48 protein-coding genes (2 of these 48 running past the window's edge) are annotated in these 57,671 nt (G+C 70.9%); 22 read left to right on the top strand and 26 right to left on the bottom strand.

The window, feature by feature from the left end:
* The 17 genes from wecB to IE269_RS07745 all read right to left on the bottom strand — a co-directional run.
* Nucleotides 1-397: the 5' portion of a non-hydrolyzing UDP-N-acetylglucosamine 2-epimerase gene (wecB, locus tag IE269_RS07665; protein WP_229898289.1), read on the bottom strand. Its footprint begins 731 nt before the window's first position; the window shows 397 of its 1,128 coding nt (coding positions 1-397); it begins with the start codon at nucleotides 395-397; its stop codon lies beyond the left edge, outside the window.
* A 75-nt stretch (nucleotides 398-472) separates the two neighbouring features.
* A complete protein-coding gene (locus IE269_RS07670; protein ID WP_189821966.1) occupies nucleotides 473-2,389 on the bottom strand; it encodes an arabinofuranosyltransferase AftB family protein in 1,917 nt (638 codons plus the stop codon).
* Between the two features lie 263 nt (nucleotides 2,390-2,652).
* Entirely contained in the window at nucleotides 2,653-4,287 is a 1,635-nt protein-coding gene (locus IE269_RS07675; protein WP_189821967.1) for a lectin-like domain-containing protein, read from the bottom strand.
* Nucleotides 4,288-4,549: 262 nt separating this feature from the next.
* Entirely contained in the window at nucleotides 4,550-5,230 is a 681-nt protein-coding gene (locus tag IE269_RS07680) for a hypothetical protein (RefSeq protein WP_189821968.1), read from the bottom strand.
* A 264-nt stretch (nucleotides 5,231-5,494) separates the two neighbouring features.
* On the bottom strand, nucleotides 5,495-8,650 hold the full coding sequence (locus IE269_RS07685; protein WP_189821969.1) for an isopeptide-forming domain-containing fimbrial protein: 3,156 nt from the start codon (nucleotides 8,648-8,650) through the stop codon (nucleotides 5,495-5,497).
* A 225-nt stretch (nucleotides 8,651-8,875) separates the two neighbouring features.
* The gene (locus IE269_RS07690; protein WP_189821970.1) at nucleotides 8,876-12,304 is read right to left on the bottom strand and encodes a DUF7927 domain-containing protein; all 3,429 of its coding nucleotides are present in this window, start codon (nucleotides 12,302-12,304) and stop codon (nucleotides 8,876-8,878) included.
* Between the two features lie 156 nt (nucleotides 12,305-12,460).
* On the bottom strand, nucleotides 12,461-14,149 hold the full coding sequence (gene wsfD / locus IE269_RS07695) for a glycan biosynthesis hexose transferase WsfD (RefSeq protein WP_189821971.1): 1,689 nt from the start codon (nucleotides 14,147-14,149) through the stop codon (nucleotides 12,461-12,463).
* Nucleotides 14,146-15,072: a septum formation family protein gene (locus IE269_RS07700; protein WP_189821972.1), complete on the bottom strand. Its 927-nt coding sequence runs from the start codon at nucleotides 15,070-15,072 to the stop codon at nucleotides 14,146-14,148. Before IE269_RS07700 ends, wsfD begins: the two co-directional genes overlap by 4 nt.
* Nucleotides 15,069-16,427: a glycosyltransferase family 2 protein gene (locus tag IE269_RS07705; protein WP_189821973.1), complete on the bottom strand. Its 1,359-nt coding sequence runs from the start codon at nucleotides 16,425-16,427 to the stop codon at nucleotides 15,069-15,071. The genes IE269_RS07700 and IE269_RS07705 overlap by 4 nt, the downstream gene beginning before the upstream one ends.
* Nucleotide 16,428: 1 nt before the next feature.
* Entirely contained in the window at nucleotides 16,429-16,581 is a 153-nt protein-coding gene (locus IE269_RS07710; protein ID WP_189821974.1) for a hypothetical protein, read from the bottom strand.
* A gap of 39 nt (nucleotides 16,582-16,620) precedes the next feature.
* Complete coding sequence (locus IE269_RS07715) at nucleotides 16,621-17,226, bottom strand: archaeosortase/exosortase family protein (protein WP_189821975.1); 606 nt, start codon at nucleotides 17,224-17,226, stop codon at nucleotides 16,621-16,623.
* Between the two features lie 296 nt (nucleotides 17,227-17,522).
* The gene (locus tag IE269_RS07720; RefSeq protein WP_189821976.1) at nucleotides 17,523-18,278 is read right to left on the bottom strand and encodes a TerD family protein; all 756 of its coding nucleotides are present in this window, start codon (nucleotides 18,276-18,278) and stop codon (nucleotides 17,523-17,525) included.
* Between the two features lie 153 nt (nucleotides 18,279-18,431).
* Nucleotides 18,432-19,577 carry a DUF475 domain-containing protein gene (locus tag IE269_RS07725; RefSeq protein ID WP_189821977.1) on the bottom strand — a complete coding sequence of 382 codons (1,146 nt, stop codon included), beginning with the start codon at nucleotides 19,575-19,577 and terminating at the stop codon, nucleotides 18,432-18,434.
* A gap of 48 nt (nucleotides 19,578-19,625) precedes the next feature.
* Nucleotides 19,626-20,201 (bottom strand): TerD family protein, encoded by a 576-nt coding sequence (locus tag IE269_RS07730; protein WP_189821978.1) that lies wholly within the window; start codon nucleotides 20,199-20,201, stop codon nucleotides 19,626-19,628.
* A gap of 101 nt (nucleotides 20,202-20,302) precedes the next feature.
* A complete protein-coding gene (locus tag IE269_RS07735; protein ID WP_189821979.1) occupies nucleotides 20,303-20,878 on the bottom strand; it encodes a TerD family protein in 576 nt (191 codons plus the stop codon).
* A 184-nt stretch (nucleotides 20,879-21,062) separates the two neighbouring features.
* A complete protein-coding gene (locus tag IE269_RS07740; RefSeq protein WP_189821980.1) occupies nucleotides 21,063-21,521 on the bottom strand; it encodes a peroxiredoxin in 459 nt (152 codons plus the stop codon).
* A 148-nt stretch (nucleotides 21,522-21,669) separates the two neighbouring features.
* The gene (locus IE269_RS07745; protein ID WP_189821981.1) at nucleotides 21,670-22,110 is read right to left on the bottom strand and encodes a DUF3052 domain-containing protein; all 441 of its coding nucleotides are present in this window, start codon (nucleotides 22,108-22,110) and stop codon (nucleotides 21,670-21,672) included.
* 471 nt (nucleotides 22,111-22,581) lie between these two features.
* Between IE269_RS07745 and aceE the strand changes: the two genes are divergently transcribed.
* Both aceE and IE269_RS07755 read left to right on the top strand, forming a co-directional pair.
* On the top strand, nucleotides 22,582-25,314 hold the full coding sequence (aceE, locus tag IE269_RS07750) for a pyruvate dehydrogenase (acetyl-transferring), homodimeric type (RefSeq protein WP_189821982.1): 2,733 nt from the start codon (nucleotides 22,582-22,584) through the stop codon (nucleotides 25,312-25,314).
* 75 nt (nucleotides 25,315-25,389) lie between these two features.
* Entirely contained in the window at nucleotides 25,390-26,184 is a 795-nt protein-coding gene (locus IE269_RS07755) for a potassium channel family protein (protein ID WP_438817639.1), read from the top strand.
* Here the strand turns inward: IE269_RS07755 and IE269_RS07760 are convergent.
* Nucleotides 26,165-26,542, bottom strand: a complete 378-nt coding sequence (locus IE269_RS07760; RefSeq protein ID WP_189821984.1) for a peptidase inhibitor family I36 protein — start codon at nucleotides 26,540-26,542, stop codon at nucleotides 26,165-26,167. The genes IE269_RS07755 and IE269_RS07760 overlap by 20 nt on opposite strands.
* Nucleotides 26,543-26,752: 210 nt before the next feature.
* Nucleotides 26,753-28,363, bottom strand: coding sequence for an MFS transporter (locus IE269_RS07765; protein WP_189821985.1), 1,611 nt, complete (start codon nucleotides 28,361-28,363; stop codon nucleotides 26,753-26,755).
* A gap of 119 nt (nucleotides 28,364-28,482) precedes the next feature.
* On the opposite strand from IE269_RS07765, the gene IE269_RS07770 reads away from it, so the two are divergent.
* The 5 genes from IE269_RS07770 (at nucleotide 28,483) to IE269_RS07790 (ending at nucleotide 33,717) form a co-directional block, all read left to right on the top strand.
* Nucleotides 28,483-29,130 (top strand): TetR family transcriptional regulator, encoded by a 648-nt coding sequence (locus tag IE269_RS07770; protein WP_189821986.1) that lies wholly within the window; start codon nucleotides 28,483-28,485, stop codon nucleotides 29,128-29,130.
* A 182-nt stretch (nucleotides 29,131-29,312) separates the two neighbouring features.
* Entirely contained in the window at nucleotides 29,313-30,539 is a 1,227-nt protein-coding gene (locus IE269_RS07775) for an alpha/beta hydrolase (protein ID WP_189821987.1), read from the top strand.
* An 84-nt stretch (nucleotides 30,540-30,623) separates the two neighbouring features.
* Nucleotides 30,624-31,532, top strand: coding sequence for a DUF4429 domain-containing protein (locus IE269_RS07780; RefSeq protein WP_189821988.1), 909 nt, complete (start codon nucleotides 30,624-30,626; stop codon nucleotides 31,530-31,532).
* A 101-nt stretch (nucleotides 31,533-31,633) separates the two neighbouring features.
* Entirely contained in the window at nucleotides 31,634-33,040 is a 1,407-nt protein-coding gene (locus IE269_RS07785) for a sensor histidine kinase (protein ID WP_189821989.1), read from the top strand.
* On the top strand, nucleotides 33,037-33,717 hold the full coding sequence (locus IE269_RS07790; RefSeq protein WP_189821990.1) for a response regulator: 681 nt from the start codon (nucleotides 33,037-33,039) through the stop codon (nucleotides 33,715-33,717). The genes IE269_RS07785 and IE269_RS07790 overlap by 4 nt, the downstream gene beginning before the upstream one ends.
* Here IE269_RS07790 and IE269_RS07795 read toward each other — a convergent pair.
* Nucleotides 33,668-34,708 carry a hypothetical protein gene (locus IE269_RS07795; RefSeq protein ID WP_189821991.1) on the bottom strand — a complete coding sequence of 347 codons (1,041 nt, stop codon included), beginning with the start codon at nucleotides 34,706-34,708 and terminating at the stop codon, nucleotides 33,668-33,670. The two genes, IE269_RS07790 and IE269_RS07795, sit on opposite strands and share 50 nt — an antisense overlap.
* 260 nt (nucleotides 34,709-34,968) lie before the next feature.
* Here IE269_RS07795 and IE269_RS07800 point away from each other — a divergent pair, with 260 nt between their 5' ends.
* Together IE269_RS07800 and IE269_RS07805 are read left to right on the top strand one after the other, a co-directional pair.
* Nucleotides 34,969-35,997 carry an alpha/beta hydrolase gene (locus IE269_RS07800; RefSeq protein WP_229898290.1) on the top strand — a complete coding sequence of 343 codons (1,029 nt, stop codon included), beginning with the start codon at nucleotides 34,969-34,971 and terminating at the stop codon, nucleotides 35,995-35,997.
* Nucleotides 35,998-36,498: 501 nt separating this feature from the next.
* On the top strand, nucleotides 36,499-37,710 hold the full coding sequence (locus tag IE269_RS07805) for an acyltransferase family protein (RefSeq protein ID WP_189821992.1): 1,212 nt from the start codon (nucleotides 36,499-36,501) through the stop codon (nucleotides 37,708-37,710).
* A 96-nt stretch (nucleotides 37,711-37,806) separates the two neighbouring features.
* Here the strand turns inward: IE269_RS07805 and IE269_RS07810 are convergent, their stop codons facing one another.
* The gene (locus IE269_RS07810; RefSeq protein ID WP_189821993.1) at nucleotides 37,807-38,835 is read right to left on the bottom strand and encodes an aldo/keto reductase; all 1,029 of its coding nucleotides are present in this window, start codon (nucleotides 38,833-38,835) and stop codon (nucleotides 37,807-37,809) included.
* Nucleotides 38,836-38,850: 15 nt separating this feature from the next.
* Nucleotides 38,851-39,324 (bottom strand): MerR family transcriptional regulator, encoded by a 474-nt coding sequence (locus IE269_RS07815; RefSeq protein WP_189821994.1) that lies wholly within the window; start codon nucleotides 39,322-39,324, stop codon nucleotides 38,851-38,853.
* An 85-nt stretch (nucleotides 39,325-39,409) separates the two neighbouring features.
* Between IE269_RS07815 and IE269_RS07820 the strand changes: the two genes are divergently transcribed.
* Genes IE269_RS07820 through IE269_RS07835 form a run of 4 tightly spaced genes read left to right on the top strand, consistent with a single transcriptional unit; the run spans nucleotide 39,410 to nucleotide 42,760 of the window.
* The gene (locus IE269_RS07820; RefSeq protein WP_189821995.1) at nucleotides 39,410-39,898 is read left to right on the top strand and encodes a GNAT family N-acetyltransferase; all 489 of its coding nucleotides are present in this window, start codon (nucleotides 39,410-39,412) and stop codon (nucleotides 39,896-39,898) included.
* 53 nt (nucleotides 39,899-39,951) lie between these two features.
* On the top strand, nucleotides 39,952-40,773 hold the full coding sequence (locus IE269_RS07825) for a serine hydrolase domain-containing protein (RefSeq protein WP_189821996.1): 822 nt from the start codon (nucleotides 39,952-39,954) through the stop codon (nucleotides 40,771-40,773).
* Between the two features lie 23 nt (nucleotides 40,774-40,796).
* On the top strand, nucleotides 40,797-40,955 hold the full coding sequence (locus IE269_RS07830; RefSeq protein WP_189821997.1) for a hypothetical protein: 159 nt from the start codon (nucleotides 40,797-40,799) through the stop codon (nucleotides 40,953-40,955).
* 59 nt (nucleotides 40,956-41,014) lie between these two features.
* The gene (locus IE269_RS07835) at nucleotides 41,015-42,760 is read left to right on the top strand and encodes a serine/threonine-protein kinase (RefSeq protein ID WP_474200924.1); all 1,746 of its coding nucleotides are present in this window, start codon (nucleotides 41,015-41,017) and stop codon (nucleotides 42,758-42,760) included.
* On the opposite strand, the gene IE269_RS07840 is transcribed toward IE269_RS07835, so the two are convergent.
* Entirely contained in the window at nucleotides 42,754-43,401 is a 648-nt protein-coding gene (locus IE269_RS07840) for a pirin family protein (protein ID WP_189821998.1), read from the bottom strand. The genes IE269_RS07835 and IE269_RS07840 overlap by 7 nt on opposite strands.
* 92 nt (nucleotides 43,402-43,493) lie before the next feature.
* Between IE269_RS07840 and fasR the strand changes: the two genes are divergently transcribed.
* From fasR to fabF, 5 genes are all read left to right on the top strand, one after another.
* Nucleotides 43,494-44,741, top strand: a complete 1,248-nt coding sequence (gene fasR, locus IE269_RS07845; RefSeq protein ID WP_438817640.1) for a fatty acid biosynthesis transcriptional regulator FasR — start codon at nucleotides 43,494-43,496, stop codon at nucleotides 44,739-44,741.
* A gap of 89 nt (nucleotides 44,742-44,830) precedes the next feature.
* On the top strand, nucleotides 44,831-45,751 hold the full coding sequence (locus IE269_RS07850) for an ACP S-malonyltransferase (RefSeq protein ID WP_189822000.1): 921 nt from the start codon (nucleotides 44,831-44,833) through the stop codon (nucleotides 45,749-45,751).
* 12 nt (nucleotides 45,752-45,763) lie between these two features.
* Nucleotides 45,764-46,795, top strand: coding sequence for a ketoacyl-ACP synthase III (locus IE269_RS07855; RefSeq protein ID WP_189822001.1), 1,032 nt, complete (start codon nucleotides 45,764-45,766; stop codon nucleotides 46,793-46,795).
* 69 nt (nucleotides 46,796-46,864) lie between these two features.
* Nucleotides 46,865-47,113: an acyl carrier protein gene (locus tag IE269_RS07860; protein WP_189822002.1), complete on the top strand. Its 249-nt coding sequence runs from the start codon at nucleotides 46,865-46,867 to the stop codon at nucleotides 47,111-47,113.
* 121 nt (nucleotides 47,114-47,234) lie between these two features.
* On the top strand, nucleotides 47,235-48,503 hold the full coding sequence (gene fabF, locus IE269_RS07865) for a beta-ketoacyl-ACP synthase II (protein WP_189822003.1): 1,269 nt from the start codon (nucleotides 47,235-47,237) through the stop codon (nucleotides 48,501-48,503).
* Between the two features lie 69 nt (nucleotides 48,504-48,572).
* On the opposite strand, the gene IE269_RS07870 is transcribed toward fabF, so the two are convergent.
* Nucleotides 48,573-50,168 (bottom strand): outer membrane protein assembly factor BamB family protein, encoded by a 1,596-nt coding sequence (locus IE269_RS07870; protein ID WP_189822004.1) that lies wholly within the window; start codon nucleotides 50,166-50,168, stop codon nucleotides 48,573-48,575.
* 127 nt (nucleotides 50,169-50,295) lie between these two features.
* Nucleotides 50,296-50,790 carry a DUF3145 domain-containing protein gene (locus IE269_RS07875; RefSeq protein ID WP_189822005.1) on the bottom strand — a complete coding sequence of 165 codons (495 nt, stop codon included), beginning with the start codon at nucleotides 50,788-50,790 and terminating at the stop codon, nucleotides 50,296-50,298.
* Nucleotides 50,791-51,147: 357 nt separating this feature from the next.
* Here IE269_RS07875 and IE269_RS07880 point away from each other — a divergent pair, with 357 nt between their 5' ends.
* On the top strand, nucleotides 51,148-52,059 hold the full coding sequence (locus IE269_RS07880; RefSeq protein WP_189822006.1) for an SGNH/GDSL hydrolase family protein: 912 nt from the start codon (nucleotides 51,148-51,150) through the stop codon (nucleotides 52,057-52,059).
* A 101-nt stretch (nucleotides 52,060-52,160) separates the two neighbouring features.
* On the opposite strand, the gene IE269_RS07885 is transcribed toward IE269_RS07880, so the two are convergent.
* Nucleotides 52,161-54,617, bottom strand: a complete 2,457-nt coding sequence (locus IE269_RS07885) for a glycoside hydrolase family 3 protein (RefSeq protein WP_229898291.1) — start codon at nucleotides 54,615-54,617, stop codon at nucleotides 52,161-52,163.
* Between the two features lie 188 nt (nucleotides 54,618-54,805).
* On the opposite strand from IE269_RS07885, the gene IE269_RS07890 reads away from it, so the two are divergent.
* The 3 genes from IE269_RS07890 to IE269_RS07900 form a co-directional block, all read left to right on the top strand.
* Nucleotides 54,806-55,372, top strand: a complete 567-nt coding sequence (locus tag IE269_RS07890; RefSeq protein WP_189822007.1) for a TetR/AcrR family transcriptional regulator — start codon at nucleotides 54,806-54,808, stop codon at nucleotides 55,370-55,372.
* A 48-nt stretch (nucleotides 55,373-55,420) separates the two neighbouring features.
* On the top strand, nucleotides 55,421-56,737 hold the full coding sequence (locus tag IE269_RS07895; RefSeq protein WP_229898292.1) for a pyroglutamyl peptidase: 1,317 nt from the start codon (nucleotides 55,421-55,423) through the stop codon (nucleotides 56,735-56,737).
* Nucleotides 56,738-56,824: 87 nt separating this feature from the next.
* Nucleotides 56,825-57,671 carry the 5' portion of a pyroglutamyl-peptidase I gene (locus IE269_RS07900; protein WP_189822008.1) on the top strand. The gene runs 404 nt beyond the window's last position, so 847 of the gene's 1,251 nt are visible here — the first part of the coding sequence; the start codon lies at nucleotides 56,825-56,827; its stop codon lies beyond the right edge, outside the window.

Consider the following 57,671-nt stretch of genomic DNA (forward strand, 5'->3'; position numbering starts at 1 on the left):
AGGAGCGCAGGCCCGCCTCGACGTGGACGACCGGGATGCCGCAGTAGTGGGCGGCCTGGGCGGCGGCGGAGACGGTGTTGGTGTCGCCCTGGACGACGACCGCGCTGGGGCGTTCCTCGGCGAACTGGTTGCCCAGGTCGGTGATCATCCGGGAGATCTGGATGATCTGCGAGGTGCCGCCGACGCCGCGCAGGGTGGCGTGCGGGGCGGGCATCCGGAACCCCGTGAAGAAGGTGTCCGTGAGGGAGGGGTCGTAGTGCTGGCCGGTGAAGACGACCCGGCCGCGCGGCCCGAGGAGACGGCTGACCTGCGAGAGCTTGATGATCTCGGGTCGGGTGCCGAGGACTACGGTGACCGGGGGTCCATCGGGTCTGATCAGCGTCTGGGTCCAGGGCACGGCCGCTGGCTGCGCGTTCAAGGGCACCTCGTGGGGGGAGAAGGGATGGGGGGGGAGGTACGGCAGAGAGGTGGTTCAGGGGGTGCGGGGGGCGTCACGCACGGGGGTGGCGGAGGGCCGGTGGCCGTTCTTGGGATCCAGTGCGGGGGTGCCCTTGCTCGGGCAGAACTCCCTCACGGCGACGGCCGGTTCACGGGGGATGCGCAGCCGGGTGCGCTGGGCCGCGCCCACCAGGTTCCGCACGAAACGCTCTGCGGTGAGCGGCGCGGTGGTGGACTCCCGGAGCTCGGCGAGCCGCCCGCAGCCCAGCGCCCGGCGGGCGGCGGCGACGCTGCCCGGGCTGGCGGCGGGCTCCTCGCGGTAGCGGGTCAGGGCGTCCGGGCCGGGCAGTCCGGTGGCGGGGGCGGCGTACCGGGCGAACAGCCAGGCGTTGCCGAGGTACTTCTCCTGCCCGGGCCACCAGCCCATGACCGGCACGAGGTGCGCGGCGAGCGGGTCGCCGGCCCCCCACATGTCGGCGACGACGGTGTCCAGCGGGGCGGCGCTGCCCGCCGCACCGGCGAACCCGGCGGCGACCACGGGCCGCTTCGCGCCCGAAGGCAGCGGCAGGGAGCGGTAGTTGCCCTGCGCGGGGCCCGCGTCGAAGTACCACAGGGCAGGTACGTGCGCCGCCCGGCCGAGCGCGGGGAAGGCGGCGCTCCAGGTGCGCTCGTCGGGGTGGCGGTCGCCGGTCGTCTGCACCATGTGGGCTCGGGCGTCGAAGAACCGGCCGTCCCCGCCGTCGTACGGAGCCCGCAACGGCGACGCGCTCAGCGCCGCCCACACGGCGAGCGCCGCGACCACCGTCACCAGCACCCGCCGCACCGGCAGCACCATCACCGGGAGCAGCAGCGTGAACAGGGCGGGCAGGGCGGCGCGGGCGTGCAGTTGGTCGCCGCCCACCCGCCAGACGTAGAGCGCGAGCAGGCACCCGGCGAGCACCGGCGCCGCGGCGAGGACGCTGCCCCTGCCCTGCCGCAACACCGTCGCCTCCAGCGGGGTGCGGCGCGGCGCGACCAGCTTGTCGGCGAAGGAGTAGATCAGGCCCAGTCCGCCGAGCAGGACCAGCGGCAGCAGCATCCAGTACGAGTCGATGAAGTCCTCGAAGTAGAGGCGGCCGCGCTCGTGGTGCACGCCGGTGGCCTCGCGGGCGACGGCGGGCAGCGGCAGCAGCAGGCCGTAGTACCCGGCCCGGAGGATCTCGTACGAGACGGGCAGGGCCAGCGAGGCCCCCAGCAGCCCGAGCGCGGTGCGCCGGGCGGGCCGCAGCATCCACAGCAGCGCGCCGACGAACACCAGGGAGGTGAGCGTCAGCTCGGGCCGTACCAGCGGGCCGAGCCCGGCGACGACCGCGCAGAGGTACACAAGCCTGCCCTGCGGTGCTTCGAAGAGTTCGCCGGGGTGTCCTTGCGGGCGGCAGGCGACGAGCAGCCGCCAGGCCCCGGCGGTCCACAGGAACACCGCTCCGGTGTCGAGTCCGGCCGCGCTGAACTCCCACACGGGCGGCAGCGCGAGCAGCACCAGCAGCCCGGCGGGCAGCATCGGCAGGGGGCGGCCGAGGAGGTGGCCGTGCAGGACGCGCGCGCCGTCGACGGCGAGCAGCAGTCCGGCGGCGGCCAGCAACAGGCCCAGCACGACGGCCAGTTGAGGGAGCCGGGCATCGGGCGTGAAGGCCCCGCCGGCGAGGAGCAGGCCCTGCCAGAGCGGACTGAGGAAGGCCTCCGCGCGCTCGCCCGCGTTGAGGACGAGCCCGTTCCCGGCGAGGAACTGCCGGACGGTGCGCAGGTGGACGAGGGTTTCGTCGGCGACCCAGCGACGCTTGAGCCCGATGAGGACCAGGGCGGCGGCCCCGCCGAGGGCCAGTGCCGTGTTCCACCAGGGGAGCAGACGGGCGGCGGGGCGAGGAGAGCCGTGGGTGGCGGATGCGGGAACCGCGTCTGCTCGGGCGACCATGCGCACTCCTCGGGACTGGACGGGGACGGAAGGCTGCCGGGCGGGGAGACGGGGGTGATGAGGACCGCCGTCTCCCCGGCCCGGAGGCCGACTTACGCACGCATCGCTGCGCTGAGGAGGGATACGGGGCCCGGCGCTCACGCGCAGGGGCCGCCCGGGGCACACGGGGGTGCCGGGGCTCGGCCGGGCCGGGGACGCACGGCGACGTGCGCGCGGGTCACCCGGCGGCAGGCCCGGGGTCCTTCACGGGACCCTGGGTGGGGTTACTTGATGCCGTGGCCCGGCTTGTGGCCGCCGCCGTCCGGCTTCGGCTTGGGCTTGTCCGACTTGTCGACCGTGGTGGTCGTGGTCGACGTGTTGTCCTTCAGGTTCGGGTCCGTCACGGTGGGCGGCGGGGTGACCTTGGCCGTGTTGACGACCTTGCCCGCACGGGACGCGGTGCCCGTGATCGTGAAGGTGACCTTGCCGCCGACGGGGACGTCGACCTTGGCGTTGATCTTGTTGCCCGAGCCGGAGGAGCCCGCACCGCACTTGGCGCCCATGCTCGCGGCGCACTTGTAGGTGACACCGAAGACCGGGGCCGGGACGGTGTCGGCGACCATGGCGCCCATGGCGTTGGCCGGGCCCTTGTTGGTGACGGTCAGGGTGTAGGAGACCTTGCCGCCCTCCTTGACCTTGGCCGTGCCGGTCTTGACCATGCCGAGGTCCGCCGGGGCGTCGATGACGACGTTGCGGATCTCGTAGTTGCGGGTCGCACCACCGGTGGAGGCGCCGAAGCCGAGCTTCAGCGTCGACGGGAGGGCGGCCTGGCCCTTGCCCTTGGTGATGTCGAAGTCCTTGATGACGACCTTGCCGTTCAGCGTGACGGTGAGCTTGCCCTTGCCGTCGTAGCTGAGCTTGACCTTCTTGCCGGCGGCACGGTCGCCCTCGATGCCCGCGCCCGGCTTGGTGCCGGTCAGGTACTCGAAGCCGGTGTTCTTGTCGCCGGAGCCGCGCACCGACACCGAGTCGGGCGAGTAGCCCAGCGCGTTGTCGTAGCCGCCGAAGGGCTCGGTGCCGTGGCCGTTGCCGGCCGCGTCGCCCGCGTAGTTGCCGTACTCGTCGAAGCCGACGCCGATGTAACCACCGGTGACGCCCTCGCGCGGGGCCGGGCGGGGGTCGCCCGGCTTGCAGAAGGCGCAGGAGTAGCCGAGGCCGGGGCCGGTGGCGCCGGGCTCGGAGTCCTTGGCGCCGTCGATCAGGAAGGCGCTGAAGCCGTCGCCGTAGTGGTCGAAGCCGGTGTGGCCGTCGGAGAACTTCGTGCCGCCGTGGGCCGCGTAGTCGAACTCGACAGTGAAGCCCTGGGTGGAGGGGAACGCCTTCTGGAGGAGGGCGACGCCCTTCTTGTCGTTCTCGGCCGGGGTCAGCTGGAGCCAGCCGCCGTCCAGCTTCGCGGAACCGGCGAGCTTCCAGTCCGGGGCGGAGGCACCGGAGAAGGTCTCCTTGACCGGGAACGGGGAGGCCATGGCGGCCTTGTTCGCGATGCCCGCGGTCGGGTTCTGCGCGGCGAGCTCGCGGACCTGGTCGACCAGGATCTGCGCGGTGCGGTTGCGGACCCGGTCGTTGCCCGGAGCGCCTCGGTCCATCTCGGCGAAGGCAGCGGCGATCACCGGGTTGTCCTTGGCCATCCGGGCCTTGGTCTCGGCGGTGATCTTGGCGGCCATCTTCTTGGCCACGTCGGCGATGGGGTTGCCGTCGTCGTGCTTGACGGCCTTGACCGTCTTGGCGTCCACAGCCGCCGTGTCCGCGAAGGCGGGGGTGGACATGAAGGCCGAGAGGGCCAGGGAGCCGGTGACGACCGCGGCGGGGAGGCGGCGGGTCACCCGCTTCGTGCTGCGGACTGCTGAACTGGCTGACACTTGCTGTCTCCAAGAGGTGGTTTTCCGACAGTGCGTCCGCCGCCCCCTGCGCACCCAGGAGTGAGAGCACGAACACACTTGGTGATCTTTCCGTGCTCTGCATATCAACATCCGGGGATGAATATGCTGATTTCTATAGCATTTCGCCCCCTAATGGACATATCGGTTACTTGCATCGGCCTAACGCGCCCTCGGCGCGGTCCGGACGCGCGAAAGGCGGCACCTGACGTTTCGTCAGATACCGCCCCGGCCCCGGTCCGTGTCAGACCGCGATGCGCACTCCCCGCCCGCTCTGCCGCCGCCGCGCGTACACGACCGCACCGGCACCGGCCGCCGCCACCAGGATCCACGGGTCGACGAGGGGGATCTCGTCGGGGGGAACCACCGTGAAGGAGGCCTTGTCGACGTACGCGACCTGTCCGCCGCCGCCGCCGTTGTTGCGGGGGTCCCAGAAGTTCGTCTCGCCCGTGAAGATGTCCGCCTCCCCGGTCTGCGCGTCCTGCGGGACCTTGTACTGGATCTGGATGACGGCCCGGTCGCCCGGGTTCCACGGCTTGCCGTCCCGGTCGTCCGGGTCGTCCGCGTAGTAGCAGCCAGCCTCCGGATTACTGGCGTCCCCGCCGTCGAGGTCGAGCCACCCCGCCGGGCAGGTGTAGGTCGTGTACCACGAGGGGTAGGAGCTGGTGGCTTTGGGCCCGTTGAGCAGGATCTTGACGGTCTCCATGGCCGTGTCCGAGTCATTGGTGACCGTGAGCACACCGTTCACGGACTGCCCCGGAGCGACCCGCTGACCGCTCGGGCTGAGGGTCGCGAGCACCCCTCGCCCGGCCCTGACCGCGTTCGGCTCGGCCGGCGGCTGCCCCCGCTCCGCGGCCACCCCCGCTCCGGCGGGGCCGAGCAAGGCCCCCAGCAGCACGGCAGCGACGACAGGCCTACGCATCATGTTTTCTCCAACGGAAGGGGCCGACAGGCGAACGGCTCGCAGGGGCGGTCCGACCGTAGGTCGCCGCCATGCGTCAACCGCGCGCAGACACCCGTACCCCCATCGCTTGCACCCGGCAAGATCAATGTTGCCACTAGCCTGACGAACCGTCATTAGGACTATGGGACCGGGTAGTTGGGGCATACGAGAGCGCCCGCACCGGAAACCCGGCACGGGCGCCCCGCAGGCCGCTCAGTCAGTCACGGACCGACGGAGCGCCTGACCTCAGTGGTCCCGGCGGCGCACGGCCGCCATGGTCAGGGCGCCGCCGAGCAGCAGCAGACCGGAGACACCGCCGAGCGCGAGCAGCGTGCCGGTGTCACCGCCCGTCTGCGCGAGCTGTCCGGCGGAGCCGCCCATCGGCTGGTGACCGGGCTTGTGCCCGTGCGGCTTGACCGGCTTCTTGCAGGGGTTCTTCGCACCGGGCTTGTGGCTGCACGGCTTCTTGCAGGGGTTCTTGGCACCCGGCTTGTTGCTGCACGGGTCCGGCTTCGGAGGCACCGGGGGCTTCGGGGGAACCACGACCGGCGGTACGATCTCCACCTTCGCCGAGCAGACGTCCTCCGGCGGCTCGTTCGGGTCACCCGGCCAGCAGTTGTACTCGCTGTTGACCGTATTGGTCATCGTGGCGCCCTGCTTCTTCGGGAGCCCCTTCAGCGCGTCCTTGCGGACGGTGACGCTGAAGCTGACGACGGCCTTCTCCCCGATCTTCAGCGGGCCGGTCCACTTGAGCCTGCCCTCCTCGTAGGAGACCGTGCCCGGACCCTCGACCTTGACGTCGTTGTTGTAGTCCGCGTACTTGAGGACGCCCGGGAGCGGGTCGATCACGTAGTCGAAGTCGGGGTCGCCCTCGACGTCGGACTTGCCGGTGCTGGTCATCGTCCAGGTGTACGTGACCTTCTCGCCCTGCTTGACCTTGGCGGGGGACGCCGTCTTGGCCGTCTGGAGGTAGGCGATGCCACCGGTGGTGGAGCAGTTCGGGTCGCCGTTCTCGCAGACGCCCGTGTTCTCGTCGCCGTCGTCCAGGGCGCGCCGCAGACCGCGGATCGAGGAGAGGTCGTAACTGGAGCGCTGGCTGTTGGAGATCACCATGTTGCCGAAGTTCCGGCGCTTGACCGTGATCGAGTAGACGATCCGCACTTCCTCCCCGGCCCGCAGTTCGCCCCGCCAGTTGAGCTGGGGCGCCTGGTTCGGCCGAAAGGTGAGCTGTCCCTGGGGTCCGGAGACCACCTGGGCGTCGTTGTTGTAGTAGGCGTCGTCCAGCACGTCCGTCATGTCGTCGGAGATGTTGGCGGAAGCGCCGCCGACCAGGTCGACCTTGCCGTTGTTCCGGGCGCCGACCTCGAAGACGTACCGCTGGCCCGCCTTCGGCCGCGACGGCCGGCCGATCTTGTACGTCAGCAGTTCCGCGACGGGCACCCTGGTCCGGCACGTCGCGTCCGCGCTGCTGCTCACGCAGTTCGAGTCCGGTACGGAGACACCGTTGTCCAGCACCTTGTCGCCGGAGGCCCGCCGCGGGGTCTTCACCGCGTACGTGAGCGTCAGCCTGGCCCCCCGGGACAGCGGGCCGGTCCAGGTCAGCTTCCGGGTCCGCGGGTCGAAGACCGGCTCGGCGGCCGGAGCGCCGTCGACCTGCGCGCTCGGCGCACGGCTCAGGTCGGCGGCGTCGAGCACCTCGGTGAGGTCGTCGGTGACCGTGACGGAGTCCCGGTCGGCGCCCGGGTTCTGCACGACGATCGTGTAGGCGACGGTGTTGAGGTTGCCCGCGACCTTCTGGCCGACCGACTTGGAGACCTTCAGCGGCTGCTCGACCAGCCTGACGTTGGTCCGGCACTCCGCGGCCCTGCCGGACTCGCAGTTGGAGTCGTCGACGCGGACCGCGTTGTCGAGCAGCTTGTCGCCCGCGAGCGGGTTCTTGACCTTCACGTCGTACGTGAGGACCAGCTTGGCACCCGCGGCCAGCGGACCCTTCCAGGTCAGCCGCTTGTTCGCGGCGTCGAAGGCGGCGACCGAGGTGGTGGCGTTGCCGTTCACCGTGGCGCGCGGGCTGCCGGTGACGTCGGCGGCGTCCAGGACGGCCGTCATCTCGTCGACGACCTCGACCTCGTCACGCGCGATGCCGGGGTTCTCCACCTCGACGGTGTACGTGACCGTGTCGCCGCCCTCGGCGGTGCTGCGGCCGACGGTCTTCTTCGCCTTCAGCGGTACGTGCGTGAGCTTGACGTTGGTCGTGCAGGCGGCGTCGGTCGAGCCCGCCTCGCAGTTGGACCGGTTCGCCGTGACCAGGTTGTCGAGCTGCTGGTCGCCGCTCGGCTTCTTGTTGGTCCTCACCTGGTAGGTCAGCTTGACCGTCTTGCCCAGCGGAAGGTCACCGCTCCAGGTGAGCCGCTGGTTGCCGGCGTCGTACGTCGGCGCGGCGACGGGGGCGCCGTCGATGGTGGCGGTCTGCGCACCCGTGATCACGGCGGCGTCCATGACCTTGGTCATGTCGTCGTAGATCACCGCGGGCTTGATGTCCTCAGTACCGATGTTGGTGGCCTCGACGGTGTACGTCACCACCTCGCCGTTCTGCACGGCGGCCTTGTCGGCGGACTTCTTCAGCCTGAGGTTGGGCGGCGGCGGGGTGACGCCCACCAGGCGGCCGTAGAGGCAGGCGCCCGTGGTGGCGTTCTCCGCGGTCTGCCAGGTCTGGATCAGCGGGTTGCTCGACGAGCAGGTGACCTTGCCGGAACCGTCCCTGCTGCCCTCGCGGAAGCCGCGCAGGTCCAGCTCGTACTTGCGGCCGTTCGCGGAGGTGAACTGCTCGACGTTGCCGCCGCAGTCGATCGTCACCGGGTCCGGCACCAGGCCGGGCCGGTTGTCGGTCTCGACGACCTTCCAGGTGCAGACGACGTCCTTGCCCTGGAGGAAGAAGTGCAGCTTGCCGCGCACCTCGGGGTCGGTGCCGATGGTGCGGATGACGTTGTTGTAGCGCGACAGCTCCGCCATCTGGAACTCGACCTCGACCTCCTCGACCTGCTTGACGGAGGACTTGAAGCCGATGGCGCTCTGGTTGCCCGTGTTGTTCGACGGACAGAAGAGGTGGCCCGACCAGGTGGCGATCACCTCGTCGGTGCTGGGCCCCGGGTTGATGAGACCACCGCAGGGAAAGGTGGTCTTGTCGTAGTCGGAGATCGAGGTCGTCGGTGCGCTCCCGAAGTCGACGGTGTCGGCGAACGCGGCGCGGTTCTCCCGCGGGGCGGGGGCGTCGGCAAAGGCGGGGACGGTCGTGCCCGACATCAGCGTGGCGAGCCCCACGGTGACGACACCGGCCCGGGCGAACCGGTGTCTCAAAACGCCGGGCGACAGCGGCCCGCCGGGTCTGACAGAGGCGACTGACATCAATCCTCCGATTTTCTTCTTGCAGGTGGACGGGTTGCCGACCGTAGGCCGCCGTGCCGTCCCATCCGTGTGTAGACACCCGTATGCGCGGTGCTTGCACCCGGAAAGCTCAGTGCGGACGGCAAAAGCCCGCACCGGGGGCCGGTGCGGGCTTCGCCTCGTTCTACGAGCTGTTCAGTTGTGATGATGCTCCGTCAGATGCCGTACGGCCCGGGCGGATTGACCTCAGTGGTTGCGACGGCGCGCCGCCACCAGGGTCAGGCCGCCACCGAGCAGCAGCAGACCGGAGACGCCGCCGATCGCCAGCAGCGAGTCGGTGTCACCGCCCGTCTGCGCGAGCTGTCCGGTGGCGCCGCTCATCGGCTTGTGGCCGGGCTTGTGCCCGTGCGGCTTCTTGCACGGGTTCTTGGCGCCCGGCTTGTGGCTGCACGGGTCCGGCTTCGGCTTGGGCTTGGGCGGGATGACGTTCGGCGGCACGATGCGCACCTTCGCGGAGCAGACGTTCTCCGGCGGCTCGTTCGGGTCGCCCGGCCAGCAGTTGTACTCGCTGTTGACCGTGTTGGTCATCGTGGCGCCGCCCTTGTCGGTGAGCGACTTCAGCGCGTCCTTGCGGACGGTGACGCTGAAGGTGACGACGGCCTTCTCGCCCTTCTTCAGCGGGCCGGTCCACTTGAGCTTGCCCTCTTCGAAGGTGACCGTGCCCGGACCCTCCACCTTGACGTCCTTGTTGTACTCCGCGTACTTCAGGATGCCGGGCATGGCGTCGACCACGTAGTCGAAGGCGGGGTCGCCCTGGACGTCGGCCTTGCCGGTGCTGGTCAGCGTCCAGGTGTACGTGACCTTCTCGCCCTGCTTGACCTTGGCGGGAGACGCCGACTTGGCCGTCTGGAGGTAGGCGATGCCACCCGTGGTCTCGCAGTTCTCCTCGCCGTTCTCGCAGATCCCGCTGTCCTTGCCGACCTCGTCCGCGCGCCGCGCACCGCGGATCGAGGAGAGGTCGTAGGTGGAGGACAGCGAGTTGTTCAGGCTCATGTTCCCGAGGTTGCGGCGCTTGACCGTCACCGAGTACGTGATGTTCACGCTCTCGCCGACCCTCAGGTCGCCCTCCCAGTTGAGCGAGGTGGTCGTCCCCGCGGTGAAGGACAGGCGCCCGGCGGGGCCGGACACCACCCTGGCGTCGTTGTTGTAGTTGGCGTCGTCCACGACGTCGGTGAGGTTGTCGGTGGCCTTCAGCCGCGCGCCGCCGACCAGGTCGACCTTGCCGGTGTTGGTCAGGGTGATCGTGTAGAAGTACTTCTGCCCGACCCGGGGGGTGTCCGGACGGCCGGACTTCTTCATCGTCACTTCCGCGATCGGCACCGTGGTCTTGCACTTCGGGTCCGCCGCGGCCGTCTCGCAGTTGGAGCCGGGCACGGTGACGCCGTTGTCCAGCGCCTTGTCACCGCTCGCGACCCGGCCGGTGGTCACGGTGTAGGTGATCGTCAGCCGGGCGCCCTTGGCGAGCGGGCCCGTCCACGTCAGCTTCTTGGTCGCCCGGTCGTAGACCGGGGCGGCCGCCGGGGCGCCGTTGACCTGCGCACTCGGCGTACCGGTCAGCGAGGCGGCGTCCAGGACCTCGGTCAGGTCGTCGGTCACGGTGACCGAGCGGGCCGCGCCCGGGTTCTCGACCACGATCGTGTAGGCGACCGCGTTGCGGGAACCGGCGACCTTCTGGCCGACCGACTTGGTGACCTTCAGCGGCTGCTCGATGATCCGTACGTTGGTCTTGCACAGCGGGTCGGTCGAGCCGTCCGCGCAGTTGGAGTCCGGCACGCCGATCTTGTTGTCGAGCAGCTTGTCGCCGGACGCCGGGTTCTTGACCTTCACCTGGTAGGTGAGCAGCAGCTTCTTGCCGCGCGCCAGCGGACCCGTCCAGGTCAGCTTCTGGCCCGCCGCGTCGAAGGTGGCCGTGCCCGCCGGGGCGCCGTCGACGGTGGCGCTGGGCGTCCCGTCGAAGTCGGCGGCGTCCAGGACCTTGGACAGGTCGTCGGTGACGGTGACCGAGGCGCGGCCGGCGCCCGGGTTCTCGACCTCGACGGTGTACTTCACGATGTCGTCGGACTCCGCGGTCGTACGGTCGACGACCTTCTTGACCTTGAGCGGGGTCTCGATCGTGGTGACCTGGGTCTTGCACTCCGGGGCCGTGCCGGCCTCGCAGTTGGAGCCCGTGACCTTCACGACGTTGTCGAGCTTCTTGTCGCCCGCGAGCGGGTTCTTGATCTTCACGTCGTACGTGAGGACCAGTTTGGCGCCGGCGGCCAGCGGACCCTTCCAGGTCAGCCGCTTGTTCGCGGCGTCGAAGGTGGCGACCGAGGTGGTGGCGGTGCCGTTCACCGTGGCGCGCGGGGTGCCGGTGACGTCGGCTGCGTCCAGGACGGCCGTCATGTCGTCGACGACCTCGACCTCGTCACGCGCGTTGCCGGGGTTCTCGACCTCGACGGTGTACGTGACGGTGTCGTCCGCCTCGGCGGTGGTCTTGCTGACGGCCTTCTTGACCTTCAGCGGGACCTCGGTGATCTTCGTGTTGGTCTTGCAGTCGGCGGCCGTGCCGTTCGCACAGTTGGAGTCGGGCGCCGTGATCACGTTGTCGAGCTGGTCGTCGGAACCCGCCAGCTTCTTGGTGCGGACCCGGTAGGTGATCTCCACCTTCTGGCCGACGGCCAGGTTCCCGCTCCAGGTGAGCTTCTTGGTGTTCGCGTCGTAGGACGGCGGGTCGGCGGGCTGGCCGTCGATGGTCGCCGACTGGACACCGGTGATCTCCGCGGCGTCCATGACCTTGGTCATGTCGTCGGTGATCGTCGCCGGGTTGAGCGGCTGGGTGCCGGTGTTGGTGCCCGTGACCGTGTAGGTCACGACGTCGCCGTACTGGGCGGTGGCCTTGTCGACGGTCTTCTTGACCTCCAGCTGCTGCGGGACGCCGACCAGGCGGGCGAACAGGCACGCCCCCGTGGTGGCGTTCTCCAGCGTCTGCCAGGTCTGGATCAGCGGGTTGGTCGGCTGACACGTCACGTTGCCGCCGGCGTCCCTGGTGCCCTCGCGGAAGCCGCGCAGGTCCAGTTCGTACTTCTTGCCGTTGGCGGACGTGAACGGCTCGATGGTGCCACCGCAGTCGATCGTCACCGGGTCCGGCACGTCACCGGGACGGTTGTCGGTCTCGATGACCAGCCAGGTGCAGACCACGTCCTTCTTCTGGAGGAGGAGGTGCAGCTTGCCGGTGATCCGCGGGTTGGAGCCGCCGCCGGAGATCACGTTGTTGTACCGCGAGACCGCGGCCATCTGGAAGTCCTTCTCGACTTCCTGAATCTGGTTCACGGAGGGCTTGAAGCCGATGCCGCTCTGGGTGCCGATCGCGACGCTGTTCGGCGGGCAGGCACCGGTCCAGCGGCTCGCGGCACCGGACCACGTGGTGATGACCTCGTCGGTGCTGGGCCCCTGGTTGATGTAACCGCCGCAGGGGAAGGGCGCCCTGCTCACGTCGGAGAGCGACGCCGTGGGCGGCTCACCGAAGTCGATGGTCTCGGCGAACGCGGCGCGCTGGGCGCCCGGCGCGGGCTGGTCGGCGAACGCCGGGGCGTTGACCGCCGACATCAGCGTGGCGACACCGACGGTGACCACGCCTGCCTTGGTGAATCGACGTCTGAGTTTCGATGACCACTGAAGGCCGTCGTGTCGAACGGAGTCGACTGACATCAATCCTCCTGTTCTGTCTGGTAGTTGACCGGTGGGGGTGCGGGGGAGAAACCGGCATGCTCTGCTCCGGAGCCCTTGCTGTCATGCGCCGGAGCCGGTGCCGGTGCCCTCCTTCGCGGGAGAGGGAAGTTGCGGTCGAGCACCGGACTTCGCGGGTACGGTTCCGGGCTGGCCCGGCACCCCCGCGAGTCCGGACACCGGCCTGGACGCCTGTTCCAGCGCGACCAGGGCGGCGAGCAGGAGACCCAGCAGCAGCGCGGTGCCGTACCAGGTGAAGAACATGTGCTTGTCCAGGTCGTTGGAGCCGTCGCTGAACATCACGGCCCAGAACTGGGCGAGGGTGGCCACCGACATCCCGGCGAGGATCACGCCGGTTCCGCGCAGCCCCGGGCTGAGCCGGCGGCGGGTGGCGATCCACAGGCCGAGCCCGATGGAGCCGAACCACAGCAGCGGGAAGACGACCCAGCGCACCGGCTTGACCAGGTGGAAGGCGCCGGAGATCAGGCAGACCCGGCAGTCCTTGGCGTAGGGGGCGTTGCCCGTGTTCTCGGCGTAGTTGCCGAGGTAGCTCGCCCGGCCGTTGACCATGCCGACCATGCCGCGGTCCGCCATGCCGATCAGGCGCTCGGGGTGGCGGGCGTAGAAGGACATCAGCAGCGGGGTGTTGACCTGGTCGTAGAAGAGGCGGTAGTCCTCGCTCCAGGTGAGGCCGGTGCCGTTGAGCCGGGTGCCGGTGTGCTCCACGAACCGCGGCGGCAGGCCGAGTTCGACCAGGTCCTCCTTAGGCGTGGGGCTGTTCGGCAGCAGTTCCACGAAGACCTGGTGGTAGTTGTACATCTCCTGGAACCAGATCGGCTTCGAGGCCTGGTACGCGCCCGTGGTGAGCGCCAGCACGGCCGCCAGCGCCAGCGCGGGCAGCCGCACCAGCAGACCGCGCGCGGTGCCCCGCAGCAGTCCGCCGCCCGCGGGGGCCCAGACCTTCTTCTGCCAGGGCAGCTTCACCGGGCGCAGCAGCAGCACCGGCAGCACCGCGAGCACCACGGTCGCCGTCTGGGTCTTCGCCAGGACCGTGAAGACCGTGACGCCGGTCAGGACCAACAGGTCCGCCCAGTGCGCCTGTTGGCGGCGTACGACGCGGAACATCATCGCCAGGACGAAGACCATGCCGACGATCGCGGCGGACTCGTTCAGCGGCGAGATGAAATACAGCGCCACCGTCGAGTCGAGGGTGGCCGCGGCCAGCAGCCCCGTCACCAGGGCGCGCATCCACGTCTTCAGCGGCAGCGACACGAACAGCAGGGCGGTCGCCGCGCCGAACAGCAGCGCGCAGATCACCCCGAGGACCCTGAGGTCCAGGGCGCCCGCGTAGCCGAAGAGCGGGGTGACGGCCTTGGCGGCCTCCAGCAGGTAGCGGGCGGTGGAGGAGTAGACCTCGCCGCCCGAGCCGCAGGTCTCGCCGTACCACTTGTGGTCGTCGTAGCGGGTGGTGATGAACTCGAAGGCACGGCGGGAGTCCGCGTTGTGCACGATGACGTCGAGCTGGCAGGTCAGCCGGTGGCCGTCGTAGTTGTCGGCCATGCCGACGGTGCCGCCGAGGAAGAGCCGGGCGAGCATCGCCGCGGCCGCCAGAACGCCCACGATCAGCGCGGTGCGCCGGATGCGGGAGGTGGTGCTCACCGTCGGCCGGTAGACGGCGGCGTGCCGCTCCTCGGACGTGGCGTCGTCGGCGTCCTGGGAGACTTTCGATCCTTCGGGAATCACAGAGGTCATGACGATCCGCCTGTCGTGGTGCGGTCCTTCGTGCGGTCCTTCTTCGCCGCGCCGTCGGGGGCGGCCTTCGCCGAGTCCTTCGGGGCGTAGAGGGAACCGGTCCTGAGCTCGCTCTTGTCGGCCTGGCCGACCCAGCAGTGCACGGGCTGCTCGGAGTGCGCGATCTCCGGATCGGGCAGGAGCGCGTACCGGGCGGGCAGTTCACGGCCGCCCATGTAGGCCCGTACCGTCTTGGCGCACCGCTCCTTGGGGCTGATCAGCCCCTTCGTCGGCGGGTTGAACCCGGCCGACTCGGCCTGGTGCGGCTTGTCACAGCCCACGTTGCGCAGGTCCTTGCCGACGGTGGTGCGGCAGAGCCGGAAGCGGGTGCCCGACGTGCTGCGGAGGATGTCCTTGAAGGGGCGGCTGAGCATGAAGCTCTGGAACTCCTTGCCCTTCTCGTGCTCCATCACCGCGTCGCAGCGCACCGTGCGCACGCCCTCGCTCCACTCCTTGCGGGTGGGTCCGAAGGCGGTGACGTGAATGCCGTAGAACGGCTGGTCGATGCGGGCCCCGAGGTGGTCGGCCAGCTCCTTGACCGGGCACAGCGGGCCCATCGAGGTCGCCATCAGGAAGGGGCTGGGCCGGTCCTTGTAGGCGGCGACCGGGCCCCGGAGGGTCTTGATCGAGAGCGTCTCGGTGTTGTGCGGGGTGTTGCAGCCGACCGAGGGCGCGCTCTCCGAAACGACTTCGAGTCCTGCGTCGAAGGCGGAAGTCAGCCGGTGGCAGGTGCCGTCGCGCCAGTCGGTGGCGAGCGGCCCCTGTCCGACGGTGAACGCGGGGGTGCAACTCGTGGCGCCCAGGAGGGCTGCGACCGCCAGCGCGGCGCGCAGGGCGGTGAGCCCTGCGCGCCGGTGGCGCCGCTTCGGCAGCGTCAGGGTCACCGGGGCCCCGTTCCGCCCGCTCCACCGAAGGTCTCGGCGTTGCGGAGGGTCTTGGGCCACTCGTGCCGGCCGCCCAGGAGGCGGAAGAGGGCACGCCAGGCGATCACGTAGATCAGGAAGTTGTACGCGATGAGGCCCAGGCCCCAGCCGAGCGCGCGCGGCATGCTGATCGCGGTCTCGGAGTATCGGCGGTAGAGGTAGCCCCAGATGACGAACTCGCCGAGGCCGATGGCCGCGTAGAAGGCGAACATCAGGGCGCCGCCGAACAGCAGGTACTGGCCGACGAAGTCGTTGTAGAGGCTGTTGTTCTGGATGAAGACCAGGACCGGGATCGGGAAGACGATCGAGCCGACGATCTGCATCCACGGCTGGAAGAGGTAGTAGGTGACCTCGACCAGGCCGGAGTTGGAGAAGTTGCGGCTGGCCCAGACGTTGCGCAGGTAGGGCAGGCACTGCATGGAGCCCTGGGCCCACCGGGTGCGCTGCGCGAGCAGCAGCGACATCTCGTACAGGCCCTCCTGCTCGACCCAGGAGTCGACGGTGTACGCGTTGCGCCAGCCGGCGAGCATCAGGCGCAGGCCCAGCTCGTAGTCCTCCAGGAGCGCCTGGCCCCAGGGCTCGCCCTGCTCGCCCGCGATGGAGGACAGGGCGGAGAGGCGCACCAGCTGGCCGTTGCCGCCGACGTTGATGGTGCCGGTGCGGCCGCGCAGCATCTGCATGGCGGAGATGGGGCCGCGGAACTCGATGTCCTGGAGGCGCACCAGCGTGCGGGCGTACCAGTTGGCGAACCGGCTGCCCTCCTTGAGGGGCTGGTGCACGTCCCGGTTGATCATGCGGACCTCGACCTGGACGGCCGCGATGCCCTCGTCGCCGAAGAGCTTCTCGCCCGCGCAGACCTCAAGGAGGTTCGCGGAGGGCACTCCGTCGGCGTCGACGACGATCATGACGTGGCGGTCCTGCTCGTCGGCGGGGATGCCCGCCGCGATCTGCTTGTACGCGTGGTTGAGCGCGTCGCCCTTGCCGGTGCGGGCCAGCGGCAGGACGCGACTGAGCAGCTTGACGCGCTCGTTGCTCCGGGAGCGCTCGGTGGCAATGGCGGCGGTGGCGTCCTCGGACGCGTCGTCGACGACCCAGACCTGGGCGGTGGGGAAGGTACCGGTCAGGTAGTCCAGGGTGTCGCCGAGCACCGCCTGCTCATTGAGTGCGGGGATGACGAAGTGCCAGGTGAAGCCGGAGGGGTCGGCCGGTTCGTGGCGCAGGTAGCGCACGTATCGCTCGACCAGCATGGTGACGTAGATCAGGAAGATGACGGCCAGCAGCAGTGAGAGCGCGATGGAGATCGGCAGCAGGGTCATGTCACTGCTCCCTGGCCGCGCGGCGGCGGATCATCGCCCAGCGGACGAGGAGGATTCCGACGGCGATGGTGACCGCCGCGATGGCGACCTTGACGCCGAAGGAGAGCACTCCGGTCATCGCCAGGCCGCCCGGCTTCTTGGGGATTTGGTACATGTCGTTTCCTTGGACCTCTTCGAGTGCCGAGTGCCGCGATTACCGGTGCGAGACGGATTCCCAGCGACCTTTTCGCCCGTTCTGATCGGCGAAGAGAATGCGCATGTAGAGGAAGTACGCGACGACGATGCCGACGAGCACGACGAGCGAACCCACGACGGTGTGGCCCCAGCCGAATCCGGCGAGGACTCCCCAGTTGCCGACGAATTGGGCGATGATGAGCAGCCGCATACAGTTCGTAATAAATACGATTGCAATGGCGACACTGGTCGCCAGGAGGACTTTCCCGACGTTTCCGCGGCCGCGCAGGCACAGTGCGGAAGAAAGCAGCACGGGGAAGATGAGAATGCTGGTGCTGCAACCGTAGGAAATACGGAGACCCATGACGGACTCGCCGAGCTGGAAGTAGAAGTCCGGGCGGTTCGGGTCGAGGTGCACCCAGGCGCCGAGGAGTTCCTGGACCAGGAAGCCGCCGATGTGGGCCTCGTAGCGGCGGTAGTACGCCTCCCCGAGCACGGCGGCGAAGGCGCAGACCACCATGGCCACGGCCAGGGCAGACCTGAGCCGCTGGGCGCCGGGCGGCTCGGGCTTGGTTTCGTGCGCACTGCGCGGTCTCGGTGGTGCTGGTGGGGCTGCGGCTGACACGCCGTGTTCCGTCCTTCCATCGCCGCTCCCGGCCCGGCGCACAAGGCGCACAAGGACCCGGAATACGGCCGGAGAACGGGATACCGACGACCCCGCCGGAATTCCCCGGCCACTGACTTTCCGTGCCAGAGATTAATTGACCGGCTAAAAGCTGGTCAGTTTTCTTCAGCCCGGCACGCCAGTGGTTTTCTTAGCCACTCGAACAGTGCAGCGGAAATGCAGTAACGGAGGTTTAAATATGCTCAACGCCGCCCACGAGTGGGCGGCGTTGACGTCTCGCGGTGCTCTGGCGGGGTTCAGGCCTTCGTCTTGTACCCGCGTCCCCACTGGAGGCCCCACCCGTAGAGGCGGTCCAGTTCGGCCTGGAATCCGTAGACGAATTTCACCTCGCGGCGCACGGTCAGCCCCTCCTTGCCGTTCTCGATGGTGAACACGGCGCACGAGCGGGCCTGCGGGGCGCGCTCGTCGAGGGCGATCTCGATGCGGGGGCCGTTGCTGGGGTAGAGCGTGACGATCGCGTGGGTGCGGTCGAAGGCGGGGGTCTGGTCGTAGATGTAGACGAAGACCAGCAGCCGCTTGATCTCCTCGCGGTGGTCGAGGTTGATGAAGATGGTCTCGCCGGAGGGGGCGCCGAACCGGTCGTCGCCGCTGAGCTTGACGTACGGGGGTCCGTTCATGTCGCCGAAGAAGCCGCCGAGGGGCTGTACGACGCCCTTGCTGCCGTCTTTGAGCTCGTAGAGGCAGCCGAGGTCCAGGTCGACGTTGACGACGCCCTGGGTGTGCGCCTGGACGGTCTCGGGCTGGAAGAACTTCAGGGGGCGGCTCAGGAAGTTCCCGTCGTGCTTCTGCCGGCCGCCGATGTCGGAGGTGCGCATCCGCCAGGAGAGGTTGACGCGCAGGCTGCCGGTGTCGGCGCCCTGTTTGCCGAGCGAGACCGTGGGGTGCCGTTTGGTCAGCTCGATGGAGTTGGTCGCGGCGCTGCCGGAGTCGAACTGTGCCGAACTCCCCCGCCAGCCGCCGAGGCTGTCACGAATGCTGTCCCAGAAGGCCATCGGCCCCCACCCCACCTCTGTCGCTCCCCGCCCTTGCCGGACACGCCCAACGGGGCGGCCACGGGGGCGATGTCGCCCTGCGGCCGCCCCGTTGGGAGCGTTCCTCAATCTTCTCCGGGTCACACCCGCGCGCGGGCGGGACCTCGCAACGGGTCAGACCCCGGAGGAGACTTCCTTCTTAAAATCCGCTCCGCCCGCCGCTTCCTCGGCCGCGATCCGCTTGTTGCGGCGTACCGAGGACCAGAAGGACCAGGCGATCAGGATGACGCCCACGGAGCCGGTGATGACCTCGTGGATCTCGTACTGAATGGTGACGAGCAGGATCACGGCGAGAGCACCGATCGCGTAGTGCGCGCCGTGCTCCAGGTAGACGTAGTCGTCCAGGGTTCCCTGGCGGACCAGGTAGACCGTCAGCGAACGTACGTACATCGCGCCGATGCCCAGGCCCAGCGCCATCAGGACGATGTCGTTGGTGACGGCGAAGGCGCCGATGACGCCGTCGAAGGAGAACGACGCGTCCAGGACCTCCAGGTAGAGGAACATGAAGAACGCCGCCTTGCCGGCCAGCGCCATGCCGGTGTTCTTCTTGCCCGTGCGCTTGGCCTCTTCCTCGGCCTCGTGCTCGCGCTCCTCGTCCTCCTCCAGCTTGTTCTCGAAGAAGCCGGAGAGACCGCCGACGATCAGGTACGTGATCAGACCGGCGATGCCGGAGATCAGTACCGTCTCGGCCTTGTTGACGTGCGTGCCGCCGTGCTGGTGGGCGTTGACCGCGAAGGTCATCGACGTGACCAGCAGGACGATCAGCGCGATGCAGACCGACAGCATGTCGACCTTGCCGAGCTTCGCGAGCGGACGCTCCAGCCAGGCGAGCCACTTGATGTCCCGGTCCTCGAAGATGAAGTCCAGGAAGATCATCAGCAGGAACATGCCACCGAAGGCGGCGATCGACGGGTGGGCGTCGGTCACCAGCTGCTTGTACATGTCCTTGTCGGTCATCGCCAGGTCGACGGCCTCGATCGGCCCGATCTTGGCGCTGATGGCCACGATGACGACGGGGAAGACCAGACGCATGCCGAACACGGCGATGAGCACACCGACGGTGAGGAAGATCTTCTGCCAGAAGGCATTCATCTTCTTCAGGATTCCGGCGTTGACCACCGCGTTGTCGAAGGACAGCGAGATCTCCAGGATGGACAGGATCGCCACGATCCCGAAGCCGGTCCACCCCCCGTAGAGAATCGCCGCGACCAGGCCGAGCGCGGTCACCGCGAACGACCAGCCGAAGGTTTTCAGGACCACTGCCTACCCCATCGTTGAGTACGACTCTCCCCCGCAGAGAGCGGGGCTTTACGAAACGTTGACCCCGAAGTCTAGAGCGATGCCCCGCAGACCGGATGCGTACCCCTGCCCAACGGCGCGGAACTTCCATTCTCCGCCGTATCGGTAAACCTCGCCAAAGATCATGGCGGTCTCGCTGGAGGCGTCCTCGCTGAGGTCGTAGCGGGCCAGTTCCTGGCCGTCGGCCTGGTTCACCACGCGAATGAAGGCGTTGCTGACCTGGCCGAAGGTCTGACCGCGGTTGTCGGCGTCGTGGATCGACACCGGGAAGACGATCTTGTCGACCCCTGCCGGCACCCGGGTCAGGTCGATGATCAGCGACTCGTCGTCGCCGTCGCCCTCGCCGGTGAGGTTGTCACCCGTGTGCTCCACGGAACCATCGGGGCTGGTGAGGTTGTTGTAGAAGACGAAGTACTCGTCGCCGAGCACCCGGCCGTCCTTGCACAGCAGCGCGCTGGCGTCCAGGTCGAAGTCGGCGCCGGTGGTGGAACGTGCGTCCCAGCCGAGTCCGACCAGCACCTTGGTGAGGTTCGGAGCGGCCTTGGAGAGGGAGACATTGCCTCCCTTGGCGAGCGTGACGCCCATGATCTTTTCTTCCTCCCCGCGGTAACGGAACTACGGCTCTGCGCGTCCGGCGCCGCACTGGTCGAGTGCGGCGCCGGACGCGAAGAGTGCTGCTGGTCGGCTCAGACGTTGACGCCGAAGTCCTGCGCGATGCCGCGCAGACCCGAGGCGTAGCCCTGGCCGATGGCGCGGAACTTCCACTCGGCGCCGTTGCGGTAGAGCTCGCCGAAGACCATGGCGGTCTCGGTCGAGGCGTCCTCGCTCAGGTCGTAGCGGGCCAGCTCGCTGCCGTCGGCGGCGTTCACGACGCGGATGTACGCGTTGCGGACCTGGCCGAAGCTCTGCTGACGGGACTCGGCCTCGTAGATCGAGACCGGGAAGACGATCTTCGCGACGTCGGCCGGGACACCGGCCAGGTTCACGTTGATGACCTCGTCGTCGCCGTCGCCCTCACCGGTGAGGTTGTCACCGGTGTGCTCGACGGAGCCGTCGGGGCTCTTCAGGTTGTTGAAGAAGACGAAGTTCGAGTCGTTGGTGACCTTGCCCGCGTCGTTCGTCAGCAGCGCGCTGGCGTCGAGGTCGAAGTCACCGCCGGTGGTGGTGCGCGCGTCCCAGCCCAGACCGACGATGACGGCGGTCAGGTTCGGGGCGGCCTTGGTCAGCGAGACGTTTCCGCCCTTGCTGAGGCTGACTCCCACGAGTCCTCCAAAGTGTGTCGAGGGGCTCAGGAGAGGCCCTGCCCCCGTAGTGCATGGCATACGGATCAACGTGTTGATCCTAGTGACCGGTTCCCGGCACGGCAGGACTTAAGTCCCGAATTCCTGTGGTCCCGCAGATTGCCGGAACCGGGAAATTCCCCGGGACCCAAGGCTGGCGCGCGGATCAGAGCGTGTCGAGGGCCTTGACGTACTCGTTCAGGTCACGAGCGTCGGGGAGGCCGTTGACGACGGTCCAGCGGACCGTGCCCTCCTTGTCGATGACGAAGGTGCCGCGCACCGCGCAGCCCTTCTCCTCGTCGAAGACGCCGTAGGCGCGCGAGACGTTGCCGTGCGGCCAAAAGTCGGACAGCAGCGGGTACTCCAGGCCCTCCTGCTCGGCGAAGACGCGCAGGCTGTGGATGGAGTCGTTGGAGACCGCCAGGAGCTGCACGTCGTCGTTCTGGAACTTCGGCAGCTCGTCGCGCAGGGCGCACAGCTCGCCGGTGCAGACGCCGGTGAAGGCGAAGGGGTAGAAGAGCAGCACGACGTTCTTCTCGCCCTTGAAGTCGGACAGGCGCACGGTGCGGCCGTGGTTGTCCTTGAGCTCGAAGTCCGGGGCTGCGGTGCCCGCCTCGATCGCCATGAGGATGCGCTTCCCTTCGTTGGGCCGAATCGGTGACTGTCCCGGCCGGGGTCCGCGCCGGGTCAATGTGCTGCCAGCGTACGCAAAGGACCCCCGCCGACCTGCGTCGACGGGGGTCCTTCGGTGCTGCATGAGGTGTTTCCGGCCGTTACCGCTTGCCGGACTTCGCCGCCTTCGGCGAGACCAGACGGCTGCCCGTCCAGTCCTTGCCCGCGTTGATGCTCTTGGTCTGGGACAGACCGGCGGTCTGTGCGGCTTCGTTGATGTCGCTCGGTTCGACATAGCCGTCACGGCCGGTCTTCGGAGTCATCAGCCAGACGGTGCCACCGTCGTCGACGAGCTGCGTGGCGTCCACCAACGCGTCCGTCAGGTCGCCGTCCTCGTCCCTGAACCACAGGACGACGGCGTCAGCCACGTCGTCGTAGTCCTCGTCGACGAGTTCGCCGCCGATGATCTCCTCGATGGCTTCGCGGAGCTCCTGATCGACATCGTCGTCGAAGCCGATCTCCTGGACCACCTGCTCGGGCTGGAAACCCAGCCTCGCGGCAGGGTTGGTCCGCTCCTCCGCGTGGTCCGCGGTCGCGCTCACGGATTGCCTCCTGATCTTTTTTCGGGAAGTGCTTTTTCAGCGATGCATTCGGTGCCGCGCGCGTGCGCGGCATTGGCCGTAGTCCACACGGGCGGGACCGATCGCGCAAGTACCCGGCCGCCGGGACCGCCGAAACGGTGACGGATGGGGCGGCCCCGCCGCAACTCCTGGCGGCTCCGCAAGCCCGTGCAGTGATTCATCCCACACCATTAGGAACGCTTTGGCACATTCTGCGGCTTCGGTGCGCCAATCGGGGGCGAACTGTCTTACGAAACACTTGAACGCGTTGGGCGTAAGGTTGCGATTTGACCGATGCCGCATTCGGGCGTCGGCCGGGCGGTCGGTCCCAGCCTGCGGACACCCTCGGTTACCACTCGGTAGAGATGACGTTTGCCTCCCCTGGGTACACGATGGTTGCGGCGCGACAGCCCTTTGCGCACCAGGTCTTTTCCCTACCAGTGAAGGAACAGCGTGGCTTCCGGAACCGATCGCAACCCGATCATCATTGGTGGCCTGCCGAGCCAGGTCCCGGATTTCGATCCCGAGGAGACCCAGGAATGGCTCGACTCGCTTGACGCGGCCGTCGACGAGCGGGGCCGCGAGCGCGCCCGCTACCTGATGCTCCGCCTGATCGAGCGTGCCCGCGAGAAGCGCGTGGCCGTGCCCGAGATGCGCAGCACGGACTACGTCAACACGATCGCCACCAAGGACGAGCCGTTCTTCCCCGGCGACGAGGAGATCGAGCGCAAGGTCCTCAACGCGACCCGCTGGAACGCGGCCGTGATGGTCTCCCGGGCCCAGCGTCCGGGCATCGGCGTCGGCGGCCACATCGCCACCTTCGCCTCCTCCGCCTCGCTGTACGACGTGGGCTTCAACCACTTCTTCCGGGGCAAGGACGAGGGCGACGGCGGCGACCAGATCTTCTTCCAGGGGCACGCCTCGCCGGGCATCTACGCCCGCGCGTTCCTCCTGGACCGGCTGACCGAGACGCAGCTCGACGCGTTCCGCCAGGAGAAGTCGAAGTTCCCCAACGGCCTGTCCTCGTACCCCCACCCGCGCCTGATGCCGGACTTCTGGGAGTTCCCGACCGTCTCGATGGGCCTCGGCCCCCTCGGCGCGATCTACCAGGCCCGGATGAACCGCTACATGGAGGCGCGCGGCATCGCCGACACCTCCAAGTCGCACGTCTGGGCCTACCTCGGCGACGGCGAGATGGACGAGCCCGAGTCGCTGGGCCAGCTGTCCATCGCCGCCCGTGAGGGCCTGGACAACCTGACCTTCGTCGTCAACTGCAACCTCCAGCGCCTCGACGGCCCCGTCCGCGGCAACGGCAAGGTCATCCAGGAGCTGGAGTCGCAGTTCCGGGGCGCCGGCTGGAACGTCATCAAGCTGGTCTGGGACAGGAGCTGGGACCCGCTGCTGGCGCAGGACCGCACGGGCATCCTGGTCAACAAGCTCAACACCACGCCGGACGGCCAGTTCCAGACGTACGCCACCGAGACCGGCGCGTACATCCGCGAGCACTTCTTCGGCGACGACCAGCGGCTGCGCGACATGGTCAAGGACATGTCGGACGAGCAGATCCTGCACCTGGGACGCGGCGGCCACGACCACAAGAAGGTCTACGCGGCCTACGCGGCGGCCAAGGCCCACAAGGGCCAGCCGACGGTCATCCTGGCGCAGACGGTCAAGGGCTGGACGCTGGGGCCGAACTTCGAGGGCCGCAACGCGACCCACCAGATGAAGAAGCTGACCGCGGACGACCTCAAGCGCTTCCGCGACCGGCTGCACATCCCGATCGCGGACAAGGAGCTGGAGGGCGGCGCCCCGCCGTACTACCACCCGGGCCGCGACTCGGAAGAGATCCAGTACATGCACGACCGCCGCAAGTCGCTCGGCGGGTACGTGCCCTCGCGCGTGGTGCGGGCCAAGCCCCTTCCGCTGCCCGAGGACAAGACGTACGCGGCTGCGAAGAAGGGTTCCGGCCAGCAGTCGATCGCCACGACCATGGCGTTCGTGCGTGTGCTGAAGGACCTCATGCGGGACAAGGAGATCGGCAAGCGGTTCGTGCTGATCGCGCCCGACGAGTACCGCACCTTCGGCATGGACGCGTTCTTCCCGAGTGCGAAGATCTACAACCCGCTGGGTCAGCAGTACGAGGCCGTGGACCGTGATCTGCTCCTCGCGTACAAGGAGTCGCCGACCGGTCAGATGCTGCACGACGGCATCTCCGAGGCGGGCTGCACCGCCTCGCTGATCGCCGCGGGTTCGGCCTACGCCACGCACGGCGAGCCGCTGATCCCGGTGTACGTCTTCTACTCGATGTTCGGTTTCCAGCGCACCGGTGACCAGTTCTGGCAGATGGCCGATCAGCTGTCGCGCGGTTTCGTACTGGGCGCGACCGCCGGTCGTACGACGCTGACCGGTGAGGGCCTCCAGCACGCGGACGGCCACTCGCAGCTGCTGGCCTCCACCAACCCGGGCTGTGTGTCGTACGACCCGGCCTTCGGGTACGAGATCGCGCACATCGTGCAGGACGGTCTGAAGAGGATGTACGGCGAGAACGCCGAGGACGTCTTCTACTACCTGACCGTCTACAACGAGCCGATCCAGCACCCGGCCGAGCCCGAGAATGTGGACGCCGACGGCATCCTCAAGGGCATCTACCGCTTCAAGACCGGCGAGAAGGGCCAGATCCCGGCCCAGATCATGGCGTCCGGTGTCGCGGTGCCGTGGGCGGTCGAGGCGCAGCAGATCCTCGCGGACGAGTGGAACGTGCGTGCCGACGTCTGGTCCGCCACGTCCTGGAACGAGCTGCGCCGCGAGGCCGTGGAGTGCGAGGAGCACAACCTCCTGCACCCCGAGGAAGAGATCCGCGTGCCGTACGTGACGCGGAAGCTGGAGAGCGCCGAGGGACCGTTCGTGGCGGTTTCCGACTGGATGCGTTCGGTTCCGGACCAGATCTCGCGCTGGGTGCCGGGGCAGTACACCTCGCTCGGTGCGGACGGCTTCGGCTTCGCCGACACCCGTGGTGCGGCCCGTCGCTTCTTCCACATCGACGCCCAGTCGATCGTCCTGGCGACGCTCTCCGAGCTGGCCAAGCAGGGCAAGATCGACCGCAGCGCGCTGAAGCAGGCGGTGGACCGCTACCAGCTGCTCGACGTGACGGCGGCCGACCCGGGCGCCGCGGGCGGCGACGCGTAAGCCACCCGGTAGTGCCGTGAAGGCGGTGGGAGCCCTCGGGTTCCCACCGCCTTCCCGCGTCTTACGATGCCGGGCATGAAGCAGCAGACAGCCCAGGTCCGGTGGGAGCGGCGCACCCAGACGCCGCTGCTGGTCCTGGCGCTCGCCTTCGGCGTCGCGTACGCCGTCCCGATCGTGGCCCCGGACGCCCCGAGCGAGGTGCACCGGGCGTGCCTGTGGGTGGAGTGGGTGGTGTGGGGCGCGTTCGCGCTGGACTATCTGGTGCGGCTGGTGCTGGCCCCCGCGAAGTGGCTGTTCGTCCGCAGCCATCCGCTGGACCTGCTCGCGGTGCTGCTGCCGCTGGCGAGGCCCCTGCGGCTCCTGCGGCTGGTGTCGACGCTGCTGCTGGTGGGGCGGCGGGCGCGGATGTCGCCGCAGATAACGCTCACCGCTTACGTCGGCGGGTCGGTGGTGGGCCTTTTGATGTTCGGCTCGCTGGCGGTCCTGGAGGTCGAGCGGGGCGCGCCCGGCGGGAACATCAAGACGCTGGGTGACGCCGTGTGGTGGTCCTTCACCACGATGACCACGGTCGGCTACGGCGACCACTCCCCCACCACCGGCCTCGGCAGGCTCATCGCGGTGGGCCTGATGCTGTCCGGGATCGCGCTGCTCGGTGTGGTGACGGCGAACATCGCGGCCTGGTTCATCTCCCGCTTCGAGCGGGACGACGCCGAGGAGCGCCGGCAGACGGCGCTCCTCGAAGCCCTGACGGCGGAGATCAAGGAGCTGCGGGCGGAGGTCGGGCGGCTGAGCACCCCCGAGGTCCTGAGCGCCCCCGAGGTCCGGGAGGTCCCCGCCCAGTCCCCCGGTCTCAGCGCTCCCAGATCTTGAACGCCCGCACCCGGTAGGGCGATTGCGGCACCCAGCTGCCCTTGCCGGGGTAGGTGTCGAACTCGCCGGTCTCGGCGCACTCCGCCGACTGGTAGGCGGTGACGGGTCGTCCGGTGCGGTTGGCGAGGGCCTGCGCGTCCGCGCCCGGGGGCAGGGCGACGCAGGCTTCGATGTCGGTGCCGGACAGCTCGTGGGCGTACCGCTTGCCCTTGAAGTCGGGCTTCTGCCACAGGCACAGCTCACCGGCGGCGCAGCTCCCGAGCTGGATGCCGGCGGGGGCGGCCGGGGCCGCCGCCGGGAACAGGGCAGTGGCGGCCAGTGCGGTGGTGGCCAGCGTGGTGGTGACGAGCAGCTTCATGAGGGTCCCCCCGGTTTCGTACGGTCGATGCTTCCCGTACGGTCCAAAGCTGTCCGCCCGGACCGTGTGCCAGCACTGTGACCTGCTGAAACAGGGGTACGGAAGGGGGCTTGCGGCGGATCACCCGGATAGGCGACAGCCCCGCCGGAACCGGTCCGGCGGGGCTGTGCGGGCGCGGAATTGACGCGTCCGAAGTGGTGCGGGGGCGGGTCAGATGTGGACGCCGCCGCCCGCCGCGTCCGCGTTCGCACCGCGCTTGGTGAGGAAGGCGACCAGCGCCGCGACGACGGCGACGCCGCCCGCGATGGTGAAGGCGAAGCCCATCCCCGACACGAACGTGTCATGGATGACGGTGGTGATGACCTTGAATCCCTCCGGCGTCATGCCCGGGGCCTTCGCGGCCTCGGCGGGCACCATGCCGAACTCGGCGGCCTGCTCCAGGCCCGCCGGGGGCGTGCCGGGCAGTCCGGCGTCCTTCCAGTTGCCGCCGAACTCGGCGCCGACCCGGGAGGACATCACCGCGCCGAGCACGGCCGTGCCCAGCGCGCCGCCGACCTGCATACCGGCCTGCTGGAGGCCGCCGGCCACACCGGAGAGCTCCAGCGGGGCGTTGCCGACGATGACCTCGGTGGCGCCGACCATGACGGGCGCGAGGCCGAGACCGAGCAGGCCGAACCAGAGCGACATGGTCAGCGTGCCCGTGCCGACGTCCAGTTGGGACATGCCGAACATGGCGACGGCGGTGCAGACCATGCCGCCGACCAGCGGCACGCGCGGGCCGAACTTGGTGATCAGCGCGCCCGCGAGCGGCGAGGCGACGATCATCATGCCGGTGAGCGGCAGCAGGTGCAGACCGCTGTCGACCGGGCTCAGACCGTGCACGCCCTGGAGGTAGAAGGTCACGAAGAAGAGGCCGCCCATGAAGGCGAACGCCATCAGCACCATGAGCACCACACCGGCCGACAGCGGCACGGAGCGGAACATGGCCAGCGGGATCAGCGGCTCCTTCGCCTTGGTCTCCCAGACGGCGAAGACGACGAAGAGGACGACCGAACCGCCCACGCACAGCCAGGTGTTGGCGCCGCCCCAGCCCCAGGACTCACCGGCCTTGATCAGGCCGTACACCAGCGAACCCATCGCAGCCGAGAGCAGCACGATGCCCGGGATGTCGAAGGAGCGCGGCGCGTTCTGAGCACGGTGGTCGCGCAGGACGACCAGGCCGAAGGCGAGGGCGAGGACGCCGACGGGCACGTTGATGAAGAAAACGGACTGCCAGGAGACGTGCTCGACGAGCAGACCGCCGACGATCGGGCCGCCCGCGGTGGAGGCGCCGATGACCATGCCCCAGATGCCGATCGCCATGTTCAGCTTCTCGGCGGGGAAGGTGGCGCGCAGCAGGCCGAGCGCGGCGGGCATCAGCAGCGCGCCGAACAGGCCCTGGAGCACGCGGAAGGCGATGACCAGGCCGATCTCCTTGGAGAAGCCGATCGCGGCGGAGGACGCGGCGAAGCCCGCGATGCCTATGAGGAAGGTCTGGCGGTGGCCGAAGCGGTCACCGAGCTTGCCCGCGGTGATCAGGGCGACCGCGAGGGCGAGCAGATAGCCGTTGGTGATCCACTGGACGTCGGCGAGCGAGGCGCCGAGGTCCTTCTGGATGGCGGGGTTGGCGATGGCGACGATGGTGCCGTCGAGGGCGACCATCATCACGCCGATCGCCACCGCGAAGAGCGTCAGCCACGGGTGGCCGCGAAGCCCCTTGGCCTTTTCCGGTACGGGGTCGGGGCCGGGCGGCACCTTGTCGAGCGTGGTCTGTGCAGTCATGCTTCCAGATTAGTGACAGCCACTGACAGTTGACGAACCAATTCACAAGCCGGTAACTGTCACGTAGCTCACAGGTAAGCTGAGCAGGCGAAATCGAAGGAAAGCAGGACCCAGGGACGATGGCGGAACAGCTGGCGGCGGCGCGAGCGACCGGACTGCGTGAGCGCAAGAAGCGCCGCACCCGTGACTCCCTGCTGCGCGTCGCACTGGAGCTGTTCACCACGCAGGGGTACGAGCGGACCACCGTCGACGAGATCGCGGAGGCCGTCGAGGTCTCCCAGCGGACCTTCTTCCGCTACTTCGCCTCCAAGGAGGACGTCGCCTTCACGGTGGTCTCCATGGTCGAGGCCCGCTTCCTGGACGCGGTCCGCGCGCGACCGGCCCACGAGAACCCGCTGACCGCACTGCGCAACGCGGTGACCTGGGCGTGGGAGTCGGTGGGCGAGGCGATCGAGGCGGTGGTCCCGATCGAGCTGCACATGCGGACGTACCAGATGATCGAGTCGACCCCGGCGCTGCTCGCGGTCCATCTGCGGCGCTCCACCGAACTGGAGGACGCGATCGCGGCGGTCATCGCCGAGCGGGAGGGCCTCGACGTGGACGAGGACCTGCGGCCCCGGATCGCGGTGGCCGCGTTCGGCGGGGTGATGCGGCTGACCGGGCGGATGTGGGGGCAGCGGGAGGACGCCAGCCTGGAGGCGATCCGGGAGATGACCGCGCGCTGCCTGGACCATCTGGAACCGGCGCTGGGCGGGGACTGGACCTGACCCGGGCGACCCCGCACCGGCCCCGCGGGCACGGAAATTGGCCGACAAGGGACGGTCGTGCCGAACCCGTACGGGTGACCTGAAGCCCCGGATACACACCCTGACCTGAGCGCCTTTATCGAAACGTGATCCGCATCACGGAATGGACACGGCGGCCGGGGATTCTCCTAGGGTGTCCCGCAGTGACTTCCCTAGACTCCTCCCCCACCCTGACCGCGTGGCGGGCGCTGCTCGCGCTGGCCGTGGTGTTCGTGATGCTCGCGATCACCGGCTGGACCGCCATCCACCACCAGCGCGACGCGAACGTGTCGCTCAAGGAGGCCTTCACCGCCTGGAGCCACGGCAGCTTCGACGGCCGCGGGCTGCCGGACCCGCAGGGCAGCCCCGGCACCGTCGAGCGCTTCTTCGGCGGGCTCACCCCCGACCGGCAGAGCGCGCTGGCCCGCAAGCACCCGCTGGTCGTCGGCAACCTCAACGGGGCCCCCGTCCCGCTGCGCTACGCCGCCAACCGGTACGCGCTCGCCACCGCCCGCGACACCGAGGCGCAGCGCATGCACGACAGCCGGCTGTCCCGCGCGGGCAAGGCGGACGCCGACCGGCGCATGCACCGCTTCGCGGCGCTGCTGCGCAACAAGCGGCAGGTCCTGGCGTTCGACCCGGACGGCGGCGGCCGGGTCGCGGAGGTCTTCGGGAACCTCCAGCGGGCCGAGCGGATCTCGGTGGTGGTGCCGGGCGTCGACACCAACGTGGTGAACTTCGAGCGGACCTTCCTGCGCTACTCCTCGCCCGTCGGCATGGCCACCTCGCTGTACGACGCGGAGCGCGCGGCCGACCCCGCCACCCGGACCGCCGTGATCGCCTGGGCCGACTACACCGCGCCCGCGGGACTCGGCATGGACGCCATGGTCGGCGCCCCCGCCGAGGCGGGCGCCCGGCGGCTGGTCGCGCTGGCCGGAGTGCTGCCGGGGCGGGCCCCGGTGGCGCTGTTCTGCCACAGCTACGGCTCGGTGGTGTGCGGGCTCGCCGCCCGTCGCCTGCCGGAGCGGGTCACCGACATAGCGGTCTCCGGCAGCCCGGGGATGCGGGTCGACAACGCCGCCGGGCTGGGGTCGCGGGCGCGGGTGTGGGCGATGCGGGACGCGGACGACTGGATCGCGGACGTGCCGCACCTGGAGTTCGGCGGGCTCGGCCACGGCAGCGACCCGGTGTCGCCCGAATTCGGGGCGCGGGTGCTGTCGGCGAAGACGGCGGTCGGTCACACCGGGTACTTCGTTCCGGGGACCGACAGCATCGGCAATTTCGCGCGGATCGGCGTCGGTGCGTACGCCGAACTGGACTGCGCGGACGGCGGGACGGCCTGCCGGGACGGGATCGCGAGCGGGCCCGACAGGTCCGGCAAGGAGGTCTGAGGTGTCCGACGCGCGTAGAAGGCCGGGAATCGGGCGGGTCGCCGAGGGGCGACGAGCGGGCGGACGCCGCATACGATGAGCCGCATGGGTGATGTGCTGGCCGGAATTCATGCCACCTGGGAGTTCGACAGCGACTCCGTGCTCATCCGCTTCGAACGGGGGATACGTACACCGAAGCTGCTCTCCGCGCTCGGTGAGCGGCGCATCCCGCACGAGGCGTTGGCCGAGGTGACGCTGACCCCGGGCAAACGCGGCACGGTGGTGCTGCACGCCGTGCCCAGACGTGGCGCGGATCCGCTGATGGACGCCGCCGCGGGGCAGCTCAAGGAGGGCTGCGACCCGTACCGGCTGGTGCTGCCGGCCGAGCGCGAGGTGCTCGCCGAGTACTACGCGGACGAGCTGCGGGCACAGGTGCGGGCGGCGGGCACGGGTGCGGGCTTCGCGCCGGACGAGCCGGCCGACCGGTTCCTGGTGGCGCCGCCGCAGGGGCCGCTGCAGTTCAAGGCGTACGACGGGAAGGCCGGGTTCGACGGGACGCAGGTGACGTTCCGTTGGTTCTGGACCGGGGCCTCCTCCGCCAAGTGGAAGGTGGGCGACCAGAGTTTCCCGGTGGCCTCCCTCGGCGGTGTCGAGTGGCGCTCCCCCGACTTCTTCGACGGGCACCTGCGGCTGCTGCGGCGCGAGGGGTCAGCCGAGGGCGGGACGGCGGCCGGGCCCGCGGACCAGGATCCGGCGGCGGTGGTGTTCGGGCTCGGGTACGGGCCGGTGCACGAGTCGCTGCCGTTCGCGGCGGCCGTTCTGGCCGCGGTTCGGAGCACGGTTCCGGCGGCCGCGGCCCTGGACCGGGTGCCGGTGGACGCGGTCGGTGCGGGGCGCAGGGACCCGGCGGACATCGCGGAACGGATCAGGCACCTGGGCGAGCTGCACCAGGCGGGGCTGGTCACGGACGAGGAATTCACCGCGAAGAAGGCGGAACTGCTGGAGCAGCTGTAGCAGCAGGGGCGGCGGGGCGGACTCGTACCACGGTATGAGAGCAAGATCCGAACCACGGTATGACGTGGGACGACGGGTGCGCTGCCTAGGCTGAGGGAGCCATGAGAGAGCCCACGCCTTCGCCCCCGCCCCGTCCCACCGCCCCGCCGAAGCCCGCGACCGCCCCGCGCGCCGAGGGGCGCGACGGGCTGTTCGCCGCCGCGGGGCGCCGGCTGCGGGAGGTGCTGTACGCGCTCACGCACCCGTCCCCTCCGGGCACTCCCCTGCTGGCGGACGCCCCCAAGCGCTGGCAGCGGCTGCTGCCGTACCTGGTGGCGCTGACCCTCACCGTCGTCATGCTCCCCGTCACCATCCAGGTGCTGACGAACGACTACCACCTGTCCGGCGGCATCGCCGGGGCGGTCGCCGCCGGGCAGTCGCTGCCGCTGCTGATGATCGCCCACCGGCCGCTCCAGGCCTGGTGGGTCGTCTTCCCGTCCGGGGTGGCGGCGGCGTCGTTCCTGGTGGGGCCGTTGCATCCGGGGCAGGGGATCTGGCCGTGGCCCGCGCCCACGATCGTCGGGATGCTGTTCCTGCTGTTCGGCGTGGGGCTGCGGGAGCGGCGGGCGGCGCTGGTGGGTGTCTGGCTGGTCACCGCCGTCACGGGGCTCGCGCTCGGCCAGCTGGAGCCGGAACTGAGCGACGGCACCCAGGTGTTGACGATCGTGCTCGCCGGGGCGGCACTGATCATCGGCGGGGCGCTGCGCGAACGCGGCGAGGCGCAGCGGGCGCTGGTGGAGCAGGAGACCATCAGCGAGGCGGAGCGCGCCCACCGCACCCTCCTGGAGGAACGCACCCGGATCGCCCGGGAGTTGCACGACGTCGTCGCCCACCACATGTCGATGATCACCGTGCAGGCCGACTCCGCGCCGTACCGGATCAGCGGGCTGCCGGAGGCGGCGCAGGAGGAGTTCGCGTCGATCGCGGCCAGTGCGCGGGAGTCGCTGACGGAGATGCGGCGGCTGCTGGTGGTGCTGCGCAGCGAGGGCACGGGCGGCGAGCGGGCGCCGCAGCCGGGCCTGGACCGGATCCAGCAGTTGGTGGAGGCGACCGTACGGGCGGGTGTTCCGGCCGAGTTGTCGATCGCGGCGGAGCTGGGGTCGAGGCCGGGGACCCTGGCGGTGCCGCAGGCGGTGGACCTGTCGGCGTACCGGATCGTGCAGGAGGCCCTGGCGAACGTGGTGCGGCACGCGCCGGGGGCGGTGACCCGGGTGTCGGTGCGGGCGGAGGAGACGGATCTGCTGGTGCTGGTGGTCAACGGGCCCGCCTCCGAGCCGGTTTCGCGCATCGAGGCGAAGGGGGCGGGCGGGCACGGGCTGGTCGGGATGCGCGAACGCGTACGGTTGACCGGCGGCACGCTGGACACCGGTCCGCTGCCGGACGGGGGGTTCCGGGTGGCGGCACGGCTGCCGCTGGCCCGACCGGCCGGCTCCCCGCCCCAGGACGAGAAGGACGCCCCCGCCCCATGACCATTCGCGTGATCATCGTCGACGACCAGGCCATGGTGCGGGCCGGTTTCGCCGCACTGCTCTCGGCGCAGGCCGACATCGACGTGGTGGGCGAGGCTCCCGACGGCAAGCAGGGCGTGGAGGTCAGCCGCCGCACGCATCCGGACGTGGTGCTGATGGACGTACGGATGCCGGAGATGGACGGGCTGGCCGCCGCCCGGGAGATCCTCAACCCGCCGATCGGGGTGGAGCACCGGCCGAAGGTGCTGATGCTGACCACCTTCGACGTCGACGACTACGTGTACGAGGCGCTGCGGGCCGGGGCCTCGGGGTTCCTGCTGAAGGACGCCCCGCCGGCCGACCTGATCGCGGCGGTACGGGTGGTGGCGGCCGGTGAGGCCCTGCTCGCCCCCTCCGTGACGCGCCGTCTGATCGCGGACTTCGCCGCCCAGCGGCCCGCACCCCGGCGCAACCCGGCGCTGCGGCTGGGCGGGCTCACCCCGCGCGAGACCGAGGTGCTGGAACTGATCGCGCGGGGCCTGTCCAACCAGGAGATCGCGGACCGGCTGATCCTGGCGGAGCAGACGGTGAAGACCCACATCGGCCGGGTGCTGGCCAAGCTGGACCTGCGGGACCGGGCGCAGGCCGTCATCTTCGCGTACGAATCGGGGCTGGTGGCACCGGGCGACGCGGGGTGAGTCCGGGGGCGGGGACGCTCGCCGGTCGGGCGGGGGCGAGGGGCCGGGTCCTGCGCCAGTAGGAGTGGGCGGCGACGGCCAGAGCCAGACCGTACGGGGCGAAGGCGCCCAGGCCCGCCCAGCTCACCAGGAGCGCGTCCTCGCCGGTGCGGAAGTCGCCCGGCGGCAGGTCGAGGACGCCCAGGCCGGCGAGGATCAGGTAGCCGCTGCCGAGCAGGCCGTACGGGACGAGGGTGGCCGCGCCCAGGACCGCCGGGGCCAGGGGCAGCCACCTCGGCACCCGCCGCCCCGCCAGGAACACCGTCCACCGGGGGAAGACCTGCCCCCACGGACGTACCAGACCGAACAGCAGGAACACCCCGACCAGGGCGAACAGGACGGTCGGGTCCAGGCCCCACCCCTCCAGGGCCAGCCACACCCCGGAGGCCCCGTTGCGCCGCGAGACCTCCAGGACCTCCGCCCCCGACACCCCGGCGAAGGTGCCGCCGAAGGCCCAGACGGTCTTCATCGTGGCGTACGGGAGGAAGGCGGCCGCGCCGACGAGCGCGACGAGGTGCACGCGGGGGGAGGCGGCGGCCGGGGGCGCGGGGGTGCCTGAAGTCGGCTTCCGTGTACGGGTGTTGATGGCCAGCAGGACCGCGCCGGTCAGGCCCAGGGCGTGGTGGGCGGCGGCGGCCGGGCCGGCGGGGAGGCTGCCGGTGAGCAGCATCAGGACGTCCATCAGCAGGCTGAAGCCGGAGGCCAGACAGAGGGCGGCGGCAGCGATCAGGGTGCGGCGGAACGCGGGGCGCTCGCCGTACCGGTGCCGGGCCAGGAGTACGGCGGCGACCAGGGCGGCGACGGCGACCGCGGCCCAGTTCCAGGCGGCGGGGGCCGGGTGCGGGCCCAGGCCGAAGAGGGGGACTCCGGCGAGGGCGCAGCCGGTGCCGAGGGCGGAGTGGGCCGCAGCCCAGGCGAGGAGGGGACGGGAGAGGGCTGTGATCCGGGTCATGTTCCGCAGGTTCGCAGCCGGGGCGGGGCGGGGGCGTCGGCCGTGCGGGCCCCGTGCCTCCACCGGTCGGGGGAGGAAACCGTACGCCCCGAGGTGGGGCCAGCACCCCCCTCCCGGCTGCGGAAAACCTCCAGTACTGCGGTATCACACACGAGTTGGCTCCCTGGTGTGACGCGGGGCGACCCACCTCCTTCCTACCTTCCGTGCTGTCAGGGCAGCACACCGCGGAAGGGCCGCGACGTGCGGAAAGGGGCGGGGACATGCAGCGGTCGCAGCGATTCAGGAGGACCCTCGCCGCCGTCGCACTCGTCGCGACGATGGTCGCGGGCACCGCGGGATGGGTCTCCGCCGACACGCAGACCCCCGTCACCGGACCGCCCCCGGGCTCCGCCGCATGGCGGAGCGAGGGCCTCGTCGACCCGGCGAGCACGCCCGGTCACGTGACCGCCTACTTCCGGGGGTTGAGCCCCGAGCAGCAGGCGGATCTCGTACGGCGTCACCCCCTGGTCGTCGGAAACCTCGACGGCGCGCCGGTCGCCCTGCGGTACGCGGCGAACCGGGCGGCCCTCGCCGCCGACGGACGCTTCCCCGGACTGCTGGCCCCGGGGCGGCAGATCCTCGCCTTCGACCCGCGCGGGCGTGGTCAAGTGGCCGAGGTGTACGGGGACTTGGGGAGTGCCCGGCACGTCGCGGTGATCGTGCCCGGGTCGGACATCGACGCGGGGAGCTTCGACCGGAAGAAGGACCCGTACGGGACGCCCACCGGGATGGCCCGGAGCCTGCGGGCCGCGACGGGGTCCGGGACGGCGGTCGTGGCGTGGGCCGGATACACCACCCCGGTCGGCGTCGGCGTCGACGCGGCGACCGGGGGCCTCGCGGAGGCGGGCGCGGAGCGGCTGGCCCGGTTCGCGGACGGGCTGGACGCGGTGGGGGCGCCGGACCCGGCGGTGTTCTGCCACAGCTACGGGTCGGTGGTGTGCGGGCTGGCCGCGCCCCGGCTGGACGCGGCGGACCTCGTGGCGTTCGCGTCGCCCGGGATGCGGGCCGACTCGGCTTCCGCGCTGGGGACTTCGGCGCGGGTGTGGGCGGCGAAGGACCCCACGGACTGGATCGGACGCGTCCCGAACGTGTCCGTCCTCGGGCTCGGCCACGGCGCCGATCCCACCTCGGCGCCCTTCGGGGCGCGGCGGATACCGGCGGAGGGGGCGCGCGGGCACACCGGGTACTTCGTGCCGGGGACGGACTCGCTGGCCGCGTTCGCGGCGATCGCGGAGGGGAGGGCGTCGTGAGGGGGCCCGGCATCCCCGCTCCCCTCGCCCTCTCGGGCGGCGCCCCCCTTTCCGCCCCATCCCCTTGGGCGGCGCCCCTCTCTCCGCCGCCGTCCCCTTGGCCGCCGCCCTCTTTCCGCCGCCGTCCCCTTGGGCGGCGGGGCCGCCCCCCGGGGGCGGGACGGGCGGGCAAGGGGGCGGCCCGTCCGATCCGGGCCCACCCGGACACCGGCCCCCGCCCGCACCTTCCGTGCCGGGTGCGCGCAGCCACCGGGCCCTCGGGGCGCCTCCCGGCACCGGGCACGTGAGGCCCCGGCCCGCTGGGCCAAGGAGGCCCCAGCCCCGCCCCTTCACCTAAAGCGCTCGGCCGCGCGGCTGGGTGGGGGGCTGGGCGCGCAGTTCCCCGCGCCCCTGAAAGGGGCACGGCAAGAGCGCGCCCGCGCGGCGGAGCCGCACAGCGACACAGCCCCGCGCCCCTGAAGGGGCGCACCTCGACTCATTCGGAATGAAGAAGGAAGCCCCATGTCCCTCACCACCCTCGCCGCGAAGATCGACTCGCGGACACCCTCCCACCGGGACCGTTCCATCGACGGACTGCGGGCGCTCGCCCTCCTCGCCGTGCCCACCGGGCACTGGCTGCTCGGCGGGTTCACCGTCGACGCCGACGTCGGGTCGCTGCACAACGCCAGCCCCCTCAGCACCTTCTCCGGCCTCTCCCCGCTCAGCTGGGTGCTCCAGATGCTGGGGATCTTCTTCCTGGTGGGTGGGTACGCGGCGGTCCTCTCGTACAAGAGGCACGAGGGGAGCAGCACCGAGTGGCTCAAGGGGCGGCTGGTGCGGCTCGGGCGGCCCGTGCTCGGGGTGACGGCCGTGTGGGCGCTCATGGTCCCGCTGCTGTACGGGCTCGGCGTGCCCGAGGCCACCCTGCGGACCGGGGCGAAGCTCGTCGTGCAGCCTTTGTGGTTCGTGGCGGTGTACGCGGTCATCACCGCGCTCACGCCCGTGTGCGTGCGGGTAGCGCGGCGGATGGGGGTCTGGTCGGCCGCCCCGCTCATCGGGTCCGTGGCGGTGGTCGACTTCCTGCGGTACGGGCCGTACGCGGAGGCGATGCCGTCCTGGCTGAGTCTGCTGAATCTGCTGCCGGGGTGGTTGTTCGCGTACCAGCTCGGCGTGGTGTGGGGGGAGAAGCGGCTCGGGAAGCGGGCCGCGTACGTGCTGCTCATTGGCGGCACTGCGCTCTTCGCGGCGCTGCTCCTCGCCTTCCACTACCCGGCGTCCATGGTCGGCGTCCCCGGCCAGGACCGGACCAACTCGCACCCGCCGTCCCTGCTCGTCCTCGCCCTGGCCGCCGCCCAGAGCGGTGCCGCGATCCTGCTCAAGGACCGGATCGGGAAGCTGCTGAAGCGGCCCGCGCTGTGGGCGCCCGTCGTTGTCATCAACCTGTCCGCGATGACGATCCTGTGCTGGCACCAGACCGCGATGCTCGCCGCCGCCGTTCCCGCCTCGTACCTCGGTACGGTCCCGGGGCTCACCGAGGCACCCGTCACCCTGGGGTGGATCGCGGCCCGGCTGGCGTGGATGCCGCTGTTCGCGGTGCTGCTGGTGGCGATCGGGAAGTACGCCCGCGTCTTCGAGAACCCCGGGCGGACCGCCCTGGGCGCGACGAAGGCCCGCCGGGCAGTCACCGGACTGCTCGCGGCGGGCTTCACCGTCTTCGCGCTGGGGCTGGCGTGAGGTCCCCGCGTACAGCCTGCGTGGGGTTCCCGCGCACGGCCTGCGCGGGGTCCCGTGTACGAGCTCCGCAAGGTCCCGGCGTACGGCAGGAGTCGGCTACTCGCGGCCCGCCGACGTCAGCCTCATGTCCGCGTACCGGCCGCCCCGCACCTGCCCGGCGATCGGGTCCAGCAGCGCCAACTCCTCAGCGGTCAGGACCAGTTGCGCGGCGGCCGCGTTCTCCTCGATGCGGGTCCGCCTGCGGGTGCCCGGGATCGGCACCACCGACAGGCCGTGCACCTTCGCCTGCTGCTGCACCCAGGCCAGGGCCACCTGTCCGAGCGTGATCCCCCGCGCGCGGGCGACCTCGCGGACCGGGTCGAGGAGGGTGCCGTTGTGCTGGGCGTTGTCGCCGGTGAAGCGGGGCTGCTGGCGGCGGAAGTCGTTCTCGGTGAGCTCCTTCTCGGCGCTGGCGAAGGAACCGGTGAGGAAGCCGCGGCCCAGCGGCGAGTAGGCGACCAGGGTCGCCCCCGTCTCCGCGACCGCCGGGACCACGCCCGCCTCGATGTCCCGGCTGAACAGCGACCACTCCGACTGCACGGCCGCGATCGGGTGCACGGCCTGCGCGGCGCGCAGCTCGGGGCCCGTGACCTCGCTCAGGCCCAGCTGCTTGACCTTGCCGGCCGCGACCAGTTCGGCCATCACCCCGACGGTCTCCTCGATCGGGATGTTCACGTCGCGCCGGTGCATGTAGTAGAGGTCGATGACGTCGACGCCGAGGCGGCGCAGGCTGTCGTCGATGCAGGCGCGGATGTAGGCGGGGTCGTTGTTGATGATCCGCTTGGTGGTGTCCGCCGGGTCGATCGCGAGCGCGAACTTCGTGGCGAGGGTGATCTCGTCGCGGTGCGCGGCGACGAACGGGGCGAGGAACCTCTCGTTGTCGCCGTCCCCGTAGGCGTCCGCGGTGTCGTACATCGTCACGCCCAGTTCCAGGGCGCGCTCCAGGGTCGCGCGGGCCTCGCCGGCGTCGGTGGGACCGTACGCGAAGCTCATGCCCATGCAGCCGAGGCCCTGCACGCCGACCTCGGGACCGGTGGGACCGCCGAGGCGGGTGGTGGGGATGCGGGGGGTGGTGGTGTCAGTCATCTTCAAACCTCAGCCTCAGTACCTCTCCGGCGTCCGACGTGCGTCCGCGTAGAGGTCGATCTTGTAGTCGAGTACGGCGAGCGTGTCCTGCAGCTCCGCGATGCGGGCGCGCACGTCGCGACGGGTGGCCTCCAGCAGTTCCTGGCGCGCCTCGAAGGTGTGCTCCCCCTCGCGTACGAGTTCGGCGTAGCGGACCATGTCCGCGACCGGCATCCCGGTCAGCCGGAGCTTGCCGACGAAGGCCAGCCAGTCCAGGTCCCGGTTGCGGAACCGGCGCTGGCCGGTGTGCGAGCGGTCCACGTGCGGCATCAGGCCGATCCGCTCGTACCAGCGCAGGGTGTGCGCGGTCAGCCCGGTGACCTGGGCGACCTCGCTGATCGTGTAGTGGTCGCGCCCCTCGGGGAGGGGGTGACCGTCGGCCGCGGCGCACGGGTCCTGGAGGGCGGTGGGGAGGGGGGCTCGTACGGGACTGCTGTCGATCACCGTCATGTCCCCCACGCTAGAACCTTCGAGTGCACTCCAAGCAAGCGAAATCGGCGGGAGATTCCCCGGGCGCGCCACTACGGTGCCCCCCATGAACCATGCAACCCCACCCGTCGCACGGCGCGCGACGGCCGAGGACGCGGCGGAAGTCCTGCGGCTGCGGCAGATCATGCTGGACTCGATGCGCGAGGGCGAAGGCGCCCCCACGGACTGGCAGGCGGGCGCCCTGCCGGGCCTGCGCAAGCGGCTCGCCGCCCCGGACGGTGACTTCGCGGCCTTCGTCACCGAACACCCCGCCGGCGACGGCCGCCTGGCCTCCCTCGCCGTCGGCGCGGTCGACTACCGCATCGGCGGTCCGGGCGAGCCCCTGGGCGAACGGGGCCACGTCTTCTCGGTGGCGACCGACCCGGAGGCGAGGCGTCTGGGGCACGCCCGGTCCTGCATGGACGCACTCCTGACCTGGTTCCGCGACCGGGGCGTGCTCCAGGTCGGCCTGAGCGCCTCGGCGCAGGCGGAGCCCCTCTACACCGCGCTGGGCTTCACCCGGCGTCCGCAGCCGGAGATGCGGCTGCGTCTCTGACCCGGCACCGGGCCGCAGGCCGGGGCGGTGGGGGTGAGGGTTACGCTCGGGGCATGCAGAGCGTGTCGATGATCGAGTCCTGGCCGGTGCCCACCGCCGCCACCGCCGTCGTCCGGGCGGACGGCACCGTCCTCGCGGCGCACGGGGCGACGGCGCACCGTTTCCCCCTCGCCTCGGTATCGAAGCCGCTCGGCGCCTACGCGGCGCTCGTGGCGTACGAGGAGGGGGCGATCGAGCTGGACGAGCCGGCCGGTCCGCCCGGCTCGACCGTCCGGCACCTGCTCGCCCACACCAGCGGCCTCGCCTACGACGAACCCCGCGTGACCTCCGAGCCCGGCGCCCGCCGCCTGTACTCCAACGCCGGTTTCGACGCCCTCGGCGACCACATCGCCAAGGCCACCGACATCCCCTTCGGCGAGTACCTGCGCCAGGCGGTCCTGGAGCCGCTCGGGATGACCGCCACCACCATGGACGGCTCGCCCGCCCGCGACGGCGTCTCCACCGTCGACGACCTGGCCCGGTTCGCCGCCGAGCTCCAGGCCCCCCGCCTCCTCGACCCGCGCACGGTCGCCGAGGCCACCCTCACCGTCCACTACCCCGGCACCAAGGGCGTCCTCCCCGGCTTCGGCCACCAGAACCCCAACGACTGGGGTCTGGGCTTCGAGATCCGCGACTCCAAGTCCCCGCACTGGACGGGCAGTTCGGCCTCTCCCCGCACTTTCGGCCACTTCGGCCAGTCGGGTACGTTCCTAATGGTCGACCCGGACGCCGCTCTGGCGATCGTGGCCCTGGCCGACCGGGCCTTCGGGCCGTGGGCGGCGGAGGTCTGGCCCCCGTACATCGACGCGGTGCTCGCCGAGGCGCGCACCGCCTGAGTCCCGACAGGGGGCGGCACGTCATGTACCGCTGGCTCTTCTGGTTGTGCGTCGCGCTCGCGGTCGTCCCGCTGACCGCGGTCCCGTGGTCGGACCGGCCCTTCATCCTGGCCCTCCAGTCCTCCGCCTTCGTGGGCCTGGCCCGCCTCTGCGCCCAGAAGCGCCGGGGCCGCGAGGCCTGAACCGGCCCCGCACCCCGTCCGATACCCTCCCACCCGACGACCGGCACACAGTCCAACGGGTGGGAAAGCTGATGCAAGAGCGCGGTACGGGCGGGCAGTTCCACCCACTGGAGGACAACGACCCCCGTACGGTGGCGGGTTACCGCATCGCCGCACGTCTCGGGGCGGGCGGCATGGGGCAGGTGTACCTGTCGTACACGCCCGGCGGGCATCCGATCGCCGTCAAGGTGATCCGGCCGGAGCTGGGTGACGATCCGGGGTTCCGGCAGCGGTTCCGGTCGGAGGTGCAGGCGGCGCAGCGCGTGCAGGGGCTGTATACGGCCCCTGTCATCGACTTCGACACCGAGGGTGTACGGCCGTGGCTTGCGACGGCGTACGTTCCGGGCCCCTCGCTGGCCGTGGCGGTCGCCGAGCACGGGAGGTTCCCGGCGGCCACCGTGCTGCGGCTGCTCGCCGGGATGGCGGAGGCGCTGAAGGTCATCCACGCGGCCGGGATCGTGCACCGCGACCTGAAGCCCGCGAACGTGCTGCTCGCCTCGGACGGGCCCCGCGTCATCGACTTCGGCATCGCACGCGCCGCCGACGCGACCGCCCTCACCGGGACCGGGATCACCGTCGGGACCCCGGCGTTCATGTCGCCGGAGCAGGCGGCGGGCAAGGAGGTCGGCCCGGCGTCGGACGTGTTCGCGCTCGGGCAGGTGGGGGTGTTCGCCGCACTCGGCAACTCCGCGTACGGGGAGGGCAATTCGCACGCCGTCCTGTACCGGATCGTGCACGAGGAGCCCGATCTGACCGGGCTCCCGGCCGAGCTGGACTTCCTGGCGCGCTGCCTCGCCAAGGACCCGGCGGACCGCCCCGACCCCGCCGAGATCATCGACCTGTGCCGGGCGGCCTCCCCCACTCCCCTTTCCCAGCAGGGCAGTTGGCTGCCCGAGCCCATGGAGGAGGACATCCACCGCCGCACCGAGGCCTGGGCCGCCATGCGCACCTCGCTCAACGCGACCCCGGCGACCCCCGCCCCGCCCCTCCACCACGCCCCGACGGCCACCGCGACCCCGGCCACTTCCCCGCCGCCCGCAGCGGCCCCCGCCCAGGTCCCGTATCCCGCACAGCCGGCTCCGGCGGGTCCGGCCTCGTACCCCACAAGTCCCCAGCACAGCCTGCAGGCGGCCCCGTACCCGATGCACTCGCACACCGCGCCCGGCTCTTGGGCCCCGCCGCCCAAGAAGAGGATGAACGGCGGTGTCGTCGCCCTCATTGTGCTCGGTGCCCTCGGCGTGGTCGGGCTCGGCGGCTGCGCGGCGCTGTTCGCCGCCATCCCCGCGCTGAGCGAGAAGAACGACAGCGCGGGCAGCGCGTCCGGCGACGCCAGGGGCGGCACCCCCCGCCCCGACCCCAAGCCGGTCACCTACCAGGGCGTCCACCTCACCAACGACTACTACATCCGCTTCGCCGACTCCCCGCCCAAGCCGATCCACTCCGGCGACGCCGCCTACGAGGACGACGCCGACTTCTACTACTGGAGCAACGAGCGCTACCTCGGCAGCAACGGCGAGAAGGTCTCCCTCCTCAACAACTCCCAGAAGGGCTCCCTCAAAACCTGCCGCGAGGAGACCCGCTTCACCGAGCGCGTCACCCTCGGCCAGGTGTCCAAGGGCTCCCAGCTGTGCGTGCACACACCGTCGGGCCACATCGCCCTGGTCACCTACCGGGGCCGCTCCGGCGGCTCCGAGCCCGCCGACTACGTCACCCTCGACCTGACCGTGTGGCGCAACGCCGAGGAGCCGTCGGGCAGCGGCTACTGAGCCTGCTGGAACTCCCACACCAGCACCTCGGCCGGGTCGGCCGCCACCAGCTCCAGCCCCCTCTCGCCCCCGACCCGCGCCGAGTCGCCCGCCGCCAGCCGGTCCCCGCCCAGGGCCACTTCTCCCCGTACGACATGGAGATAGCCGGTGCCGGGCACGTCCGCACGCTCGCCCTCCGCGAGACGGCGGACGGTGAGCGTCGCGCCCGCCGCCGGAAGGGCGTAACCGGTGGCGTCCCGGGTCAGCGTGTACGCCGGGTCGCCGCCCGGGGTCAGCGGGGCCAGCCACATCTGCACGAAGACCAGGGGGTCCGGGCCCGCGTTGCGCTCGACGTGGCGCACGCCGTCCGCCGCGCTCAGATGCTGCACGTCACCGGGGCGTACGACTGTGGCGCGGCCGGTGGTGTCGAGGTGGGTCAGCTTGCCCTCGACGACCCAGGTGACGATCTCGGTGTGGCTGTGCGGGTGTTCGTCGAAGCCCGCGCCGGGGGCGAGGCGTTCCTCGTTGCAGGCGAGGACGGGGCCGAAGCGCAGGTTGTCCGGGTCGTAGAAGTGCCCGAAGGAGAAGGCGTGCAGGGACTCGATCCCGGCGGCCGGGTCGCCGCCCCGGTACCGGTCTGCTGAGCGTCGTACGGAAATCACGGAGCCAGCCTAGGGCCGCGCCGACGTCCGCAGAGCGGGATCTCCCAAGCCTGCCGAACACGCCCGTCGCCGGATAAGGCAGTCTTGTCCCCGTGCCCCGATCCGATCCCGAAATGCAAGCGGCAGGCTCCGCGGCCGCGGCAGAGGCCGAAGCGGCCGCCGCGAACGACGTCTACGACGCCCATCCGCACTCCGCGACGCTCAAGCGGCTGGAGCAGTCCTCCGGCTCCCTCGCCGCGAGCGCCATCGCGCGCATGGACGAGACGCTGCCCTGGTACCGGGCGATGCCGCCCGAGAACCGGTCGTGGATCGGCCTGGTCGCGCAGGCCGGCATCGCCGCGTTCACCGAGTGGTTCCGGCATCCGGAGACCCCGCAGGCGATCTCGACCGACGTGTTCGGGACGGCTCCGCGTGAGCTGACCCGGGCGATCACCCTGCGCCAGACCGTGGAGATGGTCCGTACGACCATCGAGGTCATGGAGTCGGCGATCGAGGAGGTCGCCGCCCCGGGTGACGAGTCCGTGCTGCGCGAGGCGCTGCTGGTGTACGCCCGGGAGATCGCCTTCGCGACCGCCCAGGTGTACGCGCAGGCGGCGGAGGCGCGGGGCGCCTGGGACGCGCGTCTTGAGTCGCTCGTCGTGAACGCGGTGCTGTCCGGGGAGGCCGACGAAGGGGCCGTCTCGCGGGCCGCCGCGCTCGGCTGGAATTCGCCGGAGCACGTGTGCGTGGTGCTGGGCACCGCGCCCGACGGGGACTCCGAGCTGACCGTGGAGGCGATCCGGCGGGCCGCCCGGCACGCCAAGCTCCAGGTGCTGACCGGAGTGCTCGGCTCGCGGCTGGTCGTCATCGCGGGCGGCAGCGACAATCCGCTGCAGGTCGCGAAGGCGCTGATCGGGCCGTACGCCGCCGGGCCCGTCGTCGCGGGGCCCGTCGTCCCGGACCTCCTCGCCGCCACCCGGTCCGCGCAGGCCGCGGCCGCCGGGCTGAAGGCGTGCCTGGCGTGGCAGGACGCCCCCAGGCCGGTTCTGGCGGACGATCTCCTGCCGGAGCGGGCGATCGCCTCCGACCCTGCCGCGCGCGAGCAGTTGGTGGAGGAGATCTACAGACCGCTGGAGGAGGCCGGGTCCGCCCTCCTGGAGACGCTGAGCGTTTATCTGGAGCAGGCGAGCAGCCTGGAAGGGGCCGCGCGGATGCTCTTCGTGCACCCCAACACCGTGCGCTACCGGCTGCGACGTGTGACGGACGTCACCGGCTGGTCCCCCTCCGACGTCCGCTCGGCCTTTACGCTCCGTATCGCCCTCATCCTGGGGCGCCTGGCCGACGGCGAACAGCCGTCCTAGACTTTTGTCGGATACAAACAATGAGACCGTCGGTTCTTCGTCCCAGTCCCCACGGGCAGAAGACGCCGCCCACAAGAGAGAGTGTGAGGGTGCTCGTACTCGTCGCTCCCGGCCAAGGCGCTCAGACGCCCGGCTTCCTGACTCCCTGGCTCGACCTTCCCGGTGCGGCCGACCGCGTCGCGGCCTGGTCCGACGCCATCGGTCTCGACCTCGTCCACTACGGCACGAAGGCCGACGCCGACGCCATCCGTGACACCGCCGTCGCCCAGCCGCTGCTGGTCGCCGCCGGTCTCCTCTCGGCGTCCGCGCTCGGCGACACCTCCTGCGTCGGCGCCGTCGCCGGACACAGCGTCGGTGAGATCACCGCCGCCGCGTTCGCCGGTGTGCTGGGCGAAGAGGCCGCACTGCGTTTCGTACGGACGCGTGGACTCGGCATGGCCGAGGCCGCCGCCGTCACCGAGACCGGCATGGCCGCCCTGCTGGGCGGCGACCCCGAGGTGACGATCCCGCACCTGAAGAAGCTCGGGCTGACCCCGGCGAACGTCAACGGCGCGGGCCAGATCGTCGCCGCCGGCACCGCCGAGCAGCTCGCCGCGCTGGACGCCGACAAGCCGGAGGGCGTGCGCCGAGTCGTCGCCCTGAAGGTGGCCGGTGCCTTCCACACCGAGCACATGGCTCCGGCCGTCGCCGAGCTGGGCAAGGCCGCCCAGGACCTCGACGTGTCCGACCCCTCGCTCGCCTACGTCTCCAACGCCGACGGCCAGGTGGTCGCCGCCGGTTCCGAGGTCGTCTCCCGCCTGGTCAGCCAGGTCTCCAACCCGGTCCGCTGGGACCTGTGCATGGAGACCTTCCAGACGCTGGGCGCGACCGCGATGATCGAGGTCTGCCCCGGCGGCACGCTGGTCGGGCTGGCCAAGCGCGCCCTGCCGGGCGTCAAGACCCTCGCGCTCAAGACCCCCGACGACCTCGACGCGGCCCGCGCGCTCCTCGCCGAGCACGCGAGCGCGTAAGGAGCGAGCCACATGTCGAAGATCAAGCCCAGCAAGGGCGCCCCGTACGCGCGCATCCTCGGGGTCGGCGGCTACCGCCCGACCCGGGTGGTGCCCAACGAGGTGATCCTCGAGAAGATCGACTCCTCGGACGAGTGGATCCGCTCGCGCTCCGGCATCGCCACCCGCCACTGGGCCGGTGAGTCGGAGACCGTGGCGATGATGTCGATCGAGGCGTCCGGCAAGGCCATCGCCGACGCCGGGATCAGCCCCGAGCAGATCGGCGCCGTCATCGTCTCGACGGTCTCGCACTTCAAGCAGACCCCGGCCGTCGCCACCGAGATCGCCGACAGGATCGGCGCGGGCAAGCCCGCCGCGTTCGACATCTCCGCCGGGTGCGCGGGCTTCGGCTACGGCCTGACCCTCGCCAAGGGCATGGTGGTGGAGGGTTCCGCCGAGTACGTGCTGGTCATCGGCGTGGAGCGGCTCAGCGACCTCACCGACCTGGAGGACCGCGCGACGGCCTTCCTGTTCGGCGACGGCGCGGGCGCGGTCGTCGTCGGCCCCTCGGACGAGCCGCACATCGGCCCGACCGTGTGGGGCAGCGAGGGCGACAAGTCCGAGACGATCAAGCAGACCGTCGCCTGGGACAAGTGGCAGGTCGGCGACGTCTCCCAGATGCCGCTGGACAGCAACGGCGAGGTCAAGTTCCCGGCCATCACGCAGGAGGGCCAGGCGGTCTTCCGCTGGGCCGTCTTCGAGATGGCGAAGGTCGCCCAGCAGGCGCTGGACGCCGCCGGGATCTCGCCGGAAGACCTGGACGTCTTCATTCCGCACCAGGCCAACATGCGGATCATCGACTCGATGGTGAAGACTCTCAAACTGCCGGAGCACGTCACGGTCGCCCGTGACATCGAGACCACCGGCAACACCTCGGCAGCCTCGATCCCGCTCGCGATGGAGCGGCTTCTGGCCACCGGACAGGCCAAGAGCGGGGACACCGCCCTGGTCATCGGCTTCGGGGCGGGTCTCGTCTACGCCGCGACTGTCGTTACCCTCCCCTAGGGCGTTTTCGGGTTTCCACCCGTTTGCCGCCCAACCCTCCGATTCACCCTTAACCGAAGGAGCGCCGTCATGGCCGCCACGCAGGAAGAGATCGTCACCGGTCTCGCCGAGATCGTCAACGAGATCGCCGGCATCCCCACCGAGGACGTCCAGCTGGACAAGTCCTTCACCGACGACCTGGACGTCGACTCGCTGTCCATGGTCGAGGTCGTCGTCGCCGCCGAAGAGCGCTTCGACGTCAAGATCCCCGACGAGGACGTCAAGAACCTCAAGACGGTCGGCGACGCCGCGAAGTACATCCTGGAGCACCAGGCCTGATCAGGCCGGTAGCCAGGTACGGGTGGCCCCCTCACCGGGGCTGTCCTCCTGTAGCGCTGCACTCGCCACCCGGCGGTGGCGCCGTAAAGATTCCCCCTCTACACGTGGAGAAAGAATTCCTGTGAGCCCGACCAATCGCACTGTGGTCGTCACCGGTATCGGCGCAACTACACCGCTGGGTGGCGACGCCGCATCGACCTGGGAAGGTCTGCTGGCCGGACGCAGCGGCGTGAGCCCCCTGGAGGGCGAGCGCTTCGCCGACCTCCCGGTGCGCATCGCCGCCCAGGCCGCGGTCGACCCGTCCGAGGTTCTGCCCCGGCCGCTCGCCCGCAAGCTGGACCGTTCCGCGCAGTTCGCCGTCATCGCCGCCCGCGAGGCGTGGGCCGACGCGGGCTTCACCGCCAAGGCCGGCGAGGACGAGAAGATCGCCCCCGAGCGTCTGGGCACGGTCATCGCCTCCGGCATCGGCGGCATCACCACCCTGCTCGACCAGTACGACGTGCTGAAGGAGAAGGGCGTCCGCCGCGTCTCCCCGCACACCGTCCCCATGCTCATGCCGAACGGCCCCTCGGCCAACGTCGGCCTGGAGATGGGCGCCCAGGCGGGCGTGCACTCCATGGTCAGCGCCTGCGCCTCGGGCGCCGAGGCCGTCGGCTACGCGATCGAGATGATCCGCTCCGGCCGCGCCGACGTCGTCATCGCCGGTGGTACGGAAGCCACCATCCACCCGCTTCCGATCGCCGCCTTCGCCAACATGATGGCGATGTCGAAGAACAACGACGAGCCCGAGAAGGCCTCGCGCCCCTACGACACCGCCCGGGACGGCTTCGTCCTCGGCGAGGGCGCCGGAATCATCGTCCTGGAGTCCGCCGAGCACGCCGCCGCCCGCGGCGCCAAGGTGTACTGCGAGGCGATCGGCCAGGGCCTGTCCTCCGACGCCCACCACATCGCGCAGCCCGAGCCGACCGGCCGCGGCATCGCCGCCGCCCTCCAGCAGCTGCTGGACGCCACGGGCCTGGAGCCGTCCGAGATCGCGCACCTGAACGCGCACGCGACGTCCACCCCGCAGGGCGACGTCGCCGAGATCAAGGCGCTGCGCAAGGTCCTGGGCGACGACCTGGACCACGTCGCGGTCTCCGCCACCAAGTCCATGACCGGCCACCTCCTCGGCGGCGCGGGCGGCATCGAGACCGTCGCAACGGTCCTCGCCCTGCACCACCGCACGGCCCCGCCGACCATCAACGTCGACGACCTCGACCCGGAGGCGGCGGACGCGGACATCGTCCGCGACAAGCCGCGCGCGCTGCCGGCCGAGGGCACGATCGCCGCGATCAACAACTCGTTCGGCTTCGGCGGCCACAACGTGGTGCTGGCGTTCCGCACGGTCTGATCGTTTCCCGTACGTCGCGAAGGCCCGCCCCCTCCCGTGGGGGCGGGCCTTCGCCGTGTCCGATTCCGCTCAGCGCACCGCGAAGACCGGGACGGGGGCGGAGATGCGCTTGTCGCTGCTGTACCGGTTGGGTTCGTCCTCGTTGACGACGACCACGGAGGTGCCCTGCCCCTGGAGCAGCGTCGCCGACGACGGGTTCGGGGTCTGCGAGCCGAGGACCCCGAGCGGGGCGGCGAGCCTGCGCCCGTTGCGGAGGTCGTACGCGGCCAGGTAGGGCGTGTCGTCCCCCCGGGTCAGGACGCTGAGCCGCCCGTCGGTGCCGGGAAGCAGTGCCGTGACCGGCTCGGGCAGCCGCTTGAGCCACTGCCGCCCTCCGTCGGCCAGGGAGAACGCGCCGACCCAGCGCACCGAGGTCTCCCCCGGGGTGATCGCCCCCGCGATCAGCCGGTCGCCGACCACCCGGGCCTGCGCGGGCAGGCCGATGAGGCCCTCGGTCTCGGAGTTGGCGTTCGCGTTGCCGCTCGTGTGGCGGGAGACCTTCAGGACCGCGCGGGAGCGCCCCTTGTCGTCGTACGACAAGAAGGCGTCCACCCCGCGCGCGTCCATCTCCTTGATCCGCAGCACCGGCGGCGAGGCGGAGGCGAACCAGGCGGTCAGCGCACGCGACTCCACCGGCAGCGTGGTGCGCCAGAGCTGTTTGCCGCTGCCGGCGTCGAGGGCGATCAGCCGGGAGACGGAGGCGTCCGTGCTGTAGTCCTTGCGGCACTCCTCCATGAGCAGGACGCGGTCCGCGGAGGCGTCCAGCGCACCGGCCCTGCACAGCAGCCTGTCGCCGAGGGGGCGCGTCCAGGCCGGCTTGCCGGTGGCGGCGTCGAAGGCCCGCAGCCGCCCGGCCTCTAGGGCGACGGCGGTGCGGCCCGCCAGGGCGAAGGTGCCGGTCTTGTCGCCGGAACCGTACTTGTCGGAGCGGAGCTTCTGCTGCCAGCGGGTCCTGCCGGTGGCCAGGTCGACCAGCGTCAGCTCGTCGCACGGCTGGTCGAAGCGGGCGAGGCCGACGAGGGCGAGGTCACCGGCGGCCCGCTGTCCGGTGCCGCACACCGTCCGGCGCGGCGGCACCGGAGTGCGCCACTGGCGGCGGCCGTCGGCCAGGGAGTACGCGGTGAACGCGTCCGGGGTGATCCGTACGAAGTTGCCGCCTGCCGGGAGCGTCCGGACGCTGCGTGAGCCGTAACTGGTGCCGCCGTTCGCCGGTCCGGTGCTCTCGTACGGAAGGGACCAGGCCACCGAACGGGCCTTGCCGGGCAGCGAGGCGGCCCAGGCGCCCGCGGGCCACAGGAACGCGGCGAGGCCCACCACCGCCAGCGGGAGGGCGATCCAGCCGCGCCTGCGGTGCGGGGAGGGCCCGGTGATCTTGCCGTCGCGGTCCTTGAGCGGCGGCGCGACGACGCCGATGAAGACCAGCACGGTGATCAGCAGCGCGATCGCGCCGAACACCGTGAAGGCATGGGCCCAGCCGTCGACGGAGGAGGAGCCGGGCAGACAGTTGTCGCCGGTGCAGGCGCCCTCGATCCGCTCCAGCCGGGAATCCTCGACGTGGAACCTGACCGCCGCCGCGACCAGGCCCCCCGACACCACGACGGCGGCACCGGCCACCACCTGTCCCACACGCACTTCGTACCCCCCACAGGTAAAAACTCGTTCAACTGTGGGCGGAATCTATACCGGTGCGGGCGCAAGTGATCACCCGGGACCGGAAGACGGAAGGGCGGGCAGGTCGGACGGCTCGGTGGAGTCAGACGACTTGGTGGAGCCAGCGCACGGGCGCGCCTTCACCTGCGTACCGGAAGGGCTCCAGCTCGTCGTCCCAGGGCTTGCCGAGCAGCTTGGAGATCTCCGCCTCCAGGTCGCTCTCGCCGCGCACCGAGCGGGCGAGAGCGGCGCGCAGCCGGTCCTCGGGGATGAGGATGTCGCCGTGCATGCCGGTGACCGCGTGGAAGATGCCGAGCGCCGGGGTGGAGCTGTAGCGCTCGCCCTCGGCGGTGGGGCAGGGTTCGGCGGTCACCTCGAAGCGCAGCATGTCCCAGCCGCGCAGGGCAGAGGCCAGCTTGGAGGCCGTGCCCGCCTTGGCCTGCCAGGAGAACTCGGATCTCCAGGTACCGGGCGCGGCCGGCTGCCTGATCCAGTCGAGTCCGACGCGCACACCGAGGACGGAACCCACCGCCCATTCGACGTGGGGACACATCGCGCGCGGCGCGGAGTGGACGTAGAGAACTCCACGTGTCGTCACCGGGACCTCCTGCTGTGTGGGTCGAGGTTCGCGAACACCTGCGGCCTCGTACTCCCTGCGCCCTGCGGTCGAGGTGACGCGCCTGGCCGGCTCCCGAGGTTGTCAACAGTAAACAGCATCGGGAGTGAATCTCCTGAAAAGGGACAGTATGTGACGTCATGTAATTTACCGGGGCCGATGGGGCGGGGCATGCCGCCGTCCGGCGCGGATCCGGTGGGGAAAAGCTACCGTGCGGCGCGCGCCGGGGTGTGACGTACTGTCGGTCCGGGGGCGGGGAGAATACCGGGTTTGTGGCAGGATTCCGGGCTTTTCCACCCCGGGTACACCGGACGGGTACGGCGCGGAGGGATCACGGACATGCGGGAGAGCGGTACGAAGGGGCCTGCGCGGCGGCTGCGCGCCGGGGCCGCGGCGGCATCGGCCCTGGTCGCACTGGTCGCCGGATGCTCCGGCGGCGGAGCGGGCGCGGAGCCCGGCTCCCCCTCGCAGCGGGCCGCCGCGAAGCCCACCCCGAAACCCACCCCCACGTGGGACCGGTCGCCGTCCTCTCTCGTTGCCGTCGGCGATTCGATAACACGCGGGTTCGACGCGTGCGAGGTGCTGGCGGACTGCCCGGAGGCGTCCTGGGCGACCGGTACGAACGCGTCCGTGAACAGCCTGGCGCTTCGGCTGCTGGGCGCTTCCGGCGCGGCCGAGCGGAGCTGGAACCTGGCGGTGACCGGGTCGCGGATCTCCGACCTGCCCCGGCAGATGGAACGGGCGGCGGAGCACCGGCCGGAACTGGTCACCGTGATGACCGGGGCCAACGACGCGTGCCGCAGCTCGGTCGGCCGGATGACACCGGTCGCGGACTTCCGCCGGTCGTTCGAGCGGGCGCTGAAGGCGCTCCGGGAGGAGCTGCCGAAGACGCAGGTGTACGTGTCGAGCGTGCCGGACCTGAAGCGGCTGTGGTCGCAGGGCCGGGGCAATCCGCTCGGCAAGCAGGTGTGGAAGCTGGGGATCTGCCCGTCGATGCTGGGCGACGCGGACGCGGTGGACGCGGGGGCGGTGGCGCGCAGGGATGCGGTGCGGGAGCGGGTGGTGGCGTACAACTCCGCTCTGGAGGACGTGTGCGGGCGGGACGCGAAGTGCCGCTTCGACAAGGGGGCGGTCTTCAACTACGCGTTCACCGGGACCCAGCTGAGCCAGTGGGACTGGTTCCACCCGAGCGTGGACGGGCAGGGGCGGTTGGCGGAGATCGCGTACCGGGGCGTGACGGCCCCCGGGTAGGCCCCGGTCAGGGCCCCTGAAGTGGCGCCCGCGCGGCGCAGCCCCGCACCCCTGGTGGGGTGCGGGGCTGCGGGCCCGGTGAATCAGACCTTCCCGGTGGGTCAGACCTCCAGGGTCGCGCTCACCCGGCGGTCGGCGATGGAGCGGCCGACCTGGAGTTCGTAGGAGCCCTCGATCAGCTTCCAGCCGTTGGCCGGCTCGTCCCAGATCTCGAAGGTGCGGCGCGGGAGGGCGAGGGTGACCTCGACCGTCTCGCCGGGCTCGGCCGTCACGCCGGCGAAGGCGGCCAGCCAGCGGGCCGGGCGCTCGACCGTGTCGGCGGCCGGGGCGACGTACGCCTGGACGACCTCGCGGCCGGGGCGGGTGCCCGTGTTGGTGAGGCGGACCGTGGCGGTGGTGCCGGACACCGTGACCGACTCGTACGACCAGGTCGTGTAGCCGAGGCCGTGGCCGAAGGAGTAGGCGGGGGCGGTCCCGGCCTTCTCCCAGGCACGGTAGCCGATGAAGACGCCCTCGGTGTACGGGAGTTCGCCGTCGACCGGGGTCACCTGGGTGACGGGGACGTCGGAGAAGGAGACCGGCCAGGTGGTGGGGAGGCGGCCGCCCGGCTCCTGGGCGCCGAGGAGGACGTCGGCGAGGGCCGCGCCGCCCTCCTGGCCCGGGAACCAGGTGAGGAGGATCGCGGAGACCTCCTCGCGCCAGGGCATCTCGACCGGGGAGCCGGAGTTGACGATGACGACCGTGCGGGGGTTGACGGCTGCGACGGCGCGGACCAGGTCGTTCTGGCGGCCCGGGAGGGCGAGGTCGGTGCGGTCGAAGCCCTCGGACTCGACGCGGTCGGTGGTGGCGACCACCACGACGGCCGTGTCGGCGCCGCGGGCGGCCTCGACTGCCTCGGCGATCAGCTCGTCGGCGTCGCGCTGCGGCGAGAGGTGGGAGAGGGAGAACATCACGGCGGTCAGCGGGGAGCCGGTGTTCTTCTGGACGGTGTGGGTGAGGGAGACGGTGACCGGCCGGCCCTCGGTGAGGTGGGTGCGGCCGCGCTCCTCGGGGGCGCCGAAGAAGGACTCGAACGGGTCGGCGCCCTCGCGCGGGCCGTGGAAGTCGTCGTAGAAGGTCTCGCCGCCGACGGCCAGGGTGAACTGCCCGAGGCCGCGCGTGCCGAAGATGTGCTCGCCGGTCTCGCGCGGGGTGAAGGTGCCGGTGATCTCGATGGTGTGGAGGTTGTCGTAGGTGACGCCCTCGGGGAGGTCGTTGCCGATCCACTGAACCTGGCCGTTGGGGAGAGAGCCCTCGCCGACGGTCTCGCCGTTCTCGTCGCGGCAGATCGCGCGCAGCTCGAAGCCCTTGTCGGCGACCATGAGCTCGTCGCTCGGGTCGGCGCCGATGGAGTACGTGAGGGCCCCGGCCGGAAGCGCCTCGGTGAGGCCGTCGAGCGGGGAGACGATGCGCTCGGGGAAGACGGTGGCGGAGCCGCCGCCGAGGACGCGGGCGTCGCGGGCGGCGGCGCCGGAGAGGGCGACCGTGCCGGAGGACGCGAGCGGGAGGACGTCGCCCTCGTTGCGTACGAGGACGATGGCGCGGTGGGCGACCTCGCGGGCGACGGCCTGGCCGTCGATCTCGGCGGGGAGCTCCGTGACGACCGCCGGGGCGCCGTCCAGGATGCCGACGCGGGCGGCGAGGCGCAGGACGTTGCGGACGGCCTCGTCGACGACGGACTCCTCGACCTCACCGGCGCGGACGGCACCGGCCAGGGCCTCGCCGTAGACGGTCTGCGGGCCGGGCATCGCCACGTCGAGGCCGCCCTCGATGTCGCCCTTGGTGGAGCGGGCGGCCATCCAGTCGGAGACGATCGCACCGTCGAAGCCCCACTCGCCGCGCAGCACCTCGTTCTGGAGGTAGCGGTGCTCGGACATGGTGGTGCCGTTGACCGAGTTGTAGGCGCACATGATGCCCCACGGGTGGGCGTTCTCGACGATCGCCTCGAAGGGGGCGAGGTAGAGCTCGCGCAGCGGGCGCGGGTCGATGAGGTTGTTGACGGTGAAGCGGTCGGTCTCCGCGTCGTTGCCGACGAAGTGCTTGACCGTGGTGCCGACGCCGCCGTCCTGGACGCCGTTGACGTAGCCGGAGCCGATCTCGCCGGTCAGGTACGGGTCCTCGGAGTAGCACTCGAAGTGGCGGCCGCCGAGCGGCGAGCGGTGCAGGTTGACCGTCGGGGCGAGGAGGACGTGCACGTCCTTGCGGCGGGCCTCCTGCGCGAGCAGACGGCCGGCGCGGCGGGCCAGCTCCGGGTCCCAGGTGGCGGCGAGCGCGGTCGGGGAGGGCAGCGCGATCGACGGGTCGTCGGCGGTCCAGCGCACGCCGCGGACGCCGATCGGGCCGTCGGAGAAGACCAGGGACTTCAGGCCGATCTCGGGGAGGGCCGGGATGGACCACATGTCCTGGCCGGCCAGGAGGCGGGCCTTGGCGTCGAGGTCGAGCTTGCCGAGTGCGGCACTGACGACGTCCTCGCGGAGCTGCTCGTCACGGGTGTTCTGGGTGGTGGGCTCGCCTGCCACGGCCGTACCTCCTCATTGAGATCTGCTGTTGTCCCCATAGATACTCCGATTACCTGTAGGACGGTAGGGTTCGTTATCTTTTCGTGATATGCGGGCGCTTTCCTCGCCCGCCGAGGGCCGGTGAAGGCATGGCGTACCGTCCTGACCAGCAAGATCGCAGGGGATGCACAGGGGAAGGACGTACGGGGATGGCCAGGGCCAGGAGTGAGGAGAGGCGGGCGGAGATCCTCCGCGCCGCCCTCGAAGTGATCGCGGAGCGCGGCTACCGGGGTGCGTCGCTGGCCTCCGTCGCCGAGCGCGTGGGGCTCACCCAGCAGGGCCTGCTGCACTACTTCCCGACCAAGGAGGCCCTGCTGGTGGCCGTCCTGGACGAGCGCGACCAGTGGGACACCGGCGGGGCGGGCCTGAGCACGGCGGCCTGGCGGATGGACCTGCTGGCCTCGCTGGTGGAGTACAACGCGATGCGGCCCGGCATCGTGCAGACCTTCTCCGCCCTCCTCGGGGAGTCCGTCACGGACGAGCACCCGGCGAAGGAGTTCTTCACCCAGCGGTACGCGCTGGTGCGCGAGGGCATGGCGGCGGCGCTGCGCATGGAGTACGGGGAGCGGCTGCCCGGCGGGCTGACACCGGAGCAGGCGGCTCCGCTCCTGGTGGCGGTGCTGGACGGCTTGCAGTACCAATGGTTGCTGGACCCCGGGTCGGTGGACATGCCCGGGGCGTTCCGGGACTTCCTGACCCTGCTGCGGCCGGAGTAGGGGCGGGGCCCGGGAGCACTGCTCTCCCCGCGGAGGTCACCACCCGTCATGCGCACCGGACTCGCCCGCACCTGTGCCCTGTTGACCGTCCCGCTGATCGCCCTGGCCGGCTGTGCCGAGCCTCCCGAGGAGGCCGCTCCCCCGGCCACGAAGGCGTCCCCGGCCGCCGCGTCCGCACCGCCGACCGCCCCCGTCCTGACCGCCTCCTCCCCGACGGTCGAGGAGCAGCGCCTGGACGGCAAGGTCCCGCAGGAGCTGCTGCGGCGCAGCGGTTTCGATGCGGTCGCGCCCGATTTCGTACGGGAACTGGGCGAGTCGGCGGGGTACGAGTCCGCCGAGCGTGCGGTCGTCCGGCACGGCACCGCGCTGTGGCGGCGGGCCGTGGACCGGGTGCAGGGCAGGGGTCTGCCGGGCGGCGACCTGGCCCGTGACGACGACCGCCCGCTGTACTGGGCGCGACTGGCGATGAGCCGTGAACTGCGCGCCTGGAAGCCGGACTTCACCCTGCCGCCCGACGACCGGGTGCGGCTCCTGGACCGGCTGGAGCGCACCTCGCGCAACCAGGAGGCGCAGCCGCCCGCCGTCCTGGACCGGGACCGGGTGGTGATGACGGGCTTCGACCCCTTCACCCTGGACGACGAGATCCGCACCTCCAACCCCTCGGGCGCCGCCGCCCTCGCCCTCGACGGCACCGAGATCACCACCCCCGACGGGCGCCGGGCGCGCATCGAGACGGTCCTCTTCCCGGTCCGCTGGGACGACTTCTCCGCCGGTACGGTCGAACGCGCCCTGCGCACCCGCCTGCCGAAGGCGACGCTCTTCGCGACGGTGAGCCAGGGCATGCCGGACGAGTTCGACGTGGAGCGCTACAACGGGGCCCGGCGCGGGGGTGCGCCGGACAACCTCAAGGTCAGCCGCCTGGGCCTGGCCCCGGTCGACGACCCGACCGCGCAGCCCCAGTGGACGACGACCTCGCTCCCGTACAAGACCCTGACGACGGTGAAGACCGGCCGCTTCCCGGTGCGGGACAACACGCACGTGGTGGAGGCCCCGGCGAAGGACGGCGGCGACCCGGTTCCGCGCAAGGACGGGCCGGTGCGGGACTCGCGGGCCTGGGCGGGCGGCGGCGGGGACTACCTGTCGAACGAGATCGCCTACCGGGCGACCCTGCTGCGCGACCGGCTGGGGCTTTCCGTCCCGGGCGGGCATCTGCACACGCCGGTCCTGGAGTTCGGCCCGAAGAACACGGCGGAGCTGACGGATCCGGTGTTCCTGAAGAACCGGGCGGACATCGTGAAGCAGGTGCGGGAGCTGTTGCGGACTGCGTTGGGGGCCGCCCCGGACACCTCGGGCTCGTCCGGCTGACCCTCCTGTCTCAACTCCCCCTTTCGCAGCAGAGGTTGCACTCCGATACTGGGCCTCGGCACGTCGAGCTCTACGGGAGGACGCGGGATGCGACGCAGCACACGGACGGGCGGGGGCGCTCTCGCGCTGGCCGTCCTCTCGGCCCTCGCCTGTACGGCGGCCCTGCCCGCCGGTGCGCAGGCCGCCAATGCGCAGGCGGCCCCGGCCGTCGCTCCCACGGTCGAGGAGGCCCGGCTGGAGCGGGCCGCCCCGCAGGAGATCCTGCACCGCAGCGGGTTCGACGCTCTCGCGCCGCGCTTCGGGAAGGCGCTGGCCGGAGCGTCGTCGTACCGGAAGGCGCAGGAGGCCGTGGACCGGCACGGGGCGCAGCTGTGGCGGCGGGCCGTGGACCGGGTGCAGGGGCGAGGCCCGGCGGGCGGCGATCTGAGCCGGGGCGACGACCGGCCGCTGTACTGGGCGCGGCTGGCCATGACGCGCGAACTGCGCTCCTGGGCACCGGAGTTCGGGCTGTCCGGCCGGGACAGGGACCGGCTCGTGGAGCGGCTGGAGCGGACCTCGCGGGGGCAGGACAGCATCCGATTCGCCGGGAAGGGGCTGCGGCGCGTGCTGGTGACGGGCTTCGACCCGTTCACGCTGGACCGCGACATCCGGATCGGCAATCCGTCGGGGGCCACCGCGCTGGCGCTGGACGGCACGGTGATCCGTACCGCGGACGGGCGGCTCGCCCGTATCGAGACCGCCGTCTTCCCGGTGCGCTGGGACGACTTCGCGGACGGAGAGGTGGAGCGGGCGCTGCGCCCGCACCTGCGCGGGGTGGACCTGTTCACGACCATCAGCCAGGGGCGGCCGGGCCGCTTCGACGTGGAGCGGTTCAACGGGGCGTGGCGGGGCGGCTTCGGGGACAACCTGAACGTGGGCCGGACCGGGCCGGTCC

The organism is Streptomyces spiroverticillatus, from assembly GCA_014650415.1.
Taxonomy (GTDB): domain Bacteria; phylum Actinomycetota; class Actinomycetes; order Streptomycetales; family Streptomycetaceae; genus Streptomyces; species Streptomyces spiroverticillatus.

What these genes read in the sequence shown, in the direction of transcription:
- IE269_RS07670 (WP_189821966.1), bottom strand. Translation starts at nt 2,389, where the DNA reads ATGGTCGCCCGAGCAGACGCGGTTCCCGCATCCGCCACCCACGGCTCT.
- IE269_RS07680 (WP_189821968.1), bottom strand. Translation starts at nt 5,230, where the DNA reads ATGATGCGTAGGCCTGTCGTCGCTGCCGTGCTGCTGGGGGCCTTGCTC.
- IE269_RS07685 (WP_189821969.1), bottom strand. Translation starts at nt 8,650, where the DNA reads ATGTCAGTCGCCTCTGTCAGACCCGGCGGGCCGCTGTCGCCCGGCGTT.
- wsfD (WP_189821971.1), bottom strand. Translation starts at nt 14,149, where the DNA reads ATGACCTCTGTGATTCCCGAAGGATCGAAAGTCTCCCAGGACGCCGAC.
- IE269_RS07705 (WP_189821973.1), bottom strand. Translation starts at nt 16,427, where the DNA reads ATGACCCTGCTGCCGATCTCCATCGCGCTCTCACTGCTGCTGGCCGTC.
- IE269_RS07710 (WP_189821974.1), bottom strand. Translation starts at nt 16,581, where the DNA reads ATGTACCAAATCCCCAAGAAGCCGGGCGGCCTGGCGATGACCGGAGTG.
- IE269_RS07720 (WP_189821976.1), bottom strand. Translation starts at nt 18,278, where the DNA reads ATGGCCTTCTGGGACAGCATTCGTGACAGCCTCGGCGGCTGGCGGGGG.
- IE269_RS07730 (WP_189821978.1), bottom strand. Translation starts at nt 20,201, where the DNA reads ATGGGCGTCACGCTCGCCAAGGGAGGCAATGTCTCCCTCTCCAAGGCC.
- IE269_RS07740 (WP_189821980.1), bottom strand. Translation starts at nt 21,521, where the DNA reads ATGGCGATCGAGGCGGGCACCGCAGCCCCGGACTTCGAGCTCAAGGAC.
- IE269_RS07755 (WP_438817639.1), top strand. Translation starts at nt 25,390, where the DNA reads ATGAAGCAGCAGACAGCCCAGGTCCGGTGGGAGCGGCGCACCCAGACG.
- IE269_RS07760 (WP_189821984.1), bottom strand. Translation starts at nt 26,542, where the DNA reads ATGAAGCTGCTCGTCACCACCACGCTGGCCACCACCGCACTGGCCGCC.
- IE269_RS07765 (WP_189821985.1), bottom strand. Translation starts at nt 28,363, where the DNA reads ATGACTGCACAGACCACGCTCGACAAGGTGCCGCCCGGCCCCGACCCC.
- IE269_RS07770 (WP_189821986.1), top strand. Translation starts at nt 28,483, where the DNA reads ATGGCGGAACAGCTGGCGGCGGCGCGAGCGACCGGACTGCGTGAGCGC.
- IE269_RS07780 (WP_189821988.1), top strand. Translation starts at nt 30,624, where the DNA reads ATGGGTGATGTGCTGGCCGGAATTCATGCCACCTGGGAGTTCGACAGC.
- IE269_RS07785 (WP_189821989.1), top strand. Translation starts at nt 31,634, where the DNA reads ATGAGAGAGCCCACGCCTTCGCCCCCGCCCCGTCCCACCGCCCCGCCG.
- IE269_RS07790 (WP_189821990.1), top strand. Translation starts at nt 33,037, where the DNA reads ATGACCATTCGCGTGATCATCGTCGACGACCAGGCCATGGTGCGGGCC.
- IE269_RS07795 (WP_189821991.1), bottom strand. Translation starts at nt 34,708, where the DNA reads ATGACCCGGATCACAGCCCTCTCCCGTCCCCTCCTCGCCTGGGCTGCG.
- IE269_RS07800 (WP_229898290.1), top strand. Translation starts at nt 34,969, where the DNA reads ATGCAGCGGTCGCAGCGATTCAGGAGGACCCTCGCCGCCGTCGCACTC.
- IE269_RS07805 (WP_189821992.1), top strand. Translation starts at nt 36,499, where the DNA reads ATGTCCCTCACCACCCTCGCCGCGAAGATCGACTCGCGGACACCCTCC.
- IE269_RS07810 (WP_189821993.1), bottom strand. Translation starts at nt 38,835, where the DNA reads ATGACTGACACCACCACCCCCCGCATCCCCACCACCCGCCTCGGCGGT.
- IE269_RS07815 (WP_189821994.1), bottom strand. Translation starts at nt 39,324, where the DNA reads ATGACGGTGATCGACAGCAGTCCCGTACGAGCCCCCCTCCCCACCGCC.
- IE269_RS07820 (WP_189821995.1), top strand. Translation starts at nt 39,410, where the DNA reads ATGAACCATGCAACCCCACCCGTCGCACGGCGCGCGACGGCCGAGGAC.
- IE269_RS07825 (WP_189821996.1), top strand. Translation starts at nt 39,952, where the DNA reads ATGCAGAGCGTGTCGATGATCGAGTCCTGGCCGGTGCCCACCGCCGCC.
- IE269_RS07830 (WP_189821997.1), top strand. Translation starts at nt 40,797, where the DNA reads ATGTACCGCTGGCTCTTCTGGTTGTGCGTCGCGCTCGCGGTCGTCCCG.
- IE269_RS07855 (WP_189822001.1), top strand. Translation starts at nt 45,764, where the DNA reads ATGTCGAAGATCAAGCCCAGCAAGGGCGCCCCGTACGCGCGCATCCTC.
- IE269_RS07860 (WP_189822002.1), top strand. Translation starts at nt 46,865, where the DNA reads ATGGCCGCCACGCAGGAAGAGATCGTCACCGGTCTCGCCGAGATCGTC.
- IE269_RS07880 (WP_189822006.1), top strand. Translation starts at nt 51,148, where the DNA reads ATGCGGGAGAGCGGTACGAAGGGGCCTGCGCGGCGGCTGCGCGCCGGG.
- IE269_RS07890 (WP_189822007.1), top strand. Translation starts at nt 54,806, where the DNA reads ATGGCCAGGGCCAGGAGTGAGGAGAGGCGGGCGGAGATCCTCCGCGCC.
- IE269_RS07895 (WP_229898292.1), top strand. Translation starts at nt 55,421, where the DNA reads ATGCGCACCGGACTCGCCCGCACCTGTGCCCTGTTGACCGTCCCGCTG.